Origin of the sequence: Eubacterium sp. CAG:156, from assembly GCF_000434315.1 — a bacterium.
Taxonomy (GTDB): Bacteria; Bacillota; Clostridia; order Lachnospirales; family Lachnospiraceae; genus Eubacterium_U; species Eubacterium_U album.
Genome location: NZ_FR878155.1, coordinates 1 through 49,247, shown reverse-complemented (window position 1 = coordinate 49,247; position 49,247 = coordinate 1). Strand labels below are relative to the sequence as shown.

Genomic DNA, 49,247 nt, shown 5'->3' with positions numbered 1-49,247 from the left:
TATCAACAGGCTTCGGGGCAGTATATAAATCATTGTTAATTTACTACTATATGGAGTATAGAGAATATTAATTTCTTTGTCAAATTAAAATACCCCATTTGGGTAGATTGTAATCTGACCAAATGGGGTGAAGGATAAGAAATTATTTTATAAGATAATTAAAATTTTTTCTCTGATTTTTTCAAAGTATTATTCAGTTAATGTCAATAATTGTAACACCGGCATTATTCGTTTTTTCTGCAACGCATTATTTTGTTAACACCTGCATTTCCCAGATTGAGTAGCCATAGCCTGTTCCTCTTTCTACTCCCTGGAATTTTACATATCTTGCCTTAACTGCGTTAAATTCTACAGTATCCTCTCTGCCATTCTGGTTTCTCATTTCTTTAACTGTTGTCCAGTTTTCTCCGTCCATTGATACCAAAATGTCGTAGTTCTTTCCGTATGCACCTTCCCAGTTAATAAGCACTTTGTTGATTTCATATGCATTTCCTAAATCCATTGTCATCCATGCATCATCTGCATAATTTGATGACCATCTTGATTCACCATTTCCATCAACTGCCTTTTCGCTTGTCATAGCATCATTTTCTGAGCCTGACTGCTTTGTATCTGCATTTAAAGCAACATTTGTTCCTGATGGAGTATTTGTTTCACCCTGTGAAACTTTTCCTCCGTAAACTTCCATTTCCCAAAGAGAATAGCCGTAGCCTGTTCCTCTTTCTACACCTTGGAATTTTACATATCTTGCTTTTGTTCCATTAAATGATGCAGTATCTTCTCCACCATCCTGGTTTCTCATTTTCTTAACTGTTGTCCATTCTTTTCCGTCTGTTGACACCTGAATATCATAAGCTTTTCCATAAGCAGCTTCCCATTTAAGAACTACTTTTCCAACTGTATATGTTTTTCCTAAGTCTACGCTTATCCATGCATCATCTTCAAACTTTGATGACCAACGTGTTCCGTCATTTCCATCAAATGCATTTGCTGCTACAACATTTTCTCCTTCAGGTGCAGATGATGAAACTTCTTTATTTAATGCAAGATTTCCGTCCGGTGTATCAGGTTCAGCCGGTTGTGTAGGCTGTTCAGGTTCTGTAACGCCTCCCTGTTCTTCACCTTTTCCAAACAATCTTATTTCATATAAAGAGTTTCCATAACCTGTTCCTCTTTCTATGCATTTAATTCTTACATATCTTCCATTTACTGCATTGTCAAATGAAATTGATTCAAGTCCTGTGCTTCTATTTGAATCACCATTCTTCTGTCCACCAATTCCCTTGTTCTGAGTAAACATTGTTTTCCAATTTGTATTATCAGAAGATACCTGAATTTCATATTTCTTTGCGTAAGCACCTTCCCAATACAATTTAATTCCACCAATTTCCTTATTTTCTTTTAAGTCAATTGTAATTGACTGTGGGTCCTCTGCTTTTGATTCCCAACGTGTATTGTAATCTTTATCGATTACGTTTGAAGCCTTACCATCTGCATTTGCTTCTGATGTAACATCGATAACTTCTGCTTTTGATAAGTCAATTTCAGGATAATTTGATAAATCTGCAAATGTAACATCATCAGATGCTGCTACAGGTGCCTTTGTTCCTTTTTTGTAGATTTTGATGTAATTAAGGTTAAATCCACCATCTACAAATTTAAGTTTCATTTTGTATTCACCTTTTTTGAGATGAATTGTCTTATCTGCTTTTACATTTTTCCAATCTGTTTTTGAATTATCTAAGTATGTTGTTAAAATGTAGTCGCTGTCATTATCTGTTTTTAACTTGATTGCACTGCTTTTTTCTGTATTTACACACTGTACTCTGTAATCAACTACATAATCAGCATCTTCTTTTACATTGATTGTGTAAATAAGTGAATCTCCATCATCAATCCAACCAACATATCCACCTTCCTGGTCATTTGTATCAGGTTCACAGCTAAAGTTTGTATAATAATCTTCAGCTTCAATTACACCTGAAACTTCATTTACAGGATCTGTATTCTGTACAGGTACATATGTTACTTTGTCTCCGTTTTCATCTATTGTCTTGTCTTCATTCTTTGTAGGGTCAACATCAACTGTTGAATGTGCAGGTACTTTTGCACTTCCTAAATTTCCATTTGCATTTGCAAAATGTACTGTTATTTCTTTATCAAACGGATTCCAAACTTCAGCTGTGTAAGTTGTCTTTCCATTTGCTGTCTTAGAAAATACCTGATAACTTGTGTAATCTGTCGACCAGATGCTTGTATCAATGTATCCTTTTGCACACATATTCTGGATATACCAATATGAGTTAAACATTTCATCTATTGCAAGAACACCATCAATATAATTTCCATCTGCATTTATATGAGATGTATATTCATTTGCCCAACGGTCAGCAGCACCATCTGCATCACTCAATGCCATAAATGGCCATAAAATGTGATACCATCCTTCAGGGTCAGATTCTCCATTTTTCTCAAGTTTCTTCTGATATGCCTTCTGAATCTGTTCATACTGATTCCAAATGTTATCTACTGTATTTTTTCTGTAACCCATATATGTAATTGCAGGTGTTACAGGAAGTAAATGAATACCCATGATACAGCATGGATTTCCTGAGAAGTATGTACCATTTGTATATCCAAGTCCCCATACCATTCCTGTGTATGGAAGAACATCACAATCTTCATCGCCATATACATCTGTTCCATATCCCGGTGCCCAGTTGTTACTGTCTAATTCTGTTCCTGCATCCATATTGAACCAATACTGTTCAATTGCATCAACCTCTGATGTGTAGCCCCAGATACCTGCATCTCTGTATGTGTTATTTCCTGTTACAAGACCCCATAAGTAAAGTCCTGCCCATGCAAATGTTGCTTCTGATGCTGATTCCTGGTTGTTACCACTGTTGTTATCACCATATCCGCCTGCCCATGAATGTCCTTCATAAACATCGAAGTTTCTCATATATGGTAATAATTCATCATCCTTATCAGGATTCATTGCATCTCTAATTAAAAGTTCAACCATATCACCATAATCTTCTACAAACTGTGAATCATATGATGCTAATACTGCTGCAGGGAATATGAAATATGCCCATAAGAAATGATGGTCTGATAAGTTAATTGCCATACCATGGTCACCACCATCACCACTTACTGCGCCCCAGCTTGTGTGATAATACATGTAATAAGGAAAATCTTCTTCTCCATCATATGTAAGCCAGTTTTCCATTATTTTTCTTAATACGCTGATAAGCTTGTCTCTTGTTTCGTATTCACCTAACTGGTCAGCAATTAAAATACCCATTGTAATAGGATGAGATTTTTTCCCCTGCCAATATGGATCTGCTACCCAATACGATTTTAATGCACTGTCAGTAAACTGTTTCAAATATGCATACATCCATTCTGTATCATAACTTCCTGATTCATTAGGAGTTGTATACTGTGGAATAATTCCGTTAAATTTCTGTGTGTAGTTAAATTCATTTCCTTCATGAATTCTTAAATCACCACGAACTGAATTATAAATTAATACCTTTCCTGATTCAGCCTTCTTATATGAAGCATCTGAATATTTCCACTGATGTGGCATCATACACATTAATGTTGAATTTTCAATTCCATTATCATTTCTCTTCTGACTGATAACTGATTCATATTTTGTTGTATTAACCGCTTTTGATTCATCATATGTAGCTGTTACCTTTGTATCTGTTACATATGAATATGCATGTTTATACATATATGCTAACTGTGCTACAGCTTCTGCGTCTTTAGCTGATTCAGGATTATGAACTTTTGCTGCCTCTTTTTGTGTTGCTAAAAGCTTAATAGGTTCATCTACTGCCAAAGCACCTACAACCATGTAATTCTGATTATCCCCTAATGAAATTTTCAATTTGCTTCCAACTCTTGTTACTGTAGAGCCTGCTGGCATATAAACACCGTAATAATGATACTGTGTCTTATTTCCATCCCCAGGTGCTTCACTTTCATTTTTAGCTTCAACGCCAAACTGATCACCATTTAATGTTTCACCATCTTCTTTTAATACTTCTTTTCCGTCTTTGTCAAAGAATTTTACTAAATTGGCTACATTTATTTCTACAGAAGATGCATCTTCAAATGTTGAATATACATATGGAGAACCTTTAATTAATGTATTTAACATTTTTGGTGAATCTGTATCTGTATATGCTACATCTACTGACCAATCTCCATAGCTATGTAATTTAGCTGATGCTTCTTTTGTTACTGCTGATGTTCCAATTGTAATATCTTTATATTTACTTTCTGCTCCCATACCACCATTATCTGAACGTGTATAGAAACCATCTGCGTAATATAATCCAAGACCTGTTGCTGAATATGAATATACTAATGGAAGTGCCGGCATTGTGTCACTGTACTGAGTATAAACAATAGATGTCCACCAGTCATTTGATGGTATTGCACTTTTTACGTTACTTGTAACATATTTAGGATCTCTTGGCTGTAAAAGGTTTGTATCATCAATTGCATAACTTCCTTTACCTAATTTAACAACTTCTTTCTTTGGTAAATCAGGAATCTGGTTAACTACCTTTTCATCACCATTCTGATACTCATATACTTTAATTTCTCTGATAGAATATCCTGAGCCTCTTCCGTATGCTATTCCCTGCATACGTACATATCTGACATTTTCTGCATAAAATGAAATGTCTTCATCTTCACCATTTCCTCTTATATTTCTATAAACCGTATTCCAGTTGTTTCCATCTGCTGAAACCTGCAAATCATAAATTCTTGCAAATTCTGTCTGCCACTGTAATACAACTCTTCCTACTGTATATTCTTTTCCTAAATCTACAGTAAGATTCTGGTCTGCTGTCTCTGCCACACTGTCAGATGACTGTGATAACCAATATGAATCATAATCATCATCTACTGCATTACTTCCACTTAATGGAGTTGATGCCCACCATGGCTGAGAATAAGAAGATACTGATACTTCTTTGCCCAATGCTATATTCTCTGCTTCTGAAACAGGCGCAATACAATTATCGTCGCCAATTCCATAAATGCCAACTTCTCTTATTGATGCTCCCCAACCTGACTTCTTATCGTCTGAGCCTGACTGGGATTTGCTATAGTTTATTAAGATACGTACATAACGACCATTTCCCTTTGTTAACTTATAATCTTCAGTCGCATCTGTACTTAAAACGTCCTCATAGTAACTGTAGTCAACTGTACCATCTTTTTTAAGTACATTCTTAACTTCTCCTCCGTTACCACTTGTTGTTTCATAGATTTTTGTCCAATTAATTTCATCATCTGAAACTAATACCTGATATGCAACTCCATAGCTGGCATCATTCTGCCAGTCAATAACTACTTTGCTGATATCAGCCTTTCCTCCAAGGTCAACATCTAACCACTGGTTTGCTTTATTAGCTGCTGCTCCCCACTGAGTTGATATTTTACCATCTGTGGCAAAGCTTGCTACATCGCCACCATTTAATGATGAAGCATACGCAGGTCTGTTAGTTGATAATAACCATGGTTTGCTTCTGTCTGCTGCACTTACGTGCAAATTTGAAAAATCTGCGCTTCCTGCTAACATTGCCATACTTAAAGCACATGCTAACGATTTTTTAAGCATTCTGTAATGCTTAGTTCTCATATTACCTTCCTCCTTTTTATTTGGATAAGATAATATAATAAAACTTCCCCTTCATAATGAAATAATATAATTAAACCTTTCCCTTTATTATATATAACAAATTAAGTAAAACTTTTTACGCTCCTCCCTTCCTTTATTTTTGCATTTGCTTTAACTTTTTAAATAAGTAGTCACGTGGATTATTAAACCCACGTAACTACTTATTTAATAAAAATAGCAATTTCTTCAAAAAGTTAATTGTCATTATTTTACTTAATTATGTTCACCCTTTTATGGATAATATTTTTATCCATATATAAACACAGACTAATTGTTTTTATCTTCCATATACCTCAAATTCATAGATTGAATATCCATATGGAAGTGCTCTTGTTACGCCCTGCATTCTCACATATCTTGCATTTACTGCATTAAACGTGATAGTATCTTCTCCACCATCCTGATTTGTCAAATCTTTTACTGTTGTCCAATTATTTCCATCCGTTGATGTCTGAATTTTATAAGCTTTACCATATGCTGCTTCCCAGTTAAGTACAACTTTATCGATTGCATATGTTTTTCCTAAATCTACTGAAATCCATGCATCATCTGCAAAATTTGATGACCATCTTGTTCCTTCATCTCCATCAAATGCATTTGCTGCTGCCATTGCTTCTGTCTCTGCTCCTGATGTTGTTGCTGTTTTATTCTTAGAAACTACGCCATATTCTGCTGTTTCTTTAACAGTTGCATATACTTCCATTTCCCATAATGAATATCCATATGGTAAACCTCTCTTAACACCCTGCATTCTTACATATCTTGCATTTACTGTGTTAAATGTGATTGTATCTATGCCTCCGTTCTTTCCTGTTACATCTTTTGCTGTTGTCCAGTTCTTTCCATCTGTTGATGTCTGAATCTTGTATGATTCTCCATATGCACCTTCCCAGTTAAGTACAACCTTGCTAACTGCATATGTCTTTCCTAAATCTACTACAATCCATGCATCATCTGCAAAATTTGATGACCATCTTGTTCCTTCATCTCCATCAAATGCATTTGCCGCTGCCATTGCATCTGTCTCTGTTCCTGATGTTGATGCTGTTTTACCTTTAGCAACATTTACTAATGTTGTTTCTCCTTCATCTGGTTTCGAAGGTTCTGTAGGCTGTTCAGGTTCTGTTGTACTTCCACCATTAATTGTGTAAGTAGCTGTTGTAACCTCTGAAGCAATCATTCCTTTTCTGTATGCTATTGCTTTAATTGTTGTGTTCTTATTTAAAGTAATGCTTGGTACATAAAGTTTTGAGTTTTCATTTGGTGTAGAACCATCTGTTGTATATCTGATTTCAACACCCTTTGTTGCACTGCTAATCTGTAACTTCTGGTTTCCTGAGTAATTTCCTGACGTTAAGCTAAATGATGGCTGTTCAACCTTCTTTGCTTCATATACTCCAACTTCCCAAAGTGAGTATCCATACTGCATTACTCTCTTTTCGCCCTGAAATCTTACATATCTGCATATCGTTGCATCAAATACAATTTCTTCATCTCCACCTTTTCCTGATGTTGTGCTGTAAACTGTATTCCAACTGTTTCCGTCTACTGATGTCTGAATCTTATATGCTGTTGCATATGAAGCTTCCCAATCAAGTGTTACTTTGTTGATTGTGTAATTTCCACCTAAATCAATGTTGAACCACTGATCATCTGTAAATTCTGATGACCATCTTGTTGTTACATCATTATCTACTAATTTGTCACCACTTACTGATGGATTTTCACTTGAAGATACTGTTACATTCTTTCCTAATGCGATGTTAGTATTCTTTGATACTTTTGCACCATTTACTGTAATTGTTGAAGATGCCATTGCTGATGTAATGTATCCATCTTTTACTGCTATTGCTTTTACTGTTGATGTACTTGATGCAGGAATAATGCCGTCATAAACTTTTGATGAAGTTGTTGGTCTTGTTCCGTCTGTTGTGTAGTAAATTGTTGCACCTTCTGTAGATGACTTAATTTCTACATATTGTGTATCATCATATGTACCTGTTGGAACTGAAATTTCAGGTGTCTGAGCCTGAGTAATATCAAATTTCTTATCTTTGTATACTTCAAAACTTACTAACGCCTTTGCACCAATTGTTGCTGTTCCTAAAGTTGTTCCATTTGCGTTCTTAAATGTTACTTTCTTTGTAGCATTTGTTGGGTTCCATACTGTAGCAGTATATTTATTTGTATTCTTATTGTAGTAAACTGCTGCTGAGCAATCTCCTGTTGCTACAATATCAGTTGTCTTTGTTCCTAATTCTTTCATACTGTTAATGAACCAGTATGTATTTGCTGTATCTGTTTTCTGTACCTTATCATCATTTGCAAGGAATTTCTGTAATGCCAATGTTGGATTTGTCTGTGATAAGAATGGCCATGTAATATGCTGCCAACCTGTATCTGCCTGTGGATATGTATCTAACATTGTCTGAATTTCTTCTTCAGTCTTTCCTTCATTTCTAGCTACGATAACTGCTTTCTTCATAGCTTCATCAGTATCATCTAATAATCCCTGATAAATTTCTGCACATCTTTCCTGATTCATACCGTAGTATGTTAAATATTCAGAAATTGGTAACCACTGAATACCATATACATATAATGGCTGTCCACCAAAGAATGTACCGTAGAAGTTAATTCCTCCATAAACCTGTCCTACAACATCGTATGGCCATTCCTTAACCCAGTTATCTTTATCATAGTCAAACCAGTACTGCTGTACTGCATCCATTTCATTTGAGAAACCAAATACACCTGCATCTCTGTATGTGTCATTTCCTGTAAGTGTTCCCCATAAATATAAGCTTACCCAGCTGAATAATGATTCACTCGCTGATTCCTGGTTGTTACCTGAATCGTTGTCTGCATATCCGCCTGCCCATGAATGTCCTTCATATAAATCGTATGATCTGAATCTACAGAATTCACTATCATTATCAGATGGATTTGCATAATCTCTGATTAGCATTTCAATCATGTCTTTGTAATCATTGTAGAACTCTTCATCATATGTTGCTAATACTGTAGCAGCAAACATGAAATATCCATATGTGAAATGGTGGTCACAAATTGAAGCATTTGCACCAAATTCACTCTGTGCATAATAAAGTGTTCCCCAATTGTTATCATAAATAAAATAACTAATATCATCTTTACCATCATATGTGAACCAGTTAACAAGAATCTTCTTAATTCTTGCAAGGAATTCATCTCTTAATTCTGTATCCCCTAACTGGTCAGCCATAAGAACTCCCATTCCTAATGGATGTAAATTCTTACCTTCCCAATAAGCATCAGCTGCAGGGTTCAAATTCTTTGTTGCATCATCTAACTGTGCTAAATACATCTGAGCCTCTTCACTATCAAAGTCACTTCCTGATGGAATTGCAAATGTCGGAAGAAGACCTGCAAATGTTTTTGTTGTTGTAAATTTATTTGAAATGATTGTCTTTAAATCACCTCTTACAGAAGTATATGTTGTGAATGCATTGTTATCATCTGTTGAATTTTTCCACTGATGAGGAAGCATACATAACATAGATTCATTTGAAAATCCATTTCTCTTTACTGTTGTTGTTAAGTTATAGTGTGAATTAATCTTTGCATTGTCATCACTATAATCATATGTTACGGCTGTATCTGTTACAAATGCATATCCATGTGCAAAGAATGTTTCTAACTGATTCTTTGCCTTCATTGTACCAATTGACATATATCCGTCATCTGAAGGGAATGTTACTTTAATATAACTTCCGATTTTCTTAAATGTTGTATTTTCAGGTACTGTTAAACAATAATAACTTGTTGAGTTCTTTGTACCATTCTTATTGTCATCATCTGTAACCTGAAGTCCAATATGATCTGCTGTAATCTTATCAAGATTATTTGCTAAAATTGTATTTCCATTTGCATCAAAGCACTGTGCATCAGCTGATGATGAAATGTAAATTGTTCTTGTTGTTCCATATTCAGTAAAGATATATGGTGAACCTTTTACATGTGTTGACTGCATTGCTACATGATTGTCATCACATAAACCTACTTTTACTGAATAGTCACTGTAATCCATAACCTTGTCACATGCTGAAGCTGTGTCAAGATTTTCAGGCATAATGTAAAAGTCAGGTTTTGTTTCTGAAACTACTGAAACATTTACATCTGTCTCGCCCATTGCAGGAAGCCAACCTTCTGTAGCAGTTAAAACTCCAAGTCCTTTTGTTGAATATTTTGTCTTTAAAGGTAATGTTGATAATAAGTTTCCAAACTTATTAATTAAAATTGACTGCCACCAGTCATTACTTTCAACAGGAACTTTAACATTATCTGCTGCATAAACCGGAAGCTTAGCTTTTGCTTCATACATGTCATTTGTCAAATAACTTCCTTTATTATTTGCAGTTTTCTTTACCTGAGACTGTGGTAATGCTTCAATATTATGTGTTACCTTCTTGTCTCCATTTTTATATTCGTATACCTGTAATTCATTAATGCTAAATCCACTTCCTGTCTCAACTCTTGTGTATCCATACATTCTTACATAACGTGCATTAGCATAAAGTTCTACATCTTCTACTCTATTTCCTGAACCTTTTGTCTGTCTGTATAATGTTGTCCAATTATTTCCATCTGTTGATGTCTGAATATCATAAATCTTACCTGCATCAGATGCCCAGTTAATAACTACACGTCCAATTTCATGATTTCTGCCCAAATCTACACACAACCACTGGTTGTCTTTTTCACCCGATGTCCAGTATGAATTCATATTTCCATCTACTGCATTCTTAGCAAGTACTGTCGACTGATTAATTACTCCATTGTTATCATACATCCACCACACATCTCTAAGTGATGATGCTGTTACATTCTTGCCTTCTGCAATATTTTTTCCGTAATCTACAGGTCTCTGTGTAACTCCGTTTAAACCAAGAACCTGAAATTCATATAATGAGTATCCATAAGCAGACAAAGCTTTATCTGTCATATAAATTCTTACATATCTTGCTGAGCCACTTAAATCAATTGTTTCGTTTCCACCCTTACATGAATTGTTTGTGTAAACATCTCTCCAGTTTTCTTCATCATCAGAAAACTGAATCTTGTAAGCTGTTGCGTACGCACCTTCCCACATAAGTTTTACACCTGTAATTTGTGTAACTTTTCCGAGGTCTACGTACATCCATTCATTTTTGTTGTTCCATGAACTTTCCCATCTTGTGGATGTTGAGCCATCCACTGCATAAGACGGATCACTGTTTTCTACAGATGAGCTGGCATATACCATTCTTCCGTTCGAAATAACATATGGTGTATTGTCATCCGCTGCCTTTACAGTAGGCATTAAATTCTGCGCAGGTACTACTCCAACTACCAACGCTGCTGAAAGTGCAAAGCTTGCTGCTCTTTTTGACACTTTCCTTAGATTTTTAGTTCTCATTAAATAAAAACCTCCCCTTCATATTTTTTATGAAAAACGCGCTATGCGTTTTTATTCACTTTCTGCGATTACGTAAAATATTTGCCCAATCTCATCATTTCTCGCATAAATATAATTAATAATCTCAACATTTTCCGCATAATATAATTAATACAAACCCTTTCTGATTTCTATTATTATCACTCTACGGTTTTCAATAATAATTCAAAACTCTATACATATTTATTTGGTAATTTTTATTTTTCTAAATTACCAAGATAAAAATAAAGCGTATATTAAAAAGTTTTCAATACACGCATTAACTCACGAAATATCAGGCTGACTTGCCCGCTTTTTTGAATCCGACCCCCAACATATTCCCAATATATATGTCGTTCTATATTTAAAATATTAGAATTTAAAAACATTTTTTGCAATATATCATCAAAAAAATGTCTATTTTATTTGTTTTTTTGTTGATTATGCACAAACACCTTACTATTTTATGGGATTTCAAAATTTTCATTTTGGTGTTTTTGCCTTTTTTGCAAAAAAAATAGCGCAAAAAAATGTCGAAAAAACATAATTTTACGCTTATTTTTGATAAAAATATTTTTATTTTTTTATTAATTCTTTTATTAAATCCATTTTGTCCATAGCCATTTCATATCCCATTTCATTTGTCTGTCTCAACACTTTCACATCCTTTTCAAAACTATTGAGTTTCACCTTTGGCTGAAGTATTATTGCCTTTCCCTCATCTTCCAACTTATGACAATACTCTACTGTCTCGTTATATCTGATGTGTCTTGTATATAGGGCATTTGCTAATTCAGGATATTTCTTTTTAACACGATTCGCTGCAAATTGGGTCTTTGCATTTAATGTTTTCCTATATTCTAATGGCTGTGTCAGGATAATTAGATTTTTTTCATTTCCATCCGCCATAGACTTACGTATCGGAATCGGGTCAGCTATCCCTCCATCATAATATGGTGTTCCATTAATGTTAATCGTTGGGAAAAATCCGGGTATTGCACATGTTGCTCTTAGCATTGTATATTTATCATCCATTTCCATGCCATCCATATACTCAGCTTTTCCTGTAATACAATTAGTTACACCAACTCTTACCTTTCCTGTGTATTTCTTATATGTTTCCATATCAAATGGCATTAATTCATTTGGAACTGTTCCATATGCAAATTCAAGACCAAATAAACTTTTATCTGTCTTAAAATTATTTATTCCGATATATCTTTTGTCATTTCTATATTTTTCTAATACAAGTAAATTTCTTTCCTTCTGTTTTGAAATATAAGATATCGCATCTGTTATTCCTGCCGATACACCTATTACATAAGGAAATTCGATACCATTATCTAATAACGCATCCATTACGCCACAACTAAAAATAGGTCTGAATGTTCCACCTTCTAAAACTAATCCTGCCATACTATTCCTCCTAATGCTTCATTCAGATTTGTTTTACATAAAATACTAATCCAATTAATAACTTTAAAGTCACTCTTTTGTTTTTTTATTATATCTTTTATTATTTGCAGCCTAAAATCATATTTTTATGAAACAACATATCTCTGTGAAATATTAACCGTTGATTCTCTTGTTTCTTTTTCTCTTAGTTTAATTTCAACCACTTTAATTATTTGCTGAACCATTTCATCTTTTTTATAAATGTCGCTACAAAATGTTTCTTTAAGTGAACACCACTTATCAACCATACATACTATACCACCCTCAATATTTTTAGGTGGTATTGGCACTAGTGGGAACATATGTCTTACTATAAGATTCTTTTCTATTTCTGTTAATTTAAAATCTCTTGTAGCATTTTTCAATGCTATTGCAGGATGTTTAAATCCATGCCATCTTCCATGAGGTTTATGCCAGTCATATAAAAAATAATCATGCAAAAGGCCGCCTCTTATAAGACTTTCCCTATCATATTCAGTTCCCATGGCTTCTGCCATCAAAAAGCTATTGTATGCTACAGCTATGCTATGTTCTAAGCAACTTGTTTTTCCATGTTGTACAAACTTATGCATAAGCATTACTTTTTCTCTGGTACAAATAGGCATTGCTATTTCTAAAAATATTTGTTGCTTTAATTTGTCGTCCAACATATTCTCCTTTATTAATCTGTATTGCCCCTTCCATTCGGCTTCTTCCCTGTAAGACTCATTCCTTATGGCTTTGATTTCTTAGAAAAACTGCCTTTACATGCGAACATGAAGGCAGTTTTTTGTAATTCTGAGTTATTAAATAATATAACAGGCTTCGCCATATTTTTCTTCCCAAATCCAATTGAAGTTGTCAAAATAATTTGTATTCGGGCAATCTTCGTGTAAATCTTCTGCTATTATCTGGATTATATGGCGTAACTCTAATTTTTCTAAATATTTTTCAGGAATTGCTCTTGCTCCAAGATATGCACCAAGTATATTTCCTGTTACGGATGCTATTGCTCCGCTTTTACCGTCATTATTGACCGCAGCATGAATTGCTTTTTCAAAATCTTCTTCATACTTTAAACTAAAGTAAATTGCTGCTGCAAGTACTTCATCGGCACTATTTCCTATACCGATTTCTGATACTGCTTCTTTATCATCTATATCGTCACCGGCTAAAGAAACAGCTCTGCTTAACCCTTCCATGACGCTTTCAACATGTGGTTTATATCCACATAATCTTTTTACTGTGTTCATTGCATCTGACACAGCTTCTTTTAAAGTCATTTCCGTATATGTTACTTTATTTATTATATGAGCTAATATTGCAGCTGAAATATAAGCAGCATCATATCCATGTGTAGATGCAGCTACATTTGCAGCAAACACATCTATTTCTTCAATCTGCATATTTTCTTCTTTAAAATAAAGTCCCACAGGAGCGATTCTTGTAATAGCTCCAAAATCCATTCCTAACTTTTCAGGCTTTTCAACACTTCCAAAATCGCCTTTGAAAATATCTATTCCTGATTCTAATGAATGTCTTCTACTATGCAAATTTTCTATATTATATAACCATGTTGTATGGCTTTCGTTAGTATTATCACTTTCCTGTGTTTTAACCCAATCTTTGTATGCCTGACATACTGTTGCAACATCTGGTCCCTCAGTACCTATTTTACAGGCTTTTGTCTTTCCTGATAAAATTCCATTTGCAGTAAATAACGATAACTGTGTTATATCTGATATTCCTGCTTTACCATTTTCATCTAATAAATATTCGCTAATACCATTTTCACCATGTTCTTTACGAATATCATCAATGTTAAGATTCATAACCGGGTAACCAAGTGCATCACCTACAGCACCACCTAACATACAACCCCTTACCTTATCTAAAATAATAGGATTCATTAATTTCCTCCTCCTTTTATCCTTTACGCACAACTATATTATCATTTCCAATTTTTCATTGTGCGATGTAACTATTCACGTTCTTATACATTTTCCATTATAATACAAATATTCTATATACTCAAAACAATATTTTACTAATTTGTTAATTTTTTATTGCCCAACGCATTTTTGTCGATCTTGCACGCGGATTCATATTACATTCTTCTGCAGACGGTCTTATTACATCCTTTGCAATTTCTGAAAATATTCCCTGCTTATATAGGGCTTTAAATGCCTTCTTTACAAGTCTGTCTTCACCTGAATGGAAAGTCAGAATCGCAACTCTTCCACCTGGTGCCATTGCATCAGGTAGTTTTTCAAGAAAATCATATAATACTTCAAATTCATTATTTACATCAATCCTTAGAGCCTGAAATGTTCTGGCACAGGACTTTTTCACTGCTTCTTTTCTTTCTTTCTGTGGAATAAAAGCTAATGCCTCTTCTATTACATCTTTAAGCATAAGTGTTGTTGTTATTTTCTGTCCTTTTCGGTTCCTTTCCACTATAGCCTTTGCAATTTCAGCGGCATAAGGTTCGTCTGAGTTTTCAATAAACATCCCTTCAAGTTCATCTTCCCTGATATTTTCCAATCTTTGAGCTGCTGAAATTCCTTTATGCGGATTTAATCGTAAATCAAGCGGGCCATCATATTTATAAGTAAATCCTCTCTCCGGATTATCAATCTGCATAGATGATACACCTAAATCTGCCAATACAAAATCAAATGGGCCGTATTCTTTTGCCACTTCATCTATATTTGCAAAATTAGTATTAATAGCTGTAAATATATTATCTCCAAATCCTTTGTCTGCTAATCTCTTTTTTGTTTTTTCTATTTCTATCGGATCTATATCTAATCCGTATACATGACCATTTCCTTCAAGGCATTCGAGCATCTTTGATGTATGTCCACCATATCCTAGAGTTGCATCCAATCCTTTCTGCCCCGGCTTTATTTGTAAAAATTCTAATATTTCTTTTACACAAATAGATATATGCATACCTGCAGGAGTACTTCCCTTTCGTATTACTTTTTCTATTGTATCAGCATATTTTTCAGGCTGTTGTTCTTTATACTTTTCTGCATACGTTCTCGGGTGCGTTCCTTTATATCTTACCCTTCTTTTGTGAACTTTTTCTGTCTCAATATTTTGGTTGTTATCCATTATGCAATCCTTTCACTATTATATTTTAGGGGTATTTAAAATATATATTTTTTACAGCTATGAAATGGTAGTTATTTGCACAAATTTTAATCACATCACATTTATTTATAACTGCATACCGTTTTCTGTAAACTATATAGACATTTAATAGTCTATACTCTCTTTGAATCGTTAAATTCTAATAACATTTCTACCGAGTTTAACATACAATTCATCTGATATTCTACTGCAAAGCATATTTGCTCGAATTCAGGATATCTTATCCTTGCCTGTTGAATAAGAGGAATGACATGCTTATCTGTCTCATTAATGTACTTAACGAGTCTTTTTCTCGAAAATATTAAAGCCATTGTCGACACATTATTACACCTGTCAAACATCTTTGTTATCGTTGCTTCTCTATTATCAATTAGCCTTGCAAAATATTTTAATCTTGCTTCTTCCTTATCCTCACCTGGCTTAACTTCAAATGTCATTGCTTTTACCCCGGCTTTAACAATATCATTTATAGGCATACTTGTTTCCGAAATATTACAATCTTCACACACATCATGTAAAAGCATCGTTGCAATTATGTTGTCTTCTTTAATTCCTAAGGATATTGCATGTCTTGCAATTGTTAACGGATGAATAATATACGGTCCACCTTCCATCCTTGTCTGTTCCTTATGGCATTCATTCGCCATTTCCAATGCCATAATTGACTGTTCCATGTTGTTATCATGCACATATCTGTAAATATAATTGTACAGTTCATCCACGTTCATTACATCCTGTACTCTCTGATGAATTCTTACTTTGTCATTTGTCATAATAATCACCCCTTTGTGTTGTTATACGCATTTGACACTATTAAATTGTAAATAAAGTTATTATTTTATTTTATCATATTAGTGTAAAATGTTCTACCAAAACCCTGGAATATTGCACTTAAACTCATACAAATATTGCGGTGATTTTTTCAAATATTTCATTAAAAAACATACAAGTATTACATCAAAAATTATACAAATATTTCATTAAAATTGATTCATAATAAAGTCCCATATATAACACAAAGAGGCTTCGCTTCAACAACCTAAATGTTGAAGCGATAGCCTCCGTTTTCAATATCTTTTATTTATTTTTCTATTGTATTGCTCCAATTATAATCAATTGGTAATTCTGCAGGATTTACCACCTTAAGAATCTTATTATATAAGTAATTATGAGCTGCCTCATTTACCATTGATCTCTTCTGGTAAATCTTCTTTCCGATTTCATAAATATTGAATTCTTCTACATTACTGTATGCAATTGTTCCGTCTTCTAAAATTGCATATGATCTTGTGTAGTATTTTGCTGAAAGTCCTTCTGCATTGTAGTCTTTCAAACCAAATGTTCTTACATAATTCTTTGCTGTCTTTGAATCGCCAACTACATCGCCAATCAAACCTTTGTCTGTTGCTTCATAGCTTGCTACATAAGAATTCTTGCTGTTTAATACAATGTCATTCTTTGTTATTGGGTTGTCACCATATACTATTCCGCAAATAACACCTGCTTTTTCTACTTTCTTTCCATCAATTTCAGGTTCTACAGAATATACGATACGAATTCCCATATCTCCTTCTACTCCGTTGAACTTAGCACTCATCTGATATCCATGTACAATAACTTTATCTGAAACCATTGATGGAGCTTCTGTTGTTGTTTCAACTGGTTTTGTTGTTTCAGGCGCCTTTGTTGTCTCTGGTGCCTTTGTTGTTGTCTCAACCGGTTTTGTTGTTGGTTGTTCTACAGCTGCTGTTTTATAAAGTCTTGCATCTGTAATTGTAAAACTTCCATATCCCTGTGTATTATGAATATGGAAACCAGTATTTGTCTGGTTAATATTTAAACCTGATTTCTGAAGGTCAATTACAACTGTCTTTGCAGTGGATGATGGAGAACTAACTACATCTCCATTTGTTGTCACAAACTTAACTGCCTGATTTTTGTTGAACCAATACGGATTCTTCATATCTGTAAAGAATTCTAATCTAAGTTCTTCAAATGCTCTTGTATCACCTGTATATGTCAACTGAAGATATCTGTATCCTGCAGGTGCATTGTAATTTACCTGACCCATATACTGGTATCCGTTTCCTGTACCTACTGTCCATGTTTTCATGAATTCATTAATTACGATATCTTCCGATGTATCTCTTGATGTTTCAGGTGTCTTAGTTGTTGTCTCAACTGGCTTAGCTGTTTCAGGTGCCTTTGTTGTTGTCTCAACTGGTTTTGTTGTTTCTGGTGCCTTTGTTGTTGTCTCAACCGGTTTTGTTGTTTCAACCTGTCCAGGATTGTTTAAATCATCAGGTGCATCTGGATTTTCAATCATTGATGCTGTTGGAATATCTAATGAAATAGTATATTGGTTATTATCTTCATTAACTTCGTTCTGAATTCTATTAACATCATCAACCCATGCCATTATGCTATGTTTTCCACTTGTAGCTGTCCAGTAATTAACCTTTGATGAGCCTGAATTTACTGTCAAATCAACTGACTGGCCTGCTGCTAATCCACTATTATATGTATCACACCATAAAATGTTTGATGTGTTTCCATCAATCTGTAACTGATATCCAATAGTTGTTCCTGCCGGAATAGCTGTATCACCAGCATTTGTAATTGTTGCTGTAAATACTAACTGATCTCCAACAGCGATATCCTGCTTATTTGCAACTATCTTTGATACAACCAAGTCATATCCACCTGAAACTCTTGTTACAGGATTTGTAGCTGCATCTCCATAAACATTAAATTTCTTTGTTCTTGTATTATTATTCTTGTCAGTTTCATTAGGAAGCTTATTTGTATCATCTGCTGTAGCAACGATTGTATGTCCTCCTCTTGAAGCTGTCCAAGCACCTGTTGTTGAAAGTTTAACTGTCTGTCCTGCTTTCAAACCATCTTTAAATTTCTGATTTCTGTAAGTTGTTGTTCCATCAACTACAACTTTGAATCCAATTGTTACTCCTTCAGGAATATCTACATTACTTGTATTAGTAATTGCAACAGAGAATGTAACCTTATCTCCATTTTTAAGGTCTGATGAGCCATTTTCATTTTTCCATGTTAAACCTGTTAAAGCAATATCATATCCTGTAATACCTTCTAATGGATTTGTAACACCACCTTGCTGTCCACCATCAATATATGGTTCAGGATAACCCGGTACTGTATATGTAACATCATCATCATAGATTGTTGCATTCTTCACACATGATGAATCTGTTCCACCTGTATAGAAATATGGTGATCCATCTTCTTTGTTCTTAAATGCAGAATTTGCAATTTCGATTCCATTAAATGTAGCTGATGATGAGCTTCCAAGTCTGATAGCTGCACCTGCATGAGGAACTGATGAATAATTTCCCTGCTGACCATCTATACCTGAGCCTAAAATCTTAGTATTGTTAAACACTACATTACTTGCTGAGTTATCAAGGATTCTGATACCATCATGCTGAGCATCATAAATCTGAGTATTGTTAAATGTTACATTCTTGACTTCCTGCTTGATATCAACTGCACCAAGTTCTTCACCCCAGCTGTCCTTTGTACATCCGGCACGAACTATGATGTTATTATCAAATGTCATATTTTTACACTCACTAAATTTGTAACCGTCAAATGTTGTATTTAAATGAATACCTGCTGCCATAAATGTATCGCAAATGTAATTGTTATAAACTTTGAAATTATCACCACCATAGATTGCAATACCACCAGCTCTCCATATGAAATCAATTGTATTATATGCGAATACATTTCCAGATTCATTTTTAGCTCCGCCCCAGCTGTTATTCCAACATGCTAAACCATCATCACCATTGTTTCTGATAGAGCAGTTGTAAACTGTTGCATTGCTTGTACCCTGACAGAAGTTTACTCCGTCTGCAAGATTATTTCTAATTCTACAGTCCATTACTTTAACTCCGTCTGAGTAATCCATTTTTCCATTGTAATCACCAAACCAGAATCCACATTCAAAATGTTCTTCCCAAATATCATGGATTACTGATCCATCTGTGAATACATCCATAAAGCATTTATATACTGCCTGCTGGTTATAACGTGATCTAAGATTTGAATTAATGTACATATTACAAAATTCAATATTATTACAATATCCATCCTTTGAACCGCTTGTCTGCCATCCGGCGGAAATACCACCACCACCGGCATCAGGATTTGTAAACTGAATATTTGTATACCACATACCTGCACCTGTAATCTTCATGTTTGAACCATATAATCTCCAAACCTGTCCGATTTCAAATGTTCCTGCCGGGATATAAACATCCATGTTTGATCTGTCTGCTTCTTCTATACAACGATAAATTGCATCATAGTCGTCCTGTCCATCATCAGGAACTGCTCCAAAATCTTCAACATTTAAAGAATTGTCCGGCTGTGCAATTTCATCAGGTACATTTTCAATTTCAAGGAAGTCTACACCATATTCTAAAGCATTGGCTCCACTGCTCTGAATTCTGATTGTATCACCCTTCTTTAATGAATTGTCTAATTTAAAATGTACTTCATCAAATGCAAAACATGGCACCCCACCATCGTTATTGTCACTTGGATTTCCACTGGCAAAATACTGCCACATAAAATAAGATGTTAAATCGATTGTCTGTTTGTACTGTCCGTTTACATACACATCTAATGAGCCTTTAAGTCCCATTCCATCACTGGAATCAGGCATTGTAAATCTCATTGTAACCCCATCTCCGGTAGTGTTCATTGTCCACTCTGTGTAAGCTCCTTTTCCAGGAAGTCTTACATATGACTGTTCCGAAGCCTGGCTTGCAATATTCATTCTGTCGAAATTCTTTGATGAAGCAATCTGTGCTCCGCCACCAATATTCGCCTGTAATGAATCATATCTTGTGTAAGGAACCTTAGCTCCTACACGTCCACTTGCATCAGCTTGCGGAATATCAAACTTTGATTCCGAAGCCACCCCTGCGTTTACCTTAAACACACTCTGTGCTGAAGGTAAAGGTTGTAATACCATTGCCCCTGCTAAAGCAAATGATAAAACCTTTTGAATACTTTTTCTCATGTTTCTTCTCCTTCTTATTTTATTTAAAGTTTTACGTTCAACTATTCGCAATTGTGTTGGTTATTTAGATACGACCCCCGACCATCTTCCATATAATCTTTTCTTTTCCACAATTTTATACGCTCTAGCCTTAACGTAATACTTTTTTGCTACATTGATTTTTTTGAAAACCGCTTTTGTCCCCTTTAAGTTTTTAGTAAGAGTATTTTTGCCTACAAACTTCTTTGAAGTTGAAACTTTAATCTGATACCTGTAAACCCCTCTTAATTTTTTCAAAGTAATTTTCATTTTACCTTTTGTCTTTTTTACAGATTTAATCTTTACTTTTCCCGGTTTATTCTTTGTTATTTTTTTCTTAGTCTCATCATTCTGATTTGAAACTGTTTCTGAATTCGAAGATGTTCCCGTATCATTACGGTTGTCATTTCCAGGTGTTGTCTCGTTATCACCTGGTTTTATTGTCTCCTCATCCTTTGTAACATCTGAAACTTCAGGATATCCCGGTACTTCATAAGCCAAATTATTATACAACAATTCGTTCAAAATTGAAATTCCATTATAACTTCCTGTAAAAAGATACGGTTTGTCATTATGATTATAAGCACTGTTAGTTATACTTATATTATCAATTTGAGCTTTCGGACTTCCCGATGTCTTAATTGCTGCTCCTACATTTCCTGACACTTTCTGTCCTGCAGTTCCACTTCCATAAATTATTGTATTTTCAAATTTTATCCCTTGTATGTTGTCCTTTAAAGCTATTCCATCGTGCCATGCATCATATATTTTTGTATTAACAAATGAAACATTCTTTACATTTTGCGAAATATCAATTGCTGCCAAAGAACTACCCCAACTGTCTTTATATGTTCCACATCTTACCAATGTATTATTTTCGAATTTTATATTTTTCGTATTATTAAATTTATATCCATCAAATGTTGTATTCAAATGAATTCCAGATGCCATGAATGTATCGCAAATATAATTATTGTAAATATTAAATCCATCTCCTCCATATATTGCAATGCCTCCGGCTCTCCAAATAAAGTCTATTGTATTATATGCAAACACATTTCCTGTTTCATCTTTCGCTGACAAATAATTATTATTCCAACATGCCAGTCCGTCATCTCCATTATTTCTTATTGAGCAGTTATATACCACACTATTGCTTGTACCCTGACAGAAATTTACTCCGTCAGCTAAATTGTTTCTAATTCTACAATTGATTATTTTCATTCCATCTGAATAATCAACTGTTCCACTATAATCTCCTAACCAAAATCCACACTCAAAATGGTCTTCCCAAATATCATGTATTACACTTCCATTTCCCGGAACATCACTAAAACATTTATATGATGCCTGTTCATTATATCTTGAGCTTAAATTTGAATTAATATACATATTGCAAAATTCTACATTATAACATGAATTTTCTCCTGCAAATGCAATTCCTCCGCTATTCGCATTACTGTTTGTGAACTGAATGTTTGTATACCACATTCCTGCTCCCGTAACTTTTATGTTCTTTCCATAAAAAGTCCATTTTCTGCCTATATTAAAAGTTCCTTCTGGAAAATAAACATCTTTTCCCTGAATATTAGCAGCACTTATACAATTTCTTATTGCATTATAATCATCTTTTCCATCATTTGGCTTCGCACCATAATCTACGACATTCAAAGAATTTGCAGGCTGTGCAATAGGTTGTGGAACTTCTTCGATTTCAAGAAAATCTACACCATAAACCAAATTGTCTCTTCCTGAGTTTTGAACTCTTATTTTGTCCCCCGGATTTAAAGTTTTATTCAAAATAAAATGTACTTCATCAAATGCAAAGCACGGAACTCCTCCGTTGTTTTTATCACTTGGATTTCCACCTGCAAAATATTGCCACATGTAATAAGATGTCAAATCAACTTTCTGACAAAATTCTCCATTTACATATACATCAAGGCTTCCTGTTAATCCTTTACCATCTGTTGAATCCGGCATTGTAAATCTCATTGTTACACCTGAACCACTTTTAACTGCAGTCCATTCTGCATATGAATCTTTAACCGGCAGACTTACATACGACTGTTGTGACGCCTGACTTGCAATCTTTGTTCGTTCAGATTTTACTGACTCTTCTATTTTTGCGCCATTTCCAATCTCTGCATCTTTTGAATCATATCTAAGATAGGGCATGCTTGCGCCAATTCTTCCTGCCTCATCTGCTTGAGGAATTTCAAATTCTGAACTTATATCCGCCTTTACCTCTGTATTAAATTCTGTCATATTTCCCCCTGTTGTCATTACTATTCCCATCAATATAACTGTAAAAACTTTTCCCTTCTTCACTTGCATTTGCCCTTTCTTTTAAAACGAAAGCCCTCACATGTTTATTACGTGAGGGCTTTCTAGTAATTAACTGTTATTATTATTTATTTTTTACCTGTTTAACTGCTGACCATTTGCCATAAACTTTAGCCTTGTTTACTACTTTGTATGCTCTAGCCTTAACATAGTATTTCTTGTTTGCTTTTAATTTCTTAACAACGAATTTAACTTTTGCAGTTGTGATTGTCTTTGTTGCTTTACCCTTAAATTTCTTAGATGTAGAAATTTTAACCTGGTATCCTTTTGCCCCTTTAACTTTCTTAAGTACTACAGAAGCTTTCTTTGCTGATTTTTTCTTTGTTGCACTCTTAACAGCTGTCTTTCCAACTGAAATTTTTGCTGTCTGAGTTGTTGTTGGTGCTACAGTTGTTGGTTTTGTTGTTGGTGCTGCAGTTGTTGTCGGCTGTGGTTCACTCTTCTTTCCACCATATAACAATGCGTCTGTAATTGAAATATTTACGTCTTCGTCTTCTGCTGAGCAGTGCATATGTACACCTGAATTATATTTGCTCATATCAACGCCTGATTTAGCAAGATCAATTACTACTGTTGTGTTGTTTCCAACAAGTGGAATTGCACTACCATCTTCTGTTACAAAATGAGTTGCCTGTTCAGGATCAAACCAGAATGGTCCCTGTTTTTCTCCACCTTTGCCTTCAAATTCAAATCTAAGTAATTTAATATTACCTGTATATGTAATCTTTAAGTATTTGTATGATTCGTTTGCAAAGTCTTTAAATGTTGCCCATCCAAGATATTTGTAATTTGGTTTTTCTACAGAGCCTTTCTTAATTGAGTAAGTTCCAATCATAGCACTCTTGCCCTGGTCATCACCATTTAAAATGATGTCATTTGTTCCATCTGCAATTACTTTTTCTGTTGTTGTTTCCGGTGTTGTTTCCCCATTATTGTCAGGTGTTGTTTCCTCCGGAGTTGTTTCTTCTGGTTCAACTACAGTCTTTGCTACCTGAAGTGGTGTATTAGTAAACTGAGCATCTGTAATTGTAAATGTGCCTTTACCCTTTGTGTCATGCATATGGATTGTAGCAATTCCTTCAGCATTTGTAATTCCTGATTTTGCAAGGTCAATTACAACTGTCTGCTCTGTTTCTGTTGGATTATCAACTAATGTGTCATCTACTGTCTTAATTGTTCCCTGTGGATTTTCTTTAAACCAGAATGTTCCTAATCCTTTATCTGTTCCAACTACTTCAAATCTAAGTTCATCAAATGATGTAGATTCACCTGTATATGATAACTGTAAATACTGGTAATCATTTGTTACATTTAGGTCAGCAAGATCAATTCCTGCAAGATACTGATATCCTTCTCCCTCTCCAGGATTATATTCTTTAGCCATCCATGGAATGCTAATCGACTTAACTTCTTTTGGACTGTTTGTAAACTTAGCTTCCTTAATTGTAAACTTACCATTTCCCGGTGAATCATGCATATGAATCGTCGTAATTAAGTCTGCACCACTAATTCCTAATTTTTCAAGATCAATTACTGCTGTCTGTTCCTCTTCTGAAGGATCTGCAACTAATGTATCATCAGATGTCTTAATTGTTCCCTGTGGGTTTTCCTTAAACCAATATGTTCCCAAAGAGCCATCTGCTCCTGTCATTTCAAATCTTAAAGCATCAAATGCCGTAGCATCACCTGTATATGTGAGCTGTAAATATTTATAATCACTAGTCAATTCTAGTGCTGCAAGATCAACACCTGCAAGATATTTGTAATCACCATCTGTGCCCGGATCATATTCCTTAGCCATCCATGGAATACTAACTTCCTTATACGAATTAACTTCTGCTTCTGTTCCGCTCTCTTCATCCGCTTTTACTGATGCAAAGTTAACACCTGCTAAGCTGCTTACTGCTAATGTTCCGACGCATGCGTAAGCTATTGCTTTGTTACTAATTTTCTTTAATCTCATATGAACCTTCTTCCTTTCTTAAAACTACTGGATTTTCATTTTCTTTGATGCAACTAATGCTGCGCCTGCTACTACAATACCTCCTATAGCTATAGCAATTGGATATGTTGCTGAACCTGTTGTAGGTGCTGCTGTTGCTCCACCTCCTACTGATTCTGAGCTATCGCTTGATGAAGATGCTGAAGCTGATGATGCTGAGCTGTCTTTGCTTGAAGATGAATCCGAACTCTTACTTTCTGTGCTTGAGCTTGATTTTGAATCACTGCTTGCTTTCTTATCATCTGATGATGATTTAACATCACTTGCACTTGCTGATGCTCCACCCTTTGGTGCACTTGTCATTAATCTTGCATCTGTAATTGTGAACTTACCTTTACCAGGTGTATCGTGTATATGAAATGCTCTGATACCTGTTGATAAGTCAATTCCTGATTTTTCTAAATCAATTACCGCTGTCTGTTCTGTTGATGAAGGGTTTGGAACTAATCCACCGTCTGTAGTTCTAACTGTACCTTCGTCATTTTCTCTGAACCATACAGGAGTTAATTTCTTTTCCTCTGATGGGTCTGAGTTAACTACAAATTCTAATCTTAATTCATCAAATGCTGTAGGATCACCTGTATATGTAATCTGTAAATATTTATATTCAGGTCCTACTTCAAAACAGTAAGCATATCCTAAATACTTGTACTCTCCACTTGTTCCCGGATCAAACGATTTAATAAATGGACTTCCACTATCATTCAACACAATATCCTCTGCAGCTGCTACATTCATACTAAATGTAAGAACAACAGCGCTTACCATAACTAATAACTTTTTAAATACTTTTTTCATTTCTCTACCTCTTCCTTTCTTCGAATAAGTTAAACGTTAAACTTGTAACAGTTTAAAGAATTTCACTTATTTAATTGTTTTTTGTTTCCTGGGTAAAATAAAAGATTTTTTGAAAATTGTCCCCCCCCGGGCACACCCCAATAAATCACTTTTCCCACATCCGTTTAACGTTAAACTAATATTAACATGGCACCATGCCTTTGTCAATCTGTTTGGCGGGTGCGTTTTAACCAAAAACCTTTCATTTTTTTATTGTTATTGCACAAAAAAACCTTTCAATCACCACTTTTTTTGTATTTTATGTATATATATTTTTGTATTATCTATGTTTATCTAATCTCATATTGAAGGTATTTATGCCAGTATTTAATCCTGCTTACTTTCTTTATATTAATTTTATGTTTTATTGCTTTTTTTTATTATTACAATTATAATTATTTTAAAGTTAAATGTGGATTTTCCTGTTACATAATACAGAATAATCCGAAAGCATTTTTATATTTCAACACTATTTTAAACTCCCCCCTAAACACTCTTTATAATGAAAATTAAATAAATATATTTTGTCATTATTATCTTTATTTTACTTTTCCAAATCCAATAGGAGATATTTATGATTAGTATTAAAAGCAAGAAAAAAATCAGACTTACGGTAATGATTTGTTCTGTTTTATTGTTAATTGGATGCGTTATTTTTTTGATTTATTACTTAGGCATACAGCCTTATCATTCCAAACAGCTTAACAATAAATATAAATCATTATATTATTCAGTTTCAGATTCTCCTGAATCTGACGGCAACAATGAAGTTATAGATGACGATTCGTCCGAGAATACCCCTGTTGACATTAATTTGGACAAATCATATGAAAAAGGTGCCAAGGGAGCTGATGGAATATTATTAAAGTTTTCAAAGCTTTTGGAAATAAACTCGGACATACGAGGTTGGTTAAAAGTTCCCGGAACTAATATCGATTATCCGGTAATGCAGTCAACCGGCAACTCAGAATTTTATTTAAAGCATGATTTTGAAGGTGGTCGTGATAAAAATGGTTGTCTTTACATACAAAGCAATTCAAAAATCAAACCCCGCTCAAAAAATCTTGTAATACACGGACACAATATGGATTCAACAGGAATGATGTTTCATCAGTTGTTAAAATATAAAGATATTGAATTTTACAAACAACATCCTGTAATTACATTTGACACCTTATATAAAGAAAGCAAATGGAAAATAATAGGATACATGAGAGTTTCAGGAGATTTTGAAATCAGTGATGGATTCAATTATCTGCAAAGCACATTTCAGACGAAAGAGCAGTTTTTAAACTTTTTATATCAGATAGAGGTTCGTTCATCCTACAAATGTCCTGTCGATGTAAATGAAAAAGATTCACTTTTAATGTTATCAACATGCTCGTATGAAGTACATGATTACAGAACGGTAGTCATTTGCAGAAAAGTCAGAAAAAATGAATCCTCGGATGTAGACACAAGTTTAGCTCACTATAATAAAAATGTTTTATATCCATCAAGCTGGTATAAAAAATATGGTGGCGATAAACCAACCGTAACTTCATTTGAAAATGCAATGTCATTTAATGAAATTGATTGGTATGACGGCTCGCTTGAGATTGAATCCTCAATTAATAAAACCTGTGAAATTGACGATTGTAATTATAAAATTTTATCTGATTCAACTGTATCTTTTGAAGGAGTTAAAGACTATAGTATTAAGTCTTTAGAAATTCCATCAACTATCGAGTTTCAGGGAAGAGTTTTTGATGTGACAGCACTTTCTAAAAAAGCATTTGATAATTTAACAAAATTAAAGCATTTAAAAATTGGAAATAAAGTTGAGATTATACCGAAGAAGGCTTTTGTAAATTGCACAAAACTTGAAGATGTCATTATTGGCGATAGCGTAAATACAATCGAAGAAAAAGTTTTCTATAAGCTTCCAAATTTAAAATATGTTAAAATAAGGAGCAATACTTTAGATTCTATAGGAGAAAAGGCTTTCGCAAAAATATATGTTAGAGCCAAATTCAAACTGCCTAAGAGCATGTCTAAAGCATATACAAAGTTAATTAACAAGTGTGTTCCTGACAATACGTTTAAATTTAAAGAATATTCTGTTGATTCTTAAATTTAGTCTGACAATGTATTCAAACATAAAGAACATTCTACAGATCCTTAAACATGAACCTGTACTATTTAAACAAAAAAGAATCATCCTTTTATCAGATTTATTTCATATAAACCGATAACAAGTATGATTCTTTTTATTTGTTGTGTTTCAAATTATATTTCAACATATATTGGTTCTACGCAAAATATCTTTTAAACACATTATATTTAATTAAACTCTCCAGACTACACACAATTTTATTTGTCGTTTGTATAAACTTCAAGTTCAGCAATCTGACCTGCTACTGCACCTGTGTTCTTTGTAAACGTCAGTCTTATGTACTGCATTTTAACATTATCAATGTCAATAACGACCTGATTGCCTGTCTTTGGATCAAAATCATAATCTGTAGATGGTATTACTTCTGTATAATTTTGTCCGTCATCACTTGCTTCAATTGTAAATGTCTGAGTTCTCTTTCCCCAAATCTGAGCCGGATTCAATCCAACTACAACTGTATGAATAGTATATGAATCCTTTAAGTCTACAGAAATTATCTGGCTTTCTTCATTTTGAGAACCTTCCCAGTATGTTAATCTGCTACCGTCAATAATATTTGGAGCTCTATAAACATCATTAAATCCATTTGCATCTGCTCTTCCATCTAACGCCACATTTGTACCATCAATTTCAGGTGCAACATATTCTTCTTCCTTAAAAGCATCGTTCTCCATCGCTTCCTTCTGGTCAGGAGCTGTTACTACCGTCAAATTTTTATTTGACATTTTTACTGATGAATTGCCTACAGCTACAACAGCTGACATTACTGCACATACTACGGCAAGACATCCCATTATAATTATAAACTTTTTCTTCATAATGCTCCTCCTACTTTATTTCCGCATTCTTTACTGTGTCTTCATCTACTTCAAATTCACCATCTTCAAATGATTTAATATCTTTACCCTTAATATTTAATCCTGAAATTGAAACTCCATCAATACCATGTTCTTCGTCAAATCCTTTAATCTGTGAAGGAAGTGATTCATTTCCATAAAGTACCTTAAAGCCGTCAATTGTAACATTTGAAATAGTTCCTCTGTCAGAAGTTGTTGACCATCCTGAATTTGTTAATACCTGTAAATCAATTAATTCTTTTGTTCCATCTCCAAGTCCCATGCATGCATCTTCAACTACAATATTTTTATAAGTCACGTTAGAAATTGCTGCATTATCTGCATTGTGAATTGACAATACCGGCTTATGGAAGTTATGAAGTACTGTTATATCTTCAAATGTAACATTTTCAATTGTCGAGTTTTCTTTGTCACCTTTATTTGTTTCATAACCTATTTCCATTGACTGTGCCAAATCTGTCCAAACCTGAACATTTTTGAACTTGATATTGTTTGAATTTACATCATAATTCTTAACTACTAATGAATCATCCCATGTACGTACAAAACAATTTTCTACATCAAAACTCTTACATGACTGTAATGAAATTCCGTCACCATTTGGTCTTGCTGTAATAATCTTTAAATTACTGATATCTCCAGCTACTGAATTGTAACCCTGGAAGCACCATGCATTTGCATTTAATGAAATAATTCCTTCAACAGTTACGTACTGGCAGTTATCAAATCTAAGTGGAACTGTAGCACTTGTACCTTTCCAACCTTCTAAATTAGAATTATCAATAATGCCTCTTCCTCTAACTGTTACATCTTTAGCAAATGATGCTGTAACTGCTCCATGTACAACTGCTCCACCTGAGATATAAATTGTATCTCCATCTTCTAATACCATATCTTCGATATTCCATTCACCAGGTCCAATGTATTTAACACCTTCAGCATCTTTGTCCGGAACATCTTTTTCAATTTCATTTGCAAAAATATGTACTGCACGTTCTACTTTCTTGTTGAATTCAACTGTATAAGCATCCGGTGTGTCAATTGTAAATGTCACCGTATGCTTTTTAGTATTAATTTCCGGCTTAATGTTATATTTTAATGGTCTGATATTTACATATTCAATATCTGTATTAGGAACTGTAACTGTTATTTTAACTTTTCCTTCAAAATCAAAATATGTAATAGGTGTTCTGTCTTCTGCCGGCATATAATCACCCATCCATGTATGTGTGTTATTTACATTTGTATCGTATACATAACAGTCTTTACCGTTTACTGCAACTTTAGTATCAACACAATGCATTAATGAAATATCTCTTTTTTCTTCTGATGCTTTTTCCAAATCAGCATCTGTAGCATCTTTAAGTGATTTAGGTCCATCATACAATACAACCTTGGCTTTTTTTATCTCACTATTGTCTGAAATTTTTGTTATTGCTACAGGCAAATGAATTGCCGCGCTTACTATTCCTACAATAAGGAAATAAATTATTACACATCCAACTACAAAAAATCCTTTGCCCATTGGCTTTGAATTATTGTTTTCCCCTGTTTTTTGTTCCTTTCCTTTTAACATAAAATTTCCCTCCAGTTTTCTACTGTTGCAAGTGTTTCGGAATGAAAATCTGCTCCCAGTTCTTCATGAAACGGTCCTACACCGAGGGATTTCATTCCGCCTCTCTTTGCTGCTTCTATTCCTGCTGCTGCATCTTCAACTACAAGACAATCCTCCGGATTAAGTCCTAATTTCTTTGCAGCCACTAAAAATACTTCCGGGTCAGGTTTAGATTTTGTTACATCCAGCCCACAACTTATTTTGTCGATATAAGGTGCAAGACCTGTCCTTTCAAGTATTATTGGTGCGTTTTTACTTGCCGAACCAACTGCTGACATAATTCCCATTTTCTTTAGCATTTTCAAAGTTTCTACTGCTCCCGGAAGTACAGCATCTGAATCCAGTTTTTGGAGCATTTCAACATAGTATCCGTTTTTTCTGTCTGCAAGCTCCATCTTTTCTTCCTGTGTATATGTTTTATCACCTTTTTCAAGAACAATTTCCAAAGAAGCCATACGGCTTACTCCTCGCTGTCGCATATTGTCCTCTCTGTTAAATTCAGTAATTCCCAGTTCATCAGCTAATTTTTTCCAAGCCTGATAATGAAGTTCATCTGTAGAAACTAAAACTCCATCTAAATCAAAAATTACACCCTTCATTTTTTCTCTTCTCCTTTACATTTTTTTGTTTTCAAAATCATATTTTAGTGTTACTATTTCTATATAGGTTTTACGTTTTACCTATTCTAAAAACAGAAAGGATTTATTATATGGTTACTATTAAAGATATTGCTTCGGCTACAGGCGTAAGTGCAACAACCGTTTCCAATGTTATCAATGGAAAAACCGGTCGCGTTTCTGCTGAAACCGTCGCTAAAATTAATAAAGCAATTGATGATTTAGGTTATGTACCTAATATGTCTGCCAGATCATTGGTTTCACGTTCATCAAAAGTTATTGGTTTCGTAAACCATATTGTTACTAATAAAGACTCAAATTTCATGGAAGACCCTTTTCTTTCCCGATTTATCGGAATTCTCGAACAGGTTCTTCGTGAAAATGGTTATTTTTTAATGTTGCGTACTGTTGAGACGCCTGAACAGTTTAAAGCTTTCTTAAAAACATGGGATCTTGACGGTTTGTTTTTAGCAGGTATCTTCCGCGATGACTTTTTTGAAGCCATTGCAAGTTGTGCTAAAAAGCTTCCTATCGTTCTCGTTGACAGTTACGTTCATGAAAAGAACATTTGTAATGTCGGATTAGAAGATTTTGGTGGAAGCAACCAGTCAACCAAGTATTTAATCAGCAAAGGTCATCGTAAAATTGCATTTGCCTCTCTTCACATAAAAGAAGGTGGCGTTTTAATGGAGCGTTTCCTCGGATATAAGGCTGCCCTTACAGAAGCCGGTATTCCATTTGATGATTCCCTTGTTTTTGAATGTGGTATGGACCTTGAAAATACAAAACATATCGCTAAATATTTATCTTCTCATCCTGAAATAACAGGACTCGTTACTACTGCCGATTTTCTTGCAGGAAATATTATGGCTAACCTTCATAAAGAAGGTGTTCGTATTCCTGAAGATATATCAATAGTAGGATTCGACGATTTAAATATATGTAACATTACAACTCCGGCTCTTACCACTGTTCATCAGGATATGGACCTTAAAGGTCGTACAGCCGTTAAATTTATGTTGGAATTGTTAGAACACAGAATGCCTAATCCATGCGAAGTATCACTTCCAACTTCTATTGTAGAAAGAGAAAGCGTTAGAAGTATTTTCTAACGCTTCTTTCTTATTTAAGGAGATTTCAAATGAATCCTAACAATCTTATAAATGCTACTTATATTGTCATATAAATTTTAAATTCTACACTTGCACTGTTTTGCTTTGTATTCATTTCCTATATTTCCACAATATTTGCGTTATTGTCTTCTATTTCAATTTTGTATTTTTTGTTTCTATAACAAATATGAAATCTCATTTTTTTCCATGCTTTTGGCAAATCAGGTTTTGCTTTAATTTTTCCATCTTCAAAATAAATTCCCGCAAATCCTTTTATTGCCACCATATAGGCTCCACCTTCTGCCGCCGGATGTGTTCCTCCGATGTAGACAAGTCCTGCCCATTCCTTTCCACCTTCATTCAAATCTGCCGAAGCTGATTTCATAAATAGCGGATAGGCTTTTTCTTTCATTCCACACTTGCAGGCTAACAAAGCATACATACATGCACTCAATGATGAACCATGTTCTGTTCTCGGTTCATAATACTGCCAGTTTTTGAGTTTTATTTCATCACTTACATCATCCGGAAACATTGTAAGCCATGTTACTACGTCTGCCTGTTTTATAACCTGTGTATGTGCTGCAACTCCATTTGCTCCTCCCCAATATTCCTTAGGGTCTAAGAGTCTGCTTCTTACAGTATTTACGCTTACATCTTCTAAATCAAAATAACCGTCAAACTGTGGAATGATTCCATTTTCATTTGGCTGTGGAATATAAATATTACGCTCAGCCATTTCAAATTTTTCTTTTAATTGTTTTAAGTTATATTCTTTACACAACTTTATTGCATACTGTTCGTTTAATTCATCAATTGAATCAATTACTTTAACAGCCTGTTCAAATGTATATTTTGCCATTCGGTTTGTATAACCGTTATTATTAACTCTTTCATGGTATTCATCAGGTCCTATAACATCATGAAGTTCATAATATCCGCCTGACACTTTTTTAAGAAGTAAATCATAATAAAATTTCGCACATTCAATTATTGTTTCTGCTCCACCCTCAGATAAAATTGTCATATCACCTGTAAGGTCTATATATCTGCCAATTCCATATACAATAGCTGCTGAAATATGAATCTGTTTATCTTTAAAATATGTTCGCATCGGTCTTTTTGTAAAAACGTCTGTAACATTATAATCTGAGCAGGCATCAAAACCGCCTTCCTGACTTTCCCATGCATAAAATGCACCATCATATCCATAACTTTTTGCTTTTTCCTTTGCACCATCTAAAGTATCAATTCTATATTTCATTACATTTCTTGCTACTTTTGGGTTTGTCATAAGTAAAAAGTCTAAAATAAACATTTCCGTATCCCAGAAAACAGCACCTTTATACGTCTGTCCCGATAAACCTCTGGCTGCAATGGAAAGACTGTCTGCATGTCTTGGCGAAATGCTATTCAAATGATAGCAGGAATAATTCAATGCTTCCATCGCATCATCATCGCCTTCAATTTCCACTTCTGAATTGTCCCAAATGCTTTCCCAGCATTTACAATGTTCATCGCGCAATTCGTAATATCCTTTATTTCTAATATTTATAGCCGTTTCTTTTGCATTATCTAAAGGATTCTCACAATCTTTTGATGTATAAATTGCCATAAATCTGTGAATTTCGTAACACTTATTAATATCTGAGACAAAATTTAATGATTTTATTATCTTTTTGTCCTCTTTTTTTAATATTATCTTCTTTTCACATGGAAAATTTTCATCTTCACTTACACTTACCGCCACATGATATTTCTTTTCATGAGATATTCCAACTATGCTTATGCAGTCATCTTCATCCATAATTAATTCATCATAATGTGGCCCGTTAATATCCCATACATCTCCATCAATTCCTGTTACAAAATTAATGTCTGCATGAAAATCCGCCGTAATTTTGTATTTCTCTGCTCCAACATGAATATCATCCATACTGACAAAGCGCTCTGATTCAAGTACAATATTTCCTCTCTTCGTTGTCCACTCTGTATGCCTTTTAAATATTCCATGTCTGTAATCTAATTTTATAAAATGTTCTTTAGGCACATTATCCTGAACCTTTAAAACATTTCCATCAACAATCAGATAACTGTAAAAACCATTTGGAGCATTCAACGGTTCTCTCCAGCTATTGCCTACCTGATCATAAATTCCTGCCAAATTAACAGCTACTAAATTTCGGAAATCAAATTCATCGAGAGTGCCTCTAATTCCCATATATCCATTACCTGTCAGAAATTTATTTCCTAAATGAGCAATCTTTTCTGAATTAAACCCGTTTTCTGTCAACTCCCAATTCATTTATTTACCTCCCATTTTTGTCCGGGGACAAAACACTTTGTATTCTGCCCCGGCATTAAATTTATTTTTATTTGACGTCACAAATATATGCTTCTTTTCCAAGTTCAATTTTTTCGTCATAAACCTGAACTAAAATATTTTTGCCATATTTAGTACTGATTTCCACTTTATTCTTTGTAACTTTCACTTCAATAACTTCTCCCATATAATGAATTTTGAAAGTATATTTATTCCAGTTTTGCGGAATTGAAGGTGTAATATGAATAATATCTCCATCTGTTCTAAGTCCGCCAAATCCATAAATAATATTCATCCATGCTGCTGCAATACTTGTTGTATGTATACCTTCTCTTGTATTTCTGTTATAGTTATCCAAATCCATTCTTGTTGCAAATCCAAAGAAATCATATGCTTCATCTTTTTTATGAAGTTGTGATGCTAAAATTGAATGTACTGAAGGTGACAATGAACTTTCATGTATACATCTAGGTTCATAATATTCATAATTTGCCTTTAACTGTTCCTCTGTAAAATGAGAATTAAATAACAACATGAACATCAAAACGTCAGGTTGCTTAATCATGTCATTTCTATATATTCTGTCATAAGACCAATGATTATATAGTGGGAAATCTTCAATTGGAATTGAATCAATATCCAAATGAGGAAGTTTAAAGAATCCTTCATGCTGTTCGTACAAAAGACTATCTTCATAGTATGGAATGTACATACATTCACTAACTTTTTTCCATTTGTCCATTTCTGACTCATCGAAATTAATTTTTCCAACTATTTCGTCATAAGCCTTCTTATCATTTTTCTTAATATCTTCAATTACTTTGAGTGTAAAATCTAATGTGAATTTACCCATGAAATTCGTATAACAGTTGTTGTGAACCATCATCTGAAATTCATCAGGTCCCATTACGCAATAATAACCATATTTGCCATCCTGAGAGAAATCACCACGGGTAACTAACATTCTTGATATTTCAATTAACATTTCTAATCCATACTGTGCCATAAATTCTTCATCATGATACAGTTTTTCATAGAACCATATACCATACGCAACTGCTGTAGATGCCTGAAGTTGTAAGCTTGCGTGCTGCCATAAATTACAACATTCCCTACCGCTTATTGTCGCTATTGGATAAAATGCGCCTTCACAATCTAATGCCTTTGCTCTTTCTCTTGCTTCATCTAATGTCTTATATCTGAAATAGAGAAGATTCTGAGCTGCTTCCTTATTATTGAAAAGGAAGAATGGTAAGCAGTATGTTTCTGTATCCCAGAAAGCATTTCCATTGTATGCTTCGCCTGTCAATCCTTTTGCACCAATATTTGTACCTTTTACAGCACCGTGATAAGTCTGGAACAATTGAAAAATACAGAATCTAATTCCCTGCTGATTTTCTTCATCTCCGTCTATTGTGACATCAGATGTTTCCCATATTTCTTTCCACCACTTAGTACTGTCTTCTTTTATCTGTTCAAATGACATAGAACTTATGTCATTTTCTTTTCCTGTTTCAAATTCTTCATATACTGTTTTTGCATCTTCACGGAATTTATTTTCTTCTTTTTCTTCCTTTAATGTAAAATTCTTGACTATCTTTTCAAATGTTTTTTCTTCGTTCTGTTTTAATGAAAGATTAAATTTAACAACTGCCTTTTTTTCTTCCTTAACAGTGTCAAACTCATTTACATCTGCCTTTATCGCACATGCGCTAAATACTCTTTGCTGTGTATGAAGTGTTTCACCTTCTATTCCGGCAAATGCGTTCTTTCCTGACTTATGTAATGTGTCTTTTATTTCCCACATGTTCATTCTCTGCATACAATGTGGATTAGAAAAATCAAGTCCTGATTTTATTTCCACATCTCCATCAAAATTTAATGCAGTAAGCTTAACTCTTTGTGCACCAACCTGTACATCAGTCATTGAAAGGATTCTTTCAAAAGAAACTTTTAACTTTTTCCCATTTGATAAGTTCCATATAAATGAACGGGTTAATACTCCGTTTCGCATATCTAATTCACGAACAAATTCTGAAATATCTGATTTGGAAATTTCTAATTCTTCCCCGTCAACACATATTCTTGTATATAACCAGTCAACGGAATTAACCATGTATTCTGTAAAATCTACAATACCTTTATAATGTCCGTAATCCGGCTTTGTTCTTTCATATATTCCATTAAAATAACTTCCGATTAGCTTTGGTCCATTATATCCTTCTTCAAAATATCCTCTAACTCCCATATATTCATTTCCTAATGAAAATATAGATTCTGATACTTCTCCGTAATCTGGATTAAAGCCCTCTTCAATTATTTTCCAAGAATCCACTTTAAAATATTTATCTGCTATTTTCGACATAATTCTTCTCCATCTTTTCCTGCTGTCGACAATATGAGAAACATGGTCTTTCTAAACCACGGAGGAAATTGCCGACAGCACACATCATTTTCAGATTATTACTGTCAGTTTTATACAGAAATAATCTTTATCAAATATATTTTTTACTAACGTAAGGGGATGTTAGTATCCAAATATCTTAACCCTTTACAGCCCCACCGGCTGCACCATCTGTAATCTGTTTCTGGAATATAGTAAACAGAATTGTAGGTGGTATCAGCGAGAAGAAGATTGCTCTAATCATATCTATCGCTGTTGTTCTTGAAGTTGAATATGTATACAACTTAACCATAACTGTTTCTTTTCCTGATCCATTTAAAATCAAATATGGAAGAAGGAAATCTGACCACGCTGCCGTAACCGCAAAAATTACGATTACCATAATGATTGGTTTTGATAAAGGTAATACAATTTTATAAAATACCTGTACTACATTACATCCATCCAACCTTGCCGCTTCTATAAGTTCCGGTGGAAGTCCTTCAAAGAATTCTTTGAACAAAACTACCCAGAAAGCATTTGCTCCATATGCAAGCCACAATGGAATAAATGATTTATTCAAACCAATTCTGTTAATATTTACAAATAAAGCAACTACGCTTGTTGTTGCAGGAATCAAAAGACTCCACATTACAAGACCATTTACAATCTGATATCCCTTTGGTTTTAATATGGCAAGTCCATATGCTAAAATTCCATTAAATATAATTGCACATATAACTGAACCGATAACCATGATGAATGAGTTCTTGTAATACAATCCAAAATTTAATTTATCCCATGTTTCCTTAAATCCTGAAAAATTAAATGATTTAGGGAACAATGTTGCTTCTCTTGTTAACTCTTTTAAATCTTTAAATCCTGATAAAAATACCCATATTGCAGGGAACATTGCAATTATTGCAAATAAGATACATACTGCCACGAAGAATAGGCAGATTATTTTTACTTTTGTCGACTTGACGTCAAACCCTCTGATGGCACCGTCTGTTTTGTCTGCATACTTATTAAAATACATCAGCCTTTCCTCCTAATCATCTTTCTTTCTTGTTAAGTACATATATAATCCACTCAACAAAATTAATACTATACAAATCATTACTGACAATGCTGCTGCGCATGGATAATTAAATTCAGTAAACGCATACTGGTAAACCAAAAGCATTATTGATAAACTTGCATTGTTTGGTCCACCATTTGTCAAAACTAATGGTTCATATAAAATTTGGAATACGGAAATAACCTGAAGAATAAGCATTGTCTTTCCTAAGCTTAAGATGCAAGGAAGAGTTACATGGAAAATTCTTTGGAATACACCCGCTCCATCAATTGCTGCAGCTTCGTAATATTCCGGATTAATTCCACTTATACCCGCCATATAAATAAGGGATGTGGAACCTGCACTTTTCCATGTCATTGCTATAATAATCAACGGAATAACCAACGCTGCATTGTTTAACCATACCTGTGGTTCTATACCACATTTAGATAGTAAAATATTTAAAACACCTGTAGGACCCGGTTTGAAGAAATAAACCCAAAGAAGTGAAACAGCCATTCCCGGAATCATATTTGGAAAATAAACTGCAAATCTGAAAAAGCTCTTTCCTCTAACGGTCTCACTGATGAATATTGCCAAAATAATCGGTACAAAAAATCCTATAATCAAGGACCATCCTATGTACTTAAATGTGTTTAGAAACGCTGCTTTAAAACTAACGTTATTAATTACTGTTATATAATTGTCTAACCCAACAAACTCCTGGAGCTGAACTCCCTTTGCTGAAAATAGCGATAATCTCACGCTTTCAAGTAGCGGTTCCCAAACAAAGAATGTGAATAACAATATTGATGGGAGCATTACGCACCATCCCAGTAAATCTCTCTTAGAAAATTTATGTTTTTTAGGTTTATAATTTGTTTGTTTTGTTTGAACTTGTTGTTTACTTTTCACCTGGAAACCTCCTCACATAATATGTATTGCCCTCACCTTTAGTCAGTAGCTAATTGTCTGAAACATTTGTAGAAAACAATTCTGTTTCCTTAATTTTATAGTAAAACCTTCTCCTGTTTTTAGAAAAAGGGCAGGCAACCGGACTAGTCGCCCACCCTTCCTTGGTAATATTCTATTTGTTTAATTTGTCTAAAACTTTCTGATAATTTTCATTTGCTGTCTTCATAAGTTCTTCTACGTTACAATCTTTCTTTGTAACAACTTCCTGAAGAACTTTTGTAAGTTCCTTGTACATTGACTGTGTATCACCAGGTTCTTCTGCTCTTAAGTTACCTTCTGATTCTGTCTTTTCAAAGTATGAATCATAAAGCGCTGGGTCAACGTTCTTGTATTCATCAATAACTTTCTGTTCTGCATCTACATAATCCTGATTAATCCAGCATGGGAATGATTTAATTACAGGAACTCCGTTTGATACACGGTTAGCCGCATCTGCCTGTTTACCTTCAATACTTGTATCATTAACTACAGGAGATTTACCCATAATTTCTAGGAAATCTAAAGCTGCATTAATTTCATCATCTGTTGCATCCTTAGAGAACATGTAAGGTGTACCACCTGTTAATGAATACTGATCACCATTAGGTCCTGCAGGGATTGCTCCCATTGCTAATTTGTCTGTTGGCAATCCGTTAACCTGTGTTGGCTGTGCAACTGCATCGTTAGCTGCGATGTACATTGCTGCTGCGCCTGTTCCTAACTGCTGGAATCCTGATGCCCAATCCTCTGCTGTTGGATCAGCTGTTAAAACATCATATTTCCATTTTAAATCATATACATATTCCATTGCTGCAATAGCTTCTGTTGAATCTAAGTGTGAAGTGTATGTTCCATCTCCATTATCTGTACACAATGTAGCTCCAAAGCACCATGCGATGTTTGAGAAGTGCCATCCGCCTGAATTATCTTTTGCTAATAAGCAAAGGCCTGCAGCTCCTGTCTTGTCTTTGATAATCTTAGCATCCTTAGCAAGTTCATCCCATGTCTTTGGGAACTTTGGAATACCATTGTCATCAACAAGTCCTGCTTCTTCAAATAATTCTACATTGCACATAAGTCCTAATGCGTAAGCATCTCTAGGAACACCATATACGTGACCGTTTTCATCTGATAAAAGTGATAATACTGATGGACTCATGTCATCAATCCATCCTCTTTCTTTAAGAATATCAGTAACATCTGCTACCAACCCCTGTTTAATTAACTTCTGTGGTTCTGTAAACCATGTTTCAAAAATTGTTGGACAGTTTCCTGATTCTGCTAATGATACGAATGTATCTGTTGCATATGTATAACTTGCCGGTTCAACATATACATCGCTATGCTGTTCATTCATTGTCTTAGCATACTTTTCAAAGTTCTTAACATCATCAACCAAATCCGCTGATGGCCAGATTCCTAATGAGAGAACTGTCTTTCCCTCCTTCTCTGCCTTCTTCTTGGCTGAATCCTTGTCTCCTGAACTTCCACATCCTGCAAACATTGTTGTTGTCAACGCGGCAATTAATGCCAAACTAAGTAACTGTTTCTTTCTCATATAAATACTCCCTTCTACATTATATAATAATATATTACGTCAAGTTTAACGTTAAACTTAATTAAGAACATAATATACCAACGTACCTTCTACAAACTCCCCAATCAAAAGAACTATAAACTTCTTTGTAAGTTTGTTATACCGTTTAACGTTAAACTAATAATAACATTGTTTATTTTATTTGTCAATATTTACATTCAAAGCATATTTACTAATATTTATGCCCTATTTTTTTATAAAAACGTTTCTTGTTTTAGTAATTTTGCACAATTAGCATATTATCTTTGTTTATTAATTAACAATTATGGATTTTAAGGGTTGAGATTTTATTTTAAATATTATACTTAAGTATTACCTTTGATAAACTTTTTGGCTCCTGATATTTAAACCTTGAGATTAATCTTGGTCTGGTTTCAAATATTATATTTATATTTTAATGTTATTTTACTTTTATAATTTCATGACAAAAAATTTACCTTAAGTCCAAGCTCAAATACTTTTTCTTAAGGTAATTTTTTAACTCTTTATAAATTTTATATTTTATGATGTTGTGGTCAAAAGCCACAACTTTGATTTTCATATCGTGACGAGTTCCAAAGTCTTTCACCCATTTATGAGCAAGTTCATGTGTTCTTAGGTCTTTTTATCCTGGCATCATTATGTTGCATTACTGTTCCATAAAACCAAATACACATCCATTATCAGAAAATGAGATTGATATTGAAACATTATCCTTTGTTCCCGTGTATTCTATCATTGTATATCTATTTAATAGTTTTCTTAGCATATTTCTGATAAATGAAATATGAAATTATACCTGTCACAAATTCTGCGACGGCAAATGCCATCCACACACCGGTTGCTCCCATGAATCGGCTCAAAACGAATGCAGTCGGAATAATCACTATCAAATAACGAAGAAGGGATATCATCAATGATGGATTTCCCATTCCTAAACCTTCTAATGCTCCACTGGATGTAACTGATACTGCAGAAATTATAAATCCAAAACTTATTATATGAAGTGCCGTAACACCAATTTTAATTGTTTCAGGATTTGCAGTAAACAATCCTATAAGCTGTGACGGAATAATCCATGAAAGTGCCATACCAAGTGCCATTATTAATACCGTTAATTTTAATGTTGTATGATAAATTTTTTCAACACGTTTGTGTTCTCCCGCTCCATAATTGTATCCAACAAGCGGTCTGATTCCCTGAATAATTCCGTTTGCACTAAGATAAATAAATGTCTGAAGCTTATAATAAACTCCAAGCACAAGCACGTATTTGTCTGAAAACTCTGCAAGAATTCCATTTAACGCAGATATCAGGAATGAAGGTAATGCCATATTTAATGTTGCAGGAATTCCTATTCCATACAATCTTTTTAACAATTTGAAATCAGGTTTTAATGATTTTCTTTCTACTTTTACTGGAATCGGTCTTGCAAAGTACACAATTATGTAAACTAATAACGAAATTACCTGTCCTATTCCTGTTGCATAAGCTGCACCTGAAATTCCCATTTTAGGAAACGGTCCTATTCCAAATATCATTAAAGGATCCAGAATTATATTTGTTGCGAATCCACAAATCATACTAAACATAGAAACTTTCATTTGCCCTACAGCCTGAAAAATCTTTTCCAATGTAATTCCCACAGTGCTTGCCACGCTGAACATAAATACTATATTTGCATATTCTAAGGACATGTCAATTATGTTTTGGTTATTTGTAAACATTTTTAAAAATGCCGGCATAAAAGCTGTACAAAGAATTGTTAACAACAAACCATGTATGAAATTCATTACAACACCCTGAGTAGTTGCTTTATTTGCCATTTTCTTATCCTGCGCTCCAAGATAATATGCAACTGTCGAATTTATTCCAATTCCTATACCAACACCAATTGACGTTATTATGTTCTGGACAGGGTACACAAGTGCCAAAGATGTCATTGCGTTCTCGCTTAATTTTGCCACAAAGAAACTGTCTACTATGTTATACATTGCATTTACTGCCATTGAAATAACCATAGGCAGTGACATCGACAATACTAAAGGCAAAATTTTCTTTTCTTTCATAAAACTCTGATCCATTTTATCCTACCTTTCTTTTTTGCTAATTGTTTATAACAATAATAAAGCCACACAACTACTTCTGTAATTGTGTGGCGAAAAAAGATTTCTCTCTAAAAATCCACCCCTTAAAGGTTTTAATCCTTGAATATATTAATATTGTTTATTTGTTATGTCAAGATAGAATATCGATTCTTATATTCATAGAATATTTGAGTTATCTCTATAGAATATTTAACTCATCTCCGTAAAATATTTAACCCATATCTATAAAATGTTTAATGCATCTCCATAGAATGTTTAAGCTATATCTATAAAATGTTTAACTTATCTCTATAAAAAATATGCTAACACTACTATACCCAATATTATTCTGTACCAGCCAAATATCTTGAAATCATGTTTCTTTATGTAACTCATTAAAAATTTAATTACAATGATTGATACTGTGAACGCTATTACCATTCCCCATATGAGAATTGCAAGCTCAGTGTGTGTAAAGTTAAATCCAAATTTTATTATTTTGATTGCACTTAAGCCAAACATTACAGGCACTGCCATAAAAAATGTAAATTCCGCTATAGCAACTCTTGATATTCCCATCAACAAACCACCGATGATTGTTGAGCCTGAACGGGATGTTCCGGGAACAATTGAAAGCACCTGAAATACACCGATTAAAAATGCATCCTTGTAACTTATTTCTTCTAATGTATTAATTCTTGCAACTTTATTTTTGTTTCTATTTTCAATAATGATAAATGCTATACCATAGAAAATTAATGCAATTGCAATTACTACAGGTGTATGAAAATGTGCTTCAACATAATCATCAAACAACAATGTAACCGCTGCACCCGGAATACATGAAACAACTACCTTAAACCATAATGAGAATCTGTCTTTTTTAATTATAGATTGAGATTCTTTTGGCATTTGGAAAGGCCACATTTTATTCCAAAAAATTACTACAACCGCTAAAATTGCTCCTAATTGAATTACAACAAAAAACATATCCTTAAATGCATCACTTACATTTAACTTGATAAACTCATCTACCAAAAGCATATGACCTGTACTACTGATAGGAAGCCATTCCGTAATTCCTTCTACAATTCCTAAGAAAACAACTTTAAGCCATTCAATAAACTCCAACATATAAAGTCCTCCAATTTTATTTACTTGTTAATTTGAAAAAAGATTGTATACCTACAGTTCACGAAGGCATTTTTTAAATAAAATATTTCCTCTATTTAAATCAGGCTAAATAAATCTGTAGATATTTTTAATTATCTTTTTACACAACTTCTTCATTATAGTACAGCAGTGTTTCTAATAAAAGTAAATTTTTTCTTAATAATTTTTGTTTATTGAAAGTAACCTTTCTATCTATCGGATATTCTGTGTTTGATAAACAAAGTATCTAATGGGTAATCCACGTTTAACCAATCAATTATTTTTCCGGAAGTCTATGTTTGTCATAAATATTCTTTTGTTTACTGGAAATAGCTTTTGTATTCTATTTTATATTTACTGTCAGGGAACAAATATTTATGCAGCTCTATAAAATAATCGTCAGTCATGCTGGCAATAAAATCTACAACAATCTGATTTTCCTCTTCATCAAAATAATTTTTATGCTTATAGTACTTTAAATTTTCATTTATGAACTTAATATGGTGCTTGTAAATTATTGAATCTGTGCGCTTGTTGTGAACATCATCTAATAATTTATAATACATTTCCTTAAACATTGGTTTAATAATTTCATTGTACTGCTCTTCAAGTTTCTTGTTGTTATATATAACTTCGTAATTTTCTCTTTTTGCAGTTTTCAAATCATTATATACAGATTTGCTTAACAATATGTAATCTTTTCCGTAGCTGTTTTCTAGAATATCAACAGTCATATTATTAATTATTGCGGCATTTTCCGCACCTATTTTATTAGTCTTAAACTGATAATTTTTGTCGATTATTTTTGCAATTCTTGCATCCTGTCTGTCTTTTCCAAGATATGCAACAATATCACATATTCTTACCACACATGCCTCAAGTGTAAGCGGTACAAGACGTGAAATCGCATCATGACCGATTACATAACTGTTCTCTACTTCCCTGTCATATTCAGCAAATGTTTTTCCAAAATGCGGACGATATTCCTGTTGCTCAAATTCACCGTTATGGCATAGAATTCCATCTAAAGTCTGAAGTGAGACATTTCTTGCAAACATATTTTCAAGAACCCTTACACTCTGTACATTATGATTAAAAAAACGTCCGGTTTCATTCTGAAGTAATTCGCTTAAAAATCTTTCGCCTGCGTGGCCAAATGGTGTATGCCCAATATCGTGTCCCAAAGAAATGGCTTCAATTAAATCAAGATTAAGTCCAAGCACCGCGCCTATATTTCTCGCAATTCTTGACACAAGCTGAACATGCAAAGCTCTTCTTGTAATATCATCATTACTGTAAAATGAAAACACCTGCGTTTTATCCGCATAACGATTGTAATATGGCAAATGAATAATTTTCTCAATATCACGCACAAATGCCGGTCGCCATAAATTAGGCTTGTCGTGTTCCATATTTCTTCTGATTACCATATCATCATTGCATCTGTAAGGATTAATTTTCCCCTGCTTTCTGTCGTCTTTAATTCGTTCCTGCAATTCTATACTTAACTGGTCATATTTTAAATTTTCGTTTGACTGTTCCTTCTTTAACTCCATTTTACCTCCCATCAAAATCCATAATTTTCCGGCAATTATTTTTGCCCACATGATATAAATATAACTTTCGCTCTTATTTTATATCTGTCTGATACAGCTAAAAAACTCATGGCTGATATTCCATCGTTCTTTCGCTCTTAATAAATATCCGCCTGATACATATCAAATTACATTTTATAATCAAATGAAACCCTGTTTGTTACATGTGGATTATATTTTTCACCCATTCTCACATGCTCAGGATAGCTTAAATATTGTCCAAGAACGCTTTCGTCTTCCAAATCCATCTCAATCATAAGGTCCATATTTGTCGGACGGTCCACGCAATTTTTATGAATCTTTACATCCTTTATTCCATCAAATGCATTCTTTATTTTGTCAAATGCCTCACAATATTCTTTGTAATGTTCTTCTTTAAAAAAATCTTTTTCAAATGTAAATATAACAAAATGTTTAATCATTATCCCGTCTCCTTCTCTGCTATAATCTATGCTTTTATTTTATCAAATTATATCAATAAAAAAAGCCCTCTTATTTATCAATAATAAGATGACTTTAAACATTTTATGTAATATTAAGCGACATATTAATATTCTCCGCGATATCAACTAGTAGTTTAAATGCCTCAAAAAATGTAAACTAACATTTCTTCAGACATTGCATTGCTTTTCTTGAGTACTCAACTCCTACTACATTCTCTCCCTGAATGTTTCTCCATCTGTTAATTAATCTTAAAAAATCTTCAGATGTTACGCATTCTTTTCTTTCGCTTTCAAATTTTTCCGTAAGTGTTTTAGCCATACTCCCATCCTTTCTCACCTCAACCAATAGCTACATTAGAATCTACCCCTTAAATCCCTTACAACAATCTAAGTATAGTATAAATAGCCAAATTGTCAATTGAGTTTTTGGTTATTTTTCATATATTTCGATAATATTTCATATATGCAAGTCATATTTCTTTCTAAATCTACTTTTTAACAGTGGTAATTTTTTCATATATAAAAGCCCTGTCATATCAGCCAAAGCCCATCCGATAGGTACAGATATCCATATTCCAATGACACCAATCTTGGAAATTGCTGATAATGCATATGCAAGCACAACTCTTGTTCCAAGTGAAATGATTGTAAGAATCAAGGACATTTCCGGCTTTCCAACTGCTCTGTAAAATCCATAAAGCAAAAATAATATGCCAATTCCAATATAAAAACTTCCTTCAATTCTCAAATATCCTGCTCCCACTTTTATAATTTCAGTTCCATCAAACACAAACAGGCCCATAAATTTTTCAGCAAATATAAACACTACTGCACTCACGCACACACAAAAAACAGATGCTGCAATCATAGACTGCTTCCAGCCATCCTTTATTCTTCTGTGTTTACCTGCTCCATAATTTTGTGCAACAAAAGTTGATACTGCATTGCCAAAATCCTGTACCGGTGAATATGCTAAAGTATCTATTTTTACTGCTGCCGCAAATGCCGCCATAACTACCGTTCCGAAACTATTTACCAATCCCTGTACTAGAAGAATGCCAAAATTCATAACCGACTGTTGCAAAGCTGTTAATATAGAAAGATTTGCCAGTTCCTTAACAATATTCATATCAAATTTTAAGTGCTTGAGTTTAATTCTAAAATGTGTAGATTTTAAAAGTGCATAGATGGTTATTCCCATTCCTGAAACATACTGTGAAATCACGGTAGCTTCAGCTGCTCCGGCAACTCCAAGATTGAATTTAACTATAAAAATAAGGTCCAGCACAATATTAAGAACCGCTGAAATTCCAAGATAAATAAGTGGCATTAGTGAGTTTCCGATTGCCCTAAGCCCATTTCCAAAAAAATTGTAAAAAAATGTTGCAATTATTCCAATTCCGATAATAATCAGATATTGTTTTGTAAGTCTTATTATTTCGCTAGGAATCTGTAAAAATTTAATTATATTATTAATTCCTGCAAAAAAAGCAAAAGTTATTAATAAAGTGATGCCACCTATTAACACAAATGCTAATACAATTCCATTTTTCATTCGGTCATAATCTTTTTTCCCAAATTCCATAGAAATAAAAGCTCCGGCTCCCATGCTTAATCCCAATATTATCGAAGTCAGAAATATCATCAAAGTATATGATGCCCCTACCGCTGCAAGCGCATCATTTCCCACATATCTTCCAACTATCAATGTGTCCGCAATATTGTAACACTGCTGCAAAATATTTCCTAACATAAGAGGCAATGCAAATTTAATTAATTTTCCTGTTATATTTCCCTGCGTCAAATCCATATGCAAAACTTACGGTCACAATTATTTACTATTTAAGTTGCGACCTTACTCCATTTTCCGTAATTTTTTCAATAACTTTTGTCAAAAAAGAAACCCAGAATTACATACCTTCGTCAATGCAATCCTGAGTTTCCATATGAGCAAGCCACCGTCCTAGCCTGTCTCGATTTCTTACTAGTATTATAGCATAAAATGGGTGTTGAGGGAATAGATTTGAAATTTATTTGCAAAGATTTTATGGAATTTTTATGGCAAAATTTTATGACATTTTTTGTGTTGTTGTAGCACTTTGTGTTTCTATATTAAGCGGGTAAACTTGGGATTTAATTCAATAAAACTTAAGCACTTTCTTCAAATCTACCAATCGCCTTCTCCCTCTTCCATCATTTCATCTATTGCATCGTCAACACCATCTGCATAATCATCATCTTCATCATAGCGGTCATAATCATAGTCGTCATCTGATATTACATCATCATATCCATCGTCGTATGAGTCATCATAATAATAATGTTTTTTAGAGCTATTTGAATAATTATAAGTTTTTCTTGTTGTCTCTCTTTCATATGTGTCGCTGTTGCTAGTTGGTTTCTGAGTATTATTTATGATGTCATAACGGGTTGTCTCTTCTTCGTAGGTTTCATCATTTTCTGTTGTATCATTTTCCAAATCAGAAAAATCATAATCAAGCCCATGCTCTTTCATATGACGATAGCAATAATCAAATCCTTTTTCTTTATTAAAATTACAACCGGGCTCTGCGCATGTTTTTATGTTAGTGTAAATTGATTTAAAGCCGTATATTAATCCAAATATGGCTACTATTAATATAACAAATTTTATAACTGAAGTTGATTTGTTGTTTTTCATGGTTGAATCACCTCCACCATTTTGTTTGCCATAGTTATCGTCATTGTTGTCAACTTTATTGTTGTTGCTATTACTCTTGTCATTATTGTTGTCAGCTTTATTGTTGTTGCTATTGCTCTTATCATTATTCTTGCTGTAGGTCCTGCCATTGTTTTCCTCATTGTTATGATATCTGGAACTACTATCTTCATAATCTCCATACTGTTTTCTCTGGCTATTCTGATTTCTTGTTTCGTTCATAAAGCGGTATTCCATGCCTCTTTCAAATGTATTTAATTTACCATCTTTATTAAAATCAAAAAACTTGTCTAACGGTCCATCTGCCTTTCCATTCCAAATTCCCATAATTAACCTCCAATCATGTGTTATAAATATTTTACAAATTGTGTGGTAAAAGAATGTTTTTCTTTTATTGAGGTAATTATCTCATATTTGGTGTCCAATAGATGGGACTTGTAGGGGAATATTTAAAGATTTAATTGCAATTTAAACTGCTAGTTTTTCCATGCTACTACTTTTGCAAACTAGCAGTTACTTTTGCAACCAATTTTTATATTTATTCGAAACTACAAGGTTCTCAAACTCTCCGGATGCAGCATTTAACAATTT

At 33.8% G+C, this 49,247-nt stretch carries 28 protein-coding genes; 2 read left to right on the top strand and 26 right to left on the bottom strand.

Features of this window, described 5'->3' with window-relative positions:
* Positions 1-247 precede the first annotated feature (247 nt).
* From ABMA45_RS05320 to ABMA45_RS05270, 11 genes are all read right to left on the bottom strand, one after another.
* The gene (locus ABMA45_RS05320) at positions 248-5,674 is read right to left on the bottom strand and encodes a discoidin domain-containing protein (RefSeq protein WP_022088849.1); all 5,427 of its coding nucleotides are present in this window, start codon (positions 5,672-5,674) and stop codon (positions 248-250) included.
* A gap of 316 nt (positions 5,675-5,990) precedes the next feature.
* The gene (locus ABMA45_RS05315) at positions 5,991-11,150 is read right to left on the bottom strand and encodes a galactose-binding domain-containing protein (RefSeq protein WP_022088848.1); all 5,160 of its coding nucleotides are present in this window, start codon (positions 11,148-11,150) and stop codon (positions 5,991-5,993) included.
* A gap of 594 nt (positions 11,151-11,744) precedes the next feature.
* A complete protein-coding gene (locus ABMA45_RS05310) occupies positions 11,745-12,584 on the bottom strand; it encodes a patatin-like phospholipase family protein (protein WP_022088847.1) in 840 nt (279 codons plus the stop codon).
* A gap of 125 nt (positions 12,585-12,709) precedes the next feature.
* Positions 12,710-13,270 (bottom strand): HD domain-containing protein, encoded by a 561-nt coding sequence (locus tag ABMA45_RS05305; RefSeq protein ID WP_022088846.1) that lies wholly within the window; start codon positions 13,268-13,270, stop codon positions 12,710-12,712.
* A 138-nt stretch (positions 13,271-13,408) separates the two neighbouring features.
* Entirely contained in the window at positions 13,409-14,512 is a 1,104-nt protein-coding gene (locus ABMA45_RS05300; RefSeq protein ID WP_022088845.1) for an ADP-ribosylglycohydrolase family protein, read from the bottom strand.
* A gap of 145 nt (positions 14,513-14,657) precedes the next feature.
* Positions 14,658-15,722, bottom strand: coding sequence for a 16S rRNA (cytosine(1402)-N(4))-methyltransferase RsmH (gene rsmH, locus ABMA45_RS05295; protein WP_022088844.1), 1,065 nt, complete (start codon positions 15,720-15,722; stop codon positions 14,658-14,660).
* Between the two features lie 152 nt (positions 15,723-15,874).
* Complete coding sequence (locus ABMA45_RS05290) at positions 15,875-16,534, bottom strand: HD domain-containing protein (protein ID WP_022088843.1); 660 nt, start codon at positions 16,532-16,534, stop codon at positions 15,875-15,877.
* Positions 16,535-16,842: 308 nt separating this feature from the next.
* Positions 16,843-20,826, bottom strand: coding sequence for a CARDB domain-containing protein (locus ABMA45_RS05285; RefSeq protein WP_022088842.1), 3,984 nt, complete (start codon positions 20,824-20,826; stop codon positions 16,843-16,845).
* 60 nt (positions 20,827-20,886) lie between these two features.
* Entirely contained in the window at positions 20,887-23,181 is a 2,295-nt protein-coding gene (locus ABMA45_RS05280) for a right-handed parallel beta-helix repeat-containing protein (RefSeq protein ID WP_347996442.1), read from the bottom strand.
* A gap of 73 nt (positions 23,182-23,254) precedes the next feature.
* The gene (locus tag ABMA45_RS05275; protein WP_022088840.1) at positions 23,255-25,153 is read right to left on the bottom strand and encodes a hypothetical protein; all 1,899 of its coding nucleotides are present in this window, start codon (positions 25,151-25,153) and stop codon (positions 23,255-23,257) included.
* Between the two features lie 24 nt (positions 25,154-25,177).
* Entirely contained in the window at positions 25,178-25,990 is an 813-nt protein-coding gene (locus ABMA45_RS05270; RefSeq protein WP_022088839.1) for a hypothetical protein, read from the bottom strand.
* A 613-nt stretch (positions 25,991-26,603) separates the two neighbouring features.
* Between ABMA45_RS05270 and ABMA45_RS05265 the strand changes: the two genes are divergently transcribed.
* Positions 26,604-28,142, top strand: coding sequence for a leucine-rich repeat protein (locus tag ABMA45_RS05265; RefSeq protein WP_022088838.1), 1,539 nt, complete (start codon positions 26,604-26,606; stop codon positions 28,140-28,142).
* Between the two features lie 239 nt (positions 28,143-28,381).
* Here the strand turns inward: ABMA45_RS05265 and ABMA45_RS05260 are convergent, their stop codons facing one another.
* Genes ABMA45_RS05260 through pgmB form a run of 3 tightly spaced genes read right to left on the bottom strand, consistent with a single transcriptional unit; the run spans position 28,382 to position 31,255 of the window.
* Positions 28,382-29,002, bottom strand: a complete 621-nt coding sequence (locus tag ABMA45_RS05260; RefSeq protein ID WP_022088837.1) for a discoidin domain-containing protein — start codon at positions 29,000-29,002, stop codon at positions 28,382-28,384.
* Between the two features lie 10 nt (positions 29,003-29,012).
* On the bottom strand, positions 29,013-30,617 hold the full coding sequence (locus ABMA45_RS05255) for a glycosyl hydrolase family 28 protein (RefSeq protein ID WP_022088836.1): 1,605 nt from the start codon (positions 30,615-30,617) through the stop codon (positions 29,013-29,015).
* Positions 30,611-31,255: a beta-phosphoglucomutase gene (gene pgmB / locus ABMA45_RS05250; protein WP_022088835.1), complete on the bottom strand. Its 645-nt coding sequence runs from the start codon at positions 31,253-31,255 to the stop codon at positions 30,611-30,613. Before pgmB ends, ABMA45_RS05255 begins: the two co-directional genes overlap by 7 nt.
* A gap of 110 nt (positions 31,256-31,365) precedes the next feature.
* On the opposite strand from pgmB, the gene ABMA45_RS05245 reads away from it, so the two are divergent.
* Entirely contained in the window at positions 31,366-32,385 is a 1,020-nt protein-coding gene (locus ABMA45_RS05245) for a LacI family DNA-binding transcriptional regulator (RefSeq protein WP_022088834.1), read from the top strand.
* A 118-nt stretch (positions 32,386-32,503) separates the two neighbouring features.
* Here the strand turns inward: ABMA45_RS05245 and ABMA45_RS05240 are convergent, their stop codons facing one another.
* The 12 genes from ABMA45_RS05240 to ABMA45_RS05185 form a co-directional block, all read right to left on the bottom strand.
* A complete protein-coding gene (locus ABMA45_RS05240) occupies positions 32,504-34,690 on the bottom strand; it encodes a glycosyl hydrolase family 65 protein (RefSeq protein ID WP_022088833.1) in 2,187 nt (728 codons plus the stop codon).
* A 67-nt stretch (positions 34,691-34,757) separates the two neighbouring features.
* On the bottom strand, positions 34,758-37,073 hold the full coding sequence (locus tag ABMA45_RS05235) for a glycoside hydrolase family 65 protein (RefSeq protein WP_022088832.1): 2,316 nt from the start codon (positions 37,071-37,073) through the stop codon (positions 34,758-34,760).
* A 178-nt stretch (positions 37,074-37,251) separates the two neighbouring features.
* A complete protein-coding gene (locus ABMA45_RS05230) occupies positions 37,252-38,130 on the bottom strand; it encodes a carbohydrate ABC transporter permease (RefSeq protein WP_022088831.1) in 879 nt (292 codons plus the stop codon).
* Between the two features lie 12 nt (positions 38,131-38,142).
* Positions 38,143-39,066 carry a carbohydrate ABC transporter permease gene (locus ABMA45_RS05225; RefSeq protein WP_022088830.1) on the bottom strand — a complete coding sequence of 308 codons (924 nt, stop codon included), beginning with the start codon at positions 39,064-39,066 and terminating at the stop codon, positions 38,143-38,145.
* Between the two features lie 172 nt (positions 39,067-39,238).
* Positions 39,239-40,663 (bottom strand): ABC transporter substrate-binding protein, encoded by a 1,425-nt coding sequence (locus tag ABMA45_RS05220; RefSeq protein ID WP_022088829.1) that lies wholly within the window; start codon positions 40,661-40,663, stop codon positions 39,239-39,241.
* Between the two features lie 764 nt (positions 40,664-41,427).
* The gene (locus tag ABMA45_RS05215) at positions 41,428-42,765 is read right to left on the bottom strand and encodes an MATE family efflux transporter (RefSeq protein WP_022088828.1); all 1,338 of its coding nucleotides are present in this window, start codon (positions 42,763-42,765) and stop codon (positions 41,428-41,430) included.
* Between the two features lie 312 nt (positions 42,766-43,077).
* Positions 43,078-43,902 carry an undecaprenyl-diphosphate phosphatase gene (locus tag ABMA45_RS05210; protein ID WP_022088827.1) on the bottom strand — a complete coding sequence of 275 codons (825 nt, stop codon included), beginning with the start codon at positions 43,900-43,902 and terminating at the stop codon, positions 43,078-43,080.
* Positions 43,903-44,240: 338 nt separating this feature from the next.
* A complete protein-coding gene (locus ABMA45_RS05205; RefSeq protein ID WP_022088826.1) occupies positions 44,241-45,476 on the bottom strand; it encodes a deoxyguanosinetriphosphate triphosphohydrolase family protein in 1,236 nt (411 codons plus the stop codon).
* A 167-nt stretch (positions 45,477-45,643) separates the two neighbouring features.
* A complete protein-coding gene (locus ABMA45_RS05200; protein WP_022088825.1) occupies positions 45,644-45,937 on the bottom strand; it encodes a Dabb family protein in 294 nt (97 codons plus the stop codon).
* 178 nt (positions 45,938-46,115) lie between these two features.
* Complete coding sequence (locus ABMA45_RS05195) at positions 46,116-46,277, bottom strand: hypothetical protein (protein ID WP_022088824.1); 162 nt, start codon at positions 46,275-46,277, stop codon at positions 46,116-46,118.
* A gap of 138 nt (positions 46,278-46,415) precedes the next feature.
* Positions 46,416-47,768 carry an MATE family efflux transporter gene (locus ABMA45_RS05190; protein ID WP_022088823.1) on the bottom strand — a complete coding sequence of 451 codons (1,353 nt, stop codon included), beginning with the start codon at positions 47,766-47,768 and terminating at the stop codon, positions 46,416-46,418.
* Between the two features lie 357 nt (positions 47,769-48,125).
* Positions 48,126-48,983 carry a hypothetical protein gene (locus ABMA45_RS05185; protein ID WP_022088822.1) on the bottom strand — a complete coding sequence of 286 codons (858 nt, stop codon included), beginning with the start codon at positions 48,981-48,983 and terminating at the stop codon, positions 48,126-48,128.
* Positions 48,984-49,247 lie beyond the last annotated feature (264 nt).

Bases quoted from the DNA above. Each gene is read 5' to 3' on its own strand.
- ABMA45_RS05245 (WP_022088834.1), top strand. From the start codon at position 31,366: ATGGTTACTATTAAAGATATTGCTTCGGCTACAGGCGTAAGTGCAACA.
- ABMA45_RS05205 (WP_022088826.1), bottom strand. From the start codon at position 45,476: ATGGAGTTAAAGAAGGAACAGTCAAACGAAAATTTAAAATATGACCAG.
- ABMA45_RS05240 (WP_022088833.1), bottom strand. From the start codon at position 34,690: ATGAATTGGGAGTTGACAGAAAACGGGTTTAATTCAGAAAAGATTGCT.
- ABMA45_RS05210 (WP_022088827.1), bottom strand. From the start codon at position 43,902: ATGTTGGAGTTTATTGAATGGCTTAAAGTTGTTTTCTTAGGAATTGTA.
- ABMA45_RS05285 (WP_022088842.1), bottom strand. From the start codon at position 20,826: ATGAGAAAAAGTATTCAAAAGGTTTTATCATTTGCTTTAGCAGGGGCA.
- ABMA45_RS05215 (WP_022088828.1), bottom strand. From the start codon at position 42,765: ATGGATCAGAGTTTTATGAAAGAAAAGAAAATTTTGCCTTTAGTATTG.
- ABMA45_RS05230 (WP_022088831.1), bottom strand. From the start codon at position 38,130: ATGTATTTTAATAAGTATGCAGACAAAACAGACGGTGCCATCAGAGGG.
- pgmB (WP_022088835.1), bottom strand. From the start codon at position 31,255: ATGAAGGGTGTAATTTTTGATTTAGATGGAGTTTTAGTTTCTACAGAT.
- ABMA45_RS05190 (WP_022088823.1), bottom strand. From the start codon at position 47,768: ATGGATTTGACGCAGGGAAATATAACAGGAAAATTAATTAAATTTGCA.
- ABMA45_RS05255 (WP_022088836.1), bottom strand. From the start codon at position 30,617: ATGTTAAAAGGAAAGGAACAAAAAACAGGGGAAAACAATAATTCAAAG.
- ABMA45_RS05260 (WP_022088837.1), bottom strand. From the start codon at position 29,002: ATGAAGAAAAAGTTTATAATTATAATGGGATGTCTTGCCGTAGTATGT.
- ABMA45_RS05200 (WP_022088825.1), bottom strand. From the start codon at position 45,937: ATGATTAAACATTTTGTTATATTTACATTTGAAAAAGATTTTTTTAAA.
- ABMA45_RS05195 (WP_022088824.1), bottom strand. From the start codon at position 46,277: ATGGCTAAAACACTTACGGAAAAATTTGAAAGCGAAAGAAAAGAATGC.
- ABMA45_RS05300 (WP_022088845.1), bottom strand. From the start codon at position 14,512: ATGAATCCTATTATTTTAGATAAGGTAAGGGGTTGTATGTTAGGTGGT.
- rsmH (WP_022088844.1), bottom strand. From the start codon at position 15,722: ATGGATAACAACCAAAATATTGAGACAGAAAAAGTTCACAAAAGAAGG.
- ABMA45_RS05320 (WP_022088849.1), bottom strand. From the start codon at position 5,674: ATGAGAACTAAGCATTACAGAATGCTTAAAAAATCGTTAGCATGTGCT.
- ABMA45_RS05310 (WP_022088847.1), bottom strand. From the start codon at position 12,584: ATGGCAGGATTAGTTTTAGAAGGTGGAACATTCAGACCTATTTTTAGT.
- ABMA45_RS05220 (WP_022088829.1), bottom strand. From the start codon at position 40,663: ATGAGAAAGAAACAGTTACTTAGTTTGGCATTAATTGCCGCGTTGACA.
- ABMA45_RS05265 (WP_022088838.1), top strand. From the start codon at position 26,604: ATGATTAGTATTAAAAGCAAGAAAAAAATCAGACTTACGGTAATGATT.
- ABMA45_RS05235 (WP_022088832.1), bottom strand. From the start codon at position 37,073: ATGTCGAAAATAGCAGATAAATATTTTAAAGTGGATTCTTGGAAAATA.
- ABMA45_RS05290 (WP_022088843.1), bottom strand. From the start codon at position 16,534: ATGACAAATGACAAAGTAAGAATTCATCAGAGAGTACAGGATGTAATG.
- ABMA45_RS05185 (WP_022088822.1), bottom strand. From the start codon at position 48,983: ATGGGAATTTGGAATGGAAAGGCAGATGGACCGTTAGACAAGTTTTTT.
- ABMA45_RS05270 (WP_022088839.1), bottom strand. From the start codon at position 25,990: ATGAAAAAAGTATTTAAAAAGTTATTAGTTATGGTAAGCGCTGTTGTT.
- ABMA45_RS05275 (WP_022088840.1), bottom strand. From the start codon at position 25,153: ATGAGATTAAAGAAAATTAGTAACAAAGCAATAGCTTACGCATGCGTC.
- ABMA45_RS05280 (WP_347996442.1), bottom strand. From the start codon at position 23,181: ATGCAAGTGAAGAAGGGAAAAGTTTTTACAGTTATATTGATGGGAATA.
- ABMA45_RS05315 (WP_022088848.1), bottom strand. From the start codon at position 11,150: ATGAGAACTAAAAATCTAAGGAAAGTGTCAAAAAGAGCAGCAAGCTTT.